The following is a 57,019-nucleotide window of genomic DNA, read 5'->3' as shown; positions in this document are numbered from 1 at the left end:
GTCTCAGGGTGCCTGTAGGCGAGGGTGAGGGTGGCCGGCGCCGGCCGACCGGTCACCTCCAGGTAGGTCCCGTGCACGTTGATCGGATCGTCATGCGGCCCGTCGAAGGTGCAGCCGGTGATCGTGACGCTGCCCTTGACACCGGACAGGTTGACATGGTCGGCGAACGATGACGACGTCCGGCCGGACGCGGGGTCAGGTGCGAAGTTCACCCGGTCGATCGTGATGTTCTCGCTGAACTGTCCCACGACGCCGAACTCCTGGAGGTAGCAGACGTTCATCGAGCGCATCGTGACGTTCCGCGACTCCCAGATGAACGCGCCCGGGTGCTCGCGCTCGATGAGCCGCATCTGGTAGACGAGGCCCGCGTCGGCGGGTGGCGTCGCGCCGGCGTAGTCGATGCGGATCCGGCCCGCACCCAGGTCGGTGACCGCGGCGACGTCGGTGAACAGCGGGTTGTCCCCCCGCCAGGTCTTTCGCGCGGCGGGGTCGTGGATCTGCGTGTAGGCCAGGCCGTCCACGCCCGACCAGTAGGGCTGCCCGCTCGCCGGGCTCGTCTCGCCGAGCCAGGTGATGTGGGTGCCGTCCACGCGGTAGAGGGTGCCGGGCGGGAGGGACAGGTGGCGCCAGGCCCGCCCGCCGGTGACGCCGGCCGCGGCGACCGTCGCGTCGATCACCTTCGGGGTGGCGTACTCGATGGAGAAATCGGTAAAAGTCACGTTCGCGGAGCGGATCGCCGCGAACGCCGTCTGTAGCCCGTGATAGACCAGCCTGGCGCCGCGGCCGTCGATCGTCACGTCGCTCATGTCCTCGACGAGCAGCCCGATCCGCTTGTCCCGGTAACGCTGATCGGCGCCGACGGTGTTGGACACGTACAGCTCACGGAGCTCGGCATGCTCGGGGTAGAGCTGGTACGTGCCGGCGGCGAACACGATCTCGACGGGACGGCGGAGGGTTCTGGCGTGCCGCAGTGCCGCGGCGACCGCCGGGGCCGAGTCGGCCCGGCCGGTCGGGTCGGCTCCGAACGCGGTCACGTCCACCGTGCCGCGTTCAGCCCTTGAAGTGGTGCTCCTCAAGCATGAGTCCTTCCTCCGGATGGCAGGCGACGTCGATGACGGCGTCGCCATAGCGGACGCGGGTGCGCGCCGCCTTGTCACAGTCGATCCGTGCCTGGTGCAGCCGCCCGTCGCGCCAGGCCACGGCGACCGTGAAGCCGCCGCGGGCGCGCAGCCCCCGGACCGAGCCGTCGCGCCAGGCGGACGGCAGCGCCGGCAGCAGCTCGACCTCCTCGCCGTCGGACTGCAGCAGCATCTCGGCGATCGCGGCGGTGCCGCCGGCGTTGCCGTCGAAGGAGTAGATGTTCTGCTCGGCGCCGGCGATGCCGCCGACGGAGTAGCTGAGCAGGTTCGCCTCGCTGGCGTCGCCGATCAGCTTGGTGAGGTGGGTCAGCGCCTTGTCGCCGTCGAGCAGACGGGCGTAGAAGGCGGCGAAGTTGGCCTCCACCCACTCGGTCTGCTCCCAGCCCGGCGCCCGCTGCCGGCGTTCCAGGACGACCTCGGCGGCACGGGCGAGTTCGGGCGTGCGGCGCGGCGTGATCTGCCGCTCGGGGAACAGCGCGCACAGGTGTGAGGTGTGCCGGTGGGCGGGAACAGCCTCCTCGGCGTCGTCCAGCCACTCCTGCAGCTGACCGTGCCGGCCGATCAGGAACGGCGACAGCCTCTCCCTGGCGGCGGCGACGCGCTCGCGCAGGTCAGGGTCGAGGCCCAGGATGGTGGCGGCCTGGCCGCAGATCCGCAGGATCGCCTCGGCGAAGACGCGGTCGGCGGTGTTGCCCATCGCGATCGAGCACTGCGTGCCGTCCGGCGCCAGGTACCAGTTCTCCGGTGAGTCGGAGGGGCCGGCCACGAGCCAGCCGTGGACCGGATGGTGCGTCAGGTAGGAGAGCAGGAACAGCGCGGCGTCGCGGAGAACGGGGTAGGCCTCCTCGCGGAGGAACGCTTCGTCCGGCTGGTACTCGTAGTGCTCCCACAGTTGCAGGGCGAGCCAGGCGCCGCCGGTGACGTTCAGGCCCCAGCCCATGCCGGCGCCGGGCGCGGTGTAGCCCCAGGCGTTGGTCACCGTGTGCGCGACCCAGCCGTCCGCGCCGTACATCCCCTTGGCGGTGTCCCGGCCGTGCTCGGCGAGCCGCTGGAGGAAGCGGACCAGCGGGGTGTGGCATTCGGCCAGGTTGGCCGGTTCCGCGGCCCAGTAGTTCTGCTGGGTGTTGATGTCGAGGTGGAAGTCGTCGCTCCAGCCCGAGGTGCTGGCGAGCCCGTCGTTCCACACGCCCTGCAACGCGAGCGGCAGGGGCGAGCCCTCCCGGGAGCCGGCGATGGTGAGATAGCGGCCGTACTGGAAGTACAGGGCGATCAGATCGTCGTCGCGCTCGCCGCGGGCGAGGCGTTCCCTGCGTACGTCGGTGGGCAGGTCGACCGGCTCGCCGAGGTCGATCGACACCCGGCCCATCAGGCGGCGGTGGTCCTCGACGTGCGCGCCGCGCACCACGTCGTAGCCGGCCTCGGCGGCCGCGGCGATCAGCCGCTCCGCCCGGCCGGCCGGGTCGTCGCCGGCCCAGTCCGTGCCGACCGCGACCCACACGACGGCCGCGTCCGCGCCGGTGACGGTGACGGTGTGGGCGTCGCGGCGCAGCGTTCCGCCCTCGGCCTCGATCCGGACCCGGATCTCGACGGCGGCGCCCTGGTTTCCGTCGCTGTGCAGCGACTCGACCGCGCGGCCTATAAAAGCGACGCCGGACGCGGTGGTTGTGACCTCGCCGGGGAACACGCTGTCTTCCAGGCCGGCCGTGAAGCCGACCGCGCCGGGACGGTCGGCCGTGAGGCGCAGCGTGATGACCCCGTGGGGATGGGAGGCGAGGACCTCCCGTGCGTGATGGACGCCGTCCTGTTCGTACTCGACCAGGACGAGACCGTCGTCGAGGTCCAGCCGGCGGCGGTAGCCGCGGAACGCGCCGCCGCCGAAGTCCAGCCGCAGCCGGGGGAGCGGCAGGTTGGTGCCGAACGTCGTCGGCCGGCCGAGCAGGTGCTCCTCGGCCAGCCGCTGGGCTTCGGCCGGCCGGCCTTCGAACAGCAGCCGCCGCACGGCCGGCAACGCGCCGAGCGCGGTGGGGCTCACGTCGGTGGCCGAGGGCGCCCCCGACCACGCGGTCGACTCCGACAGCCGGACGCTCTCGGCGTCCACGCCCCCGTAGACCATGCCGCCGAGCCGGCCGTTGCCGATCGGCAACGCGTCGAACCAGCGCTCGGCGGGACGGTCGTAGCACAGAACGGTGGAAGACATCGGACTCCTCATGCCAGCTGATCGCGAAGCCACGGCAACTGGACCGGCGCCTGGAACGTCCCGCCGCCCTCGTGCCGGTTGTACGGCCAGACCTGCATCCGCTTCGGCCCCGCGTAGTGGTTGTAGGCGGCGAAGACCGTGGAAGGCGGGCACACGTCGTCCATGAGGCCGACCGAGTACAACGCCGGCGCGGTGGCCCTGGCGGCGAAGTTCACGCCGTCGAAGTAGCTCAAAGTGTGGAAGACCTGCTCGATGCGGTCCCGGTTGGCCGCGCAGAAGACCGACAGCTCCTGGTACGGGTACGAGTCGGTGATCTCGGTGGCCCGCCGGAAATGGGTCAGGAACGGCACGTCGATCAGCGCGGCCCGGACCTGGGGGTGCAGGCCGGCCACCGCCTGCGCGATGCCGCCGCCCTGGCTCGCGCCGGCCACCACGATGCGTCCTGGGTCCACGGCGGGCAGGGTGGCCGCCAGGTCCACCGCCCGCACCGCGTCGGTGAACAGCCGGCGGTAGTAGTACTGCTCGGGGTCGAGCACGCCGCGGGTCATCAGGCCGGAATGGTGTGGGGTGCTGTCGCCGGGCAGGTCGGAGGTGTCCCCGTCGCCCTGGCCGCGGGAGTCCACCACGAGGACGGCGTAGCCGGCGGCCGGCCACAACAGCCATTCGTGCGGACGCCCGCGCCCGCCGCCGTACCCGATGAACTGAACGACGCAGGGCAGCGGCCGGTCGCCGATGGCGGGCTCGATGAGCCAGGCGGCCACCCGCCGGCCGTCGTGGCCGCTGAACCGTACGTCGAAGGCGCGCACCCCGGGCAGCAGCGCGTCGTACGGCGTCACCTCGGCCGCCAGGTCGTGCTCGCGGGCGGCGGTGAGCGTGCGGGACCAGAAGGCGTCGAAGTCGTCCGGCTGGTCGAGGGCCGGGCGATAGTCGCGCAGCTGGTCGAGGGGAAGGTCGAACATGGCCATGGGTCAGTCCTCGATGCGGATGAGCTGGACGAGGGCGCTGGCGTGGTCGCCCTCGGGCAGGGAGAGGGGAAGGCCGGACCGCAGCAGGACGGCTCCGGAGTAGGTGGCGCCGGTGTCCGGATCCCGGTAGGTGGCGCAGGGGTCGAGCGCGGTCAGCCTCAGCGGGGCGGGCTGATGGCCGTACGGGCGCGACGGGCACCAGGCGAGCAGCACGAACCGGTCCTCGTAGGCGTATCCCACCGCCGTCAGGGCGCCATCCCCGGTGAGCCGGTACGCCGTGCCGTGCTGGACCGCCGGCCGGATGCGCTTGTAGGTGGCGATCAGCTCGGCGGCCTCCTTGAGCTCGTCCTCGGTCCACGTGGTGAGGTCGCCGCCGACACCCAGCGCCCCGGCCATGGCGACGTGGAACCGGAAGCGCAGCGGGGTCTCCCTGGCGGTGGCCACGTTCGGGCTGTCGGTCACCCACGCGCCCATGACCTGGGCCGGGAAGAGCTGGCTGAAGCCGTGCTGGATGGCGATCCGGTCGACGGGGTCGGTGTTGTCCGAGGTCCAGATCTGGTCGGTGCGGGCGAGGATGCCCAGATCGGCGCGCCCGCCGCCGCCGGAGCACGCCTCGATGCGCAGACCGGGGTGATCGGTGTGCAGCCGATCCATGATCTCGTAGACCGACCGCGTGTGCTCGATCCACAACCGGTCGGGGTCGGCGTGGCCGGGCCAGCCGGCCTCGGTGAACGGCCGGTTGGCGTCCCATTTGAGAAAGTCGATGTCGTGCTCCGTCACCAGCCGGTCGAGCCAGGCGTGGGCCCAGGCGGCGGTGTCCTGCCGGGCGAGGTTGAGCACGAGCTGGTTCCGCAGCTCGGTACGTCCGCGGTTGGGCATGTGAAGAACCCAGTCCGGATGCGCCCGGTAGAGGTCGCTGTCGGGGTTGACCATCTCCGGCTCGACCCACAGCCCGAATCGCATGCCGAGCTTGTGCACCTCGGCGGAGAGCGGCCGCAGGCCATGGGGGAAGCGGTCCGGGTTGGGCGTCCAGTCGCCGAGGCCGGCGTGCTCGCCGACCCGGCCGCCGAACCAGCCGTCGTCCACCACGAACAGCTCGACGCCGAGCCGCGCCGCCCGCGCGGCCAGCGCCATCTGGCCCGCCTCGTCGACGTCGAAACCCGTCGCCTCCCACGAGTTGTAGAGCACCGGCCGCAGCTCCCCGGGGTGCCGGAGCACGTGCCGGGCGACGTATGCGTGCCAGGCCCGGCTGGCCGCTCCGAACCCGCCGGTGGTGAACAGGCCGGAGAAGACCGGCGTGCTGAGGGTCTCGCCGGGCGCGAGCGACCAGGTGAGCCCCTCGTGACCGTGACCGCCGGTCCACGTCGTGCGGCCGGCCGGGTCGCGGTGCAGGGTGATCCGCCAGCTGCCGCTCCAGGCCAGCGCGGTGCTCCACACCTCGCCGTGCGCCTCGCCGGCCGTGCCGTCGTCGAAGGCCAGCCAGGGGTTGGCGTGGTGGCTGGTCATGCCGCGCCGGCTGGTGAAGACCGTCTCGGCGGTGGCGACCTCGGACCGGCGCAGCCGGAACTCGCTGTTCCAGCCGCCGACCAGGTGGCTCACCCGGTAGCCGCTCCGGCACGGCAGGGTCCACGCCGCGCTGTCGCAGCGCTGCACCGTGATCGGGAGGTGGTCGTCGCGGTTCTCGACGGTGGTCCACCGCTCGATCACGTCGCTGTCCTCGTGCACCCGGTAGTGCAGGGTGAGTCGCAGCGGGTAGTGCCGGTCGTCCAGGTGGATGCTCAGACAACCGTCATCGGCGTCGTGGCCGGCGTAGCGCCACTCGACGCCGCGCGTGCCGTCGGCGAAGCGCACCTGGAGGCCGGGCGGCCCGAAGCGGGCGCCGCCCTCCACGGCCAGCTCCTCCGCTCCGCCCACAGCGTCGAAGCTGCTGCCCGCCGCCGGGGTGCGCTCGGCCAGCTCCAGAACCTGCGCCATGGTCAGGTCCGCACCCCAGTGCACGTGCCGCACGGCGTCGTCCTCGTCGATCCGGACGGCGTACGACGTGGACGGGGTACGCAGCAGCCACAGGCGACGGCGGGGCTCGTACAGCAGAGGGGGCATCTGGTTCCTCGGTGGTGATCATGGGAGCATGGGCGGGGAGTGCAGCGAGCGTAGGTCCGCGCTCGCGGCCAAATCAATACTTGACGAAGGAAATTATTGAGCCTAGATTTCGGTCATGTTTCCTGAGGCTGACGCCGTCGCGCCCGCAGTCACGGCGGTGTTCACCACCGTGCTGACCGAGGGCCCGCTGAGCCGTGTCGCCCTCGCCCGCCGGCTCGGCCTGTCCTCCGCGGCCGTCACCAAGGCGGCGCGTCCGCTCATCGAGATGGGCTACCTGGAGGAGCTGGCCGCGACCGAACGGACCGGGCCGGGCGCCGGGCGTCCGGCCAGCCCGCTGGCGATCCGGGCCGACCGTGAGTTCTTCGTGGGCGTGAAGATCACCGGTGACGAGCTGATCGGCGTGGTCTGCGACCTTCGCGCCGAGGTCCGCACCGCGGCCCACCGGCGGCTGTCGGCGCCCGACGTCGACTACGTCCTCACCGAGCTGGGCGAACTCGTCGACGAACTGCTCGACCGTCCCGGCTCGCTCGACACTCCCGGCGGCTACCGGGCCCGCACCCGCAGGCTCGGGCTGGCCGTCTCCGGCGACGTCGACCGCTCCACCGGTCTGGTGCGGTACTCGCCGTTCCTGCGCTGGCACGACCTGCCCCTGCGCGAACGGGCGGAGAAGCTCACCGGCCTCACCGTCACCGTGGAGAACGACGTGAAGGCGCTGACCACCGCCGAGCACTGGTTCGGCGAGGGCATCGGCGCCGAGTCGTTCGCCCTCGTGACCGTCGGCGCGGGCATAGGCTGCGGCCTGGTCGTCGGCGGCCGCCTCGTCTCCGGCTCGCACGGCGTGGCCGGCGAGATCGGCCACATCGGCATCGACGTGAACGGCCCGGCCTGCCACTGCGGGAGCCGCGGGTGTGTCGAGGCCATCGCCGGCGCCGACGCCATCGTCCGGCAGGCCAGGGCGGCCGCCGGCCGGCCCGAGCTGACCTTCGAGGACGCGGTGGCGCTGGCCCGCGACGGCGACGCCCCGGTCGGCGCCGTCTTCGCCCGGGCCGGCGACGCGATCGGCTCCGGCATCGCCGCGGTCGCGAACCTGGTCGGCCCGGCCCGGATCGTGGTCTCCGGTGAGGGTCTGGCGGCCTACGACCTGTTCGAGCCGCACATCCGGGCCGGCTTCCAGCGCCAGGCGTTCGGCACCGCCGCCGACTGCCCGCTCTCTATCCGCCCCCTGCCGTTCGAGGAGTGGGCGCGCGGGGCGGCCACCGTCAGCATCCAGGCTCTCGTGGCCTCCTGATGTTCATGAGCACCTCCGGTCGGGGTCTCACCCGGGCGCGCGGCGGATTGACAAGGATGCTGTAGCACATACCATCCCCTCCATGGCCGCGCTTCCCCAGCTCCCCGCACCGGTGACCCTCGGCGACCAGGCGTACGCCGCGATCCGTGAGGCCATCGTCACCGGCTCGCTGAGGCGGGGGGAGAAGGTCACCGAGCGCGGGCTGGCCGAGTCGCTCAACATCAGCGCGACCCCCGTCCGCGAGGCGCTGCGCCGGCTGGAGCAGGACCGCCTGGTGGAGCGGACGGGTCCCCGGTCGGTCCGCATCGCCGAGTTCGGCAAGGACGAGCTGCGCGAGTTCACCATGATCGAGGACGTGCTCCGGGCGCTCGCCGCCCGGCTGGCCGCGGAGAAGTCGACGGCGGCCCAGCGGCGCGCGATGGCCGGCTGCCTCGACGAGGCGGACGCGCTGCGTGCCGAGATGCGCCAGGTCGCCCCGGGCGGCGAGCGGGAGCTGGAGCTGGTGGGCGAGATCCAGGAGCTCATGCGGCGTTTCCACCTGCTCGTGGACGAGGCCAGTGGCAACGCGACGCTGGTCCAGATGTTGCGCACCGTCGACGCCTTCGGCTCGGTGGAGCGACGCGACAGCGCGCTGTCCCAGGCGCGTGGCGAGCATCGGGGGAGTCTCGATGAGCGCTACGGGCAGCACCGGGCCATCTTCGCGGCCATCGCCGCCGGTGACGGGGATCGGGCCGAGGAGCTGATGAGGTCGCACAGTCACGACTCGAACGTCTCCCGGATCGCCGGCCGTTTCCTCGACTGACGGAGGCTCGGCAGGGTCACTCGGGACCGTTGCTGTGGGCTGCTTGCTATAGCACATAGAACGCTACGCTCCTAGGACGGTCCTGGCAGGGGACGGCTTCCCCTGTCTTCCACCCGATCCGCAGCATGCACACGAAGGAGCGACTCGTTGACAACTTCTGACGCGCCCGCACCGACGCACCCCGGGCGCAGCCGCCGCCCGGTGATTCTCACGACGGTGCTCCCCACCGTCCTCACCGCTGTGCTCGCCGGCCCGCTCGGGGCCACGCCCGCCGCCCACGCCGACGCGACCGTCATGAAACCGAAGCCCACAGCGGCCACGAAACCCAAGCCCGCGGCCTGCCCGTCCGGCCTGGCGGCCAAGGCGAAGTGCTACACCGGCCGGGACGCCCACGGCGCCTACTACACGATGGCCGTCCCGAAGCGCTGGAACGGCTCCCTCGTCGTGCACGCCCACGGCGGCCCCGACACCTCCTACGACGCCTCCACCCCGACAGAGGACCTCGCGCGCTGGGCGGTGATGGTCGACCAGGGATACGCCTGGGCCGCCTCCTCCTACCGGCGCGGCGGCTACGGGGTCAGGATGGCCGCCGCCGACACCGAGAACGTGCGCCGCCTGTTCGTGGCGCGCTTCGGCCGGCCCTCCCGCACGTACCTGCACGGCCAGTCCTGGGGCGGCAACGTCGCGGCCAAGGTCGCCGAGACCTACGGCACCAAGCGCGGCGCGTACCACGGGATGCTGCTGACCAGCGGCAACCTGAGCGGTGGCTCGCGCGGCTACGACCACCGCGTGGACCTGCGGGTGGTCTACCAGTACTACTGCCGCAACCTCCCCCGCCCGACGGAGCGGCAGTACCCGCTGTGGCAGGGGCTTCCCGCCGGCTCCACCCTGGCCCCCGACGCGATCCACGCCCGCCTGCAGGAATGCACCGGCATCGACTCCGACGACCGGACCGCGCGGCAGCAGCGCAACCTCGACGACATTCTCGCCGTCACCCGCATCCAGGAAAAGTCCCTGAAAACGGATCTGCTGTACGCGACCTACCTGTTCCAGGACATCGTGTTCAAGCGGCTCGACGGCCGTAACCCGTTCGGCAACCGAGGCGTGCGCTACACCGGCTCCCACGACGACAAGGCGCTCAACGCGGGCGTGGCCCGATTCTCGCCCGACCCTGCCGCGCGCCGCGACCTGTCCTACGACAGCGACCTCACCGGCCGGGTGAGCATCCCGGTCCTGTCCCTGCACGCGATCAACGACCCGCAGGTCTTCGTCGAGCAGCGGCCTACCGCGCCACGCTCAGGGCCGCCGGTCGCGACGGGCGGCTCGTCCAGACGTTCACGACGGAGTCCGAGCACGGCGAACTGAGCGACTCCGAGTACGCCGCCTCCATCGCCGCGCTCGACGGGGGGGCGCGTACCGGCCGGAAGCCGGCCCCGGACGTGATCGCCCGTTCCTGCGACGGCTTCGAACGTACGTACGACAGCGGATGCTTCTACGACGTGACGTTCCGCCCCGCGGCGTTCGCCACCAAGGTGCGGCCCCGGCCCGGCGGCCTGCGCTGGCCCGCGATGACCGCCGCGCAGGAGCGCGCCTGGAGCCGGATCGACGGCGTGGGCATCGCGCCCTGACAGAGGGTTGCTCGATCAGACCGCGCATCTGCTTTTGCTACAGCATATGGTGTCGGGGTGGCGGTTGATCCCTGGGATGGCGTCGCGGTCACCAGCCGGGGGCGAGGCGCTCAAGGCCGTGGGCGCGGTCGATGTGGCGGCCGCCGCGCCGTCGGTGCTCGTCGGTGCGCTCGGCCCGGCGATGCTGCGGGTGGCCGGTGAGCTGGCCGACGGCACCATCACGACCTGGGCCACCGCGTCCGCGCTCGTGCCGGGCGTGGGTGGCCGAGAACTTCGGGATGGTCGGGCAAGCGCCCATCTACCGCGCCATGCTCGACCGCGGTCACGCGGCGGGCCCCCAGGACGCGGTGGTCGTCGGCGATGAGACCGCGGTCGAGCGCCAGATCCGCCGGTTGTTCGACGCCGGCGCGACCGAGCTCGTGGCGTTGTCTCTCGGTTCGGAAGAGGAACAGGCCAGGACCACCGCGCTCCTGGCCGACCTGGCCGGATAGACCGCCGGCTCAACGAATGCGAAGCCGCCCGGCCTCTCACTCTCCGCGCGGGTCGAGAACAATCTATCGAGGATCTCCCGTCCGTAAGCAGTGGTCGATGTCGGGATACATAGGCTGAGGGAAATATGCCCTTTTTGGGCGGGTTGGCGGAGGTGGGGCAGGAGGGGCGCCGGTGGTAGGCAGCGACGACATGGAAGAAGACTGGGCGAGGTACGGGTTCAGCGCGGAACTCGTCAAAGCCCTGTTCCACGGTCTGCGCGTAGGCCTGTACGTGGTCAGTCACACGGGGAAGATCCTCCTGGTCAATCCGTACGCCGAGGAGCTGCTCGGCTTTCCCGCACGGCAGCTGATCGGGGCGGAACCCCACGACCTGTTGCACAGGAACGCCGACGGGAGCCGGATCCCCCGGGAGGACTGCCAGATCCTGGCCGCGTTCGCCGAGGGGGTGTACATCCGCAGCGAGGAGGCGTGGTTCATCCGAGGGTCAGGGGGGTTGATTCCGCTGGGTGTGATGGCGGCCCCGCTTTCGCTGGGTGACAAGGGCATGGGTTCGGTGGTCCTGTTCTACGACCTGTCGCGGCACAAGGCCGTGGAACACGATCAGGCGATCGCCCTGGCGGCGCTGGAGAAGCTGACCGACAGGTTGTCGCTGACCGCCGAGACCAGCATCGTTCTGGCGTCCACCTTGAACGTGGACGAGGCGCTGCGACGGCTGTCCCGTCTGGTGGTGCCCCAGCTGGCCGACTGGGCGACGATCGACCTGCTCGGCCCCGGCGGCGGGGTGAACCGGGTGGTGGTCGTCGTCACGCAGAACGGGAGCGGTGTCGAGCGCGAGCAATGGGAAGGGCCGCTTCCGGCGTTTCCGGACGGTTCCAAGGCGCCGATGGCGGAGGTGCTGCGCGGCGGCCCCGCACTGCTGTTCGGCCAGGACGATCTGGCCGGATGGAAGGACTCCGGAGCGTGCGAGGTCCAGCGGTGGTGGCCGTACCTGGAGCTGGGCGCCCAGTCGATCATCATCGCGCCGCTGCGCGCCCCACGCCGGGTGCTGGGTGCGCTCACCCTGGGCAGGTACGAGACCTCCGTGGCGTACGACTCGGCCGATCTCTCCCTCATCAGCGACATCGCCAGCCGGGCCGGGCTCGCCGTCGACAACGCGGACCTGTTCGAGGAACAACGCCGATTCGCCTCCTCCGCGTCTCACGAGCTCAGAACGCCACTCACCGCTCTTCGCACCCGGCTCGACGAAGCGATGCTCTACCCCGCCGAGGTCGACCCGCTCGAGACCATCAGGGAGGCGAGGGCGGTCACCGATCGCCTGGAGTCGATCGTCAACGACCTGCTGGTGTCGGCCCGGCTCAGTGCCGGAGAGCCGGACGCGTACGAGCTGATCGACGTCCACACACTGGTGGTGAGAGAGGCGGCGGCCATGGCGGATGGCGTGCCGGTCCACGTTGACGCGGACCGGGACGTGAACGTTCTGGGCAGCCGGATCCAGCTGATTCGCGTCATCGACAACCTCTTGGTCAACGCCCGGCGGCACGCGGACGAGAAGGTCGAGGTCACCGTGGGACGCAAGGAGGATTCCGCTGTCATCACCGTGTGCGACGACGGTGCCGGAATCGCGCCGCGGGACCGAGAGCGCGTCTTCGAGCGCTTCGCCCGGCTGGACGAGGGCCGGCGCAGGGAACCGGGAGGAACCGGGCTCGGCTTGGCCATCTCACGCGACATCGCCCACGCCCACAACGGAACCCTCACGATCGAAGATTCACCGCGCGGTGCCCGGTTCGTCCTCCGGCTCCCCCTGGCGGACAGCCGTTCGTGAACGTGTCCTGTCGATGAGGACGACCCCACCAGCCGCCCCATGACAGCGGCTGGAAGGTGTCGCGCGTGCCGTCCCCGCAGCGGTCGGCCTCAAGGGCCGGGACGGGTCACGCGTCGTCGGTGCGCGGCGCGTCCATGTGGGTGACGAGGTTGATGCCGCCGTCGACGTTGATCACCTCACCGGTGACGAAGGGGGTCTTGGTGAGCGCCAGGACCACCGCCGCGACGTCGGACGGCTGCCCGAGCCGGCCCAGCGGTGTGATCGCCGCGGTGCGCGCCGCCCGCGCGGCGAGGCTGCCCGCGGTCAGCCGGGTCTGGAGCGGCCCAGGGGCGATCGCGTTCACCCGGACGTCCGGACCCACGGCCTTGGCCAGCAGCCTCGTCAGCTGGTCGAGCGCGGCCTTGCTGACGGAGTAGGGGATCGAGCTGCCGAGGGGGCGCGAGCCGCCCACCGAGCTGATGTTGATGATCTGGCCGCCGGGCTCCATGGCCTTCACGGCGGCGACGGAGACCTGCCACGTCCCGACGACGTTGACGCCGAGGATCCGGTGCCAGTCGTCGGCCGTGACCGCGTCCAGGTCGGCGTGAGGGACGGCACGCGACACCCCGGCGTTGTTCACCAGCAGGTCGAGCCGGCCGTGCCGCTGCACGGCCGTCTCCACCAGGCGCACGGCGTCGGAGGGGTCGGCGATGTCGGCCTGGACGTAGCTCGCCCCCGGCAGCTCGGCCGCGAGCTTCTCACCGGCCTCGACCGAGGTGGCCGAGTTCACCACGACGGTGAAGCCGTCGCCCGCGAGCCCGCGGGCGATCCCTTCTCCGATCCCGGAGCTCGAACCCGTCACGATGGCGACACGTGGCGCGCTCATCGGGCGGCTCCCTCGGCGACGGGCGCCTTCACCGCGTTCACGAGAGCCCGGCTTCCGCCGGCGAGGATCGAGGTGTCGTTGCTGACCACCACGTAGTCGTAGCCCCGGGCCATTGCGGCCCGGGCCTGGTCACTCGTGGCGGACGCGGTGCCGATGGGAACGCCTGCCGAGGCGGCGGCCGACAGCGCGGACGTGATGAGCCGGTCCACCTCGTCGCTTCCCGCCGCGACGCCCATCGACATCGACAGGTCGGCCGGCCCGACGAACGCGGCGCCGATGCCGTCGAGGGCCAGGATCTCGCCCGCGTTCTTCATCGCCGCCTCGCTTTCGAGCTGGACGACGCACAGGGCCTGCTCGTTGCCGTACGCGAGGTACTCCGCCCGTGGCAGCAGCCCCCAGCGCCCCGCTCGGCTGGTGCCGCCGGAGCCGCGGTCGCCGCGCGGCGGGAAGCAGGTGGCCCGCACGACCGCCCGGGCCTGCTCGACCGTGTCGACGTGCGGCACGAGCACACCGGCCGCGCCGGCGTCCAGGACCCGCTGGATCACGCTGAGGCCATGGTCGGGCACCCTGACGAGCGGGTCCACCCCGAGGGCGCGGGCCATCGCGATGTGGGCCGAGGCGGCGCCCAGGTCCAGTGTCGTGTGCTCCAGGTCGATGACCACGAAGTCGAAGCCCGCGTAGGCCATGATCTCGACACTCTCGGGGCTGGACAGCTTGATCCAGGTCCCGAGCGTGCCGCCGTTGATTCCGTTGCGTACAGGTGGCACGGCTCAGACCTCACTGGTGGTGTCGGGGGTGGAGGTCCAGAAGACCAGCCATTTGCCGAGCTGCACGACGACCGCGTGCAGGGCGATGCCGACGGCCGACAGCACGACGATCACCGCGAAGGTCCTGGCCACGTCCAGGGTGAAGTTGGTCGCCTGGATCAGGTAGCCCAGACCTTCCGAGCTGCCCACGAACTCCGCGACCACGGCGCCGGTCACGGACAGGATGACGGCGACCTCCAGCCCCGCGAAGATGTGCGGAAGCGCCGACGGGATCTGCAGGTGCCGCATGACCTGCATGCGGGACGCGCCGAAGGACCGGAGCATCTCGACCTGCTCGTAGGCGGCGGACCGGAATCCCAGGACGGCGTTGATGAGGAGGGGGAAGAACGCGATCAGGGCGACGGTCAGCACCTTCGAGCTGATCCCGATGCCGAACCAGACGATCAGCAGCGGCGCCATGGCGACCTTCGGGATGGTCTGGGTCAGGATGAGCAGCGGGAAGAGCACGCGCTCCACCGTCCGGAACTGGGTGATGAGCACCGCGGAGACCAGCGCCGAGCCGACCGCGATGCCGAACCCGATCAGGATCTCCTTCAGGGTGACCAGTGAGTGGGTCACCAGGCTGCCGTCCTGGAAGCCGGCGACCAGGGACTCGGCGACCGCCGTGGGCGCGGGGACGAGGATGTTGGAGACGTCGAACAGGTCCACGACGACCTGCCAGACCACCAGCAGCCCGATGAACACCAGCACGCTGTAAGTGATCTCCGGTACTCGGCGGCGCCGGGATCGGACCGGGGTGTCCGAGCTCGCGGGCGCCTCCACCGCCACGGTCTCGCCGTCCGGGACGGCCGGTGCCCCTTGGTCGGCCGCGTGGCGCTTGGTGTGGGTGGACATCAGGTCTCCTAGTGGGCGCTGTGCTCGGAGTCGAGCAGCTTGCGGATCTTCAGCACGATCTCTCCGAACTCGGGCGTGTTGATGTTCTCGAGCCGTCGCGGCCGAGGGAGCGCGACCTCGACGACGTCCGCCAACCGGCCGGGTCGCGGCGTCATGACCACGACGCGGTCGGCGAGGAGCACCGCCTCGGGGATGCTGTGCGTCACGAACAGCACGGTCTTGCGGTCCTGGTCCCAGATCTTCAGCAGGTCCAGTCCCATCTGGTCGCGGGTCATCGCGTCGAGGGCGCCGAACGGCTCGTCCATGAGCAGGATGCGCGGGTCGTGCATTAAGGCGCGGCCGATCCCGACCCGCTGCTGCATCCCGCCGGACAGCTCGTTGGGGTAGCGGTCGCCGAACTCCTCCAGGCCGAGCATCACCAGCAGCTCGTCGGCCTTCTCCTGGGTCGCGGCGTCCCGGGCGCGGTGCAGGTCCGGCGACGTCAGCAGGTTCTTGCGCACGGTACGCCATGGCAACAGCAGCGGCTGCTGGAAGACCATCCCGAGCTGGTTGCGGTGGGTGTCCTCAGAAGCCCCGAAGGCGACCTGGCCGGAGGTCTGGCGGGACAGGCCCATGATGATCCGCAGCAGCGTGCTCTTGCCGCAGCCGCTGGGGCCGACGATGGAGATGAACTCACCGGCTCGGACGCTGAGGGAGACGTCGTCGAGAGCCTGGACGGTCCCGCCGGACTTCGTCTGGTAGAGCATGGACACCGAGTCCAGGCGGATCACGTAGTCGGTGTCGGTACTGGTCGGCATGTCTGTCATTCCTCACCTGGTTCGAGCGCAGGCTGCCCGCGCCTCGGTTGTCGTGCGGGCAGCGATCAGTCGGTCCCCTCGGGCCACGTGCCGCCCATCTCCTTGGTCAGTCGCTTGCAGACGGCCTTCAACGCCGTGGCCTCCCGGGAGTCCAGCGCCTCCGGCAACATCCGCTCGGTGCCGACGGCCGCGATCGTGGCGCAGATCCCGGTCGCCGCGAACACCGGCGCCGCGACCACGCAGATGCCGCGGTGGTTGACGTAGCTGCTCATGCCGGCCTGCCGGATCGCCTCGATACGACGGCGAGTCTCGGTGCGCTGGGGCTCGGGGAGGCTGCCGGTGAGCCGGTCGGCGTGGAACTGGTCGGGCAGGAAGGCCAGGAAGACCTTGGCCTGCGAGGAGTCCAGGGCGAGCTGCGAGCCCACGCGCACCGTCACCAGGGTGGGATGCTCGGCCTCCTCCACCAGCGAGACCACCGGGCCGGAGGTGCCCCACAGCGACAGCACGGTGCTGACCTTGATCTCGAGCGCGAGCTCGCGCATGTGGGCCGGCGCCTTCTGCATGATGCGCTGCTGTCCCAGCATGAAGCTGCCGAGCTGCAGGATCGACCGTCCTGGACGGACGAAGGCGGAGTCCTCCACGCGCTCGAGCAGGCCGGAGCTGATCATCGAGCTGAAGTAGCGGTGCACCGTGGTCCGGTTCAGACCGAGCCGGCGGGTGGTCTCCGCGACGGAGAGCTCCGGAGTCTCCGGACCGAACAGCCCGAGGATCTGCGCGGTCCGGCTCACCGCCTGGATGTCCTGCTCGCGAGCAGTCTCCGGCTTGTCGTCCTGGCGCTCCGTCATCGGCCCTCACTGTCCGTCATCGGCCCTCACTGTCCATAAATAGAGCACGTTGGTTCGCAGTACGGACAGAGGGTAAGCGTGGCCTGCGTCTCACTGCAAGGTTTTCCTGGGGATTCGTGGAAGCGTTTTGCTGAATGCCTGCTATTGACAGACCGGATAGCGAACTCTCAGTCTGTAATGCGAACAGTGATGAGAGCACCGTCGGCGCCTGGAGACTTCATGACTCAGACCCCCGCCATCGTCAAGCTGCTGAATGGCTGCGTTGACCTGCACTGCCATTCCGGCCCCAACCCGTTCCCTCGACGCATCGACCACGCCGAGGCCGGCAAGGACGGCGAGCGGCTCGGCATGCGGGGCGTGCTGGTGAAGTCCCACCACCACAACACCGTCATGGACCTGCTCTCGATGAGCGACCGGCTGGCGAAGATCAGCACCCCGGTCTTCGGCGGCATCACCCTGAACAGCATGGTCGGCGGCATCAACCCGCAGGCGGTGGCCATGTCACTGCGCATGGGGGGCAAGGCCGTGTGGTTTCCGACGTTCTCGGCCGGTCGGCACATCGAGTGCCATCCGGAGGGCGTCGGCTTCCCCACGGCGACCGTCGAGGTGCCGTCGTCCCGGGTCGACATCCACCAGGAGGACGGTGAGCTCATCCCTGAGGTCTACGAGGTGCTCGACCTGGTGAAGGAGAGCGGCGCGATGGTGACCGGCGGTCACATGGAGACCGAGTCGATCACCCAGCTCTTCGCCGCGGCCAAGGACAAGGGTGTCACCCGGATGCTGCTCAACCATCCCGACTACGTCATCGGCGCTGACGAGGCGAAGTGTCGTGAGCTCGTCGGCTACGGAGCGTTCATCGAGCACGAGACCGGCTTCTACGACCCCGAGGGGACCAAGAAGTGGGACCCGAAGGTCCTCCTGGACTGGATCGAGAGGATCGGCCCTGAGCACACCGTGGTCGCCTCCGACCTCGGTCAGAAGGATCGGCCGCTGCCGGTGGACTCCTACATCCGCGTCGCGACCGCGCTGCTGGACCTCGGCCTGGACGAGAGGTCGCTGCGGCAGATCTTCTGCGACAACCCGGCCTTCCTGCTCGGCCTGGACGACTGAGCCCGGCGTCCTGCCCCCGGCCAGAAAGACAACCACACCCCCTACGACTGATGAGGACAGACGATGACCACCCTGGCCACCCCGCCCGACGCGGAGTTCTCCTACCTCGGTACGGGCGATCCCGACGAGACGACCCCTGGCGGTTCGTCGACGTGGTACTTCCGCGGGCACAACTTCGTGCTCGCCTACACGACGCTGGTCGCCGGCGACGTGCTGGAGCGGAGTGATCAGCCGGACGAGTACGTCCTGATCCTCCCCTACGAGGAGTGCAGCGTCGAGGTCCGCGCGTCGCGGGAGGCCGAGCGGGTCTCGGGCAAGGCGGTGGTGATGGTCCCGCCGGGCGGCAGCGCGATCGTCGGCGTCGCCGACTGCACCGTCGTGCGGCTGTTCAGCTCCCGGTCCACCGACCTGATGGACAAGGCGCGCAACCGCGATTCGTACGCGCAGCCGCACCCGAACACCAAGCCGTTCGAGCCGTGGCCCGACCCGAAGGAGGGATATCGCATCCGGGCCTACCGGCTGGCCGACCTGGAGGTGACGCAGGACGCCATCCGCCCGGGCCAGATCGTGCGGTGCAGCACCTTCATGATCAACTTCCTGGCGCCCAGGATCGGCCCGCGTGACCCGAACACCCTTTCTCCGCACGACCACGACGACTTCGAGCAGTGCTCGCTCGCCGTGGAGGGGGAGTACGTCCACCACCTGCGCACCCCGTGGTCCAAGCGTCGCACCGAGTGGCGCGACGACCGGCACCTGCGGTGCGGCAGTCCTTCGGTGGCCGTGATCCCTCCGCCCATGATCCACACCAGTGAAGCTGTTGGTTCGGGGACCAACCAGCTGATCGACATCTTCTGCCCGCCGCGTCTGGACTTCTCCCTGACGCCGGGCCGGGTGCTCAACGAAGACACCTACCCACTCCCCAACCAGTAAGAGGGCGGTTCCGTCGTGAAGACCAGACGAGCCATGAAAGTCGCGAGTGGTACGCTCGCCATCCTGTGCGCGACCGCGCTGCTGAGCGCGTGCGGTTCCGACAGCGAACCCGAGGCAGCCTCGGCCAAGTCCGGCGGGCTGACGCCGGTGTCGTTCGCGATGGCGTCCCCGAGCTGGAACGCCGGCTACGCGGTCATGGCCGTCGTGGAGGCCGAGGGCTTCTACGAACAGGAGGGTCTGAAGGTCACGACCAACCTGTTCCCCTCGGCCACGCAGGCAGCGCAGCAGGTCGCCGGCGGCGGAGCCGACCTCGGCCTCATGACGGTCGAGCCCGTGGCCATCGGGCACGACAAGGACCTGGACCTGGCCTACTTCAGCTCGTACTGGGCGAAGTGGATCTACAGCCTCCAGGTGCCGGACGGTTCGGCCGTGAAGAGCATCGCCGACCTGAAGGGCAAGAAGATCGGCGTCTCCGCGGTCGCGAGCTCCGGCGCGACGTTCGCCAGGACCGCGATCAAGCTCAACGGGATGGGCGAGAACGATGCCACCCTGGTGCCGATCGGCGCCGGCGCCCAGCAGATCAACGCCATCAAGAGCGGCCAGGTCGATGTGCTGGCGCTCTGGGACATCCAGTACCAGATCGTCAAGAACGCCGGCGTCACCCTGACGCCGCTTCCGGTCAAGGAGACGGCGGACGCGTGGGGCGGCGGCTTCGCGGCGACCAGGAAGAACCTCGAGGCCAAGAAGGACGTCCTCGAACGGTTCGGTCGTGCGGTGGCGAAGGCGTTCGTCTTCGCCAAAGCCAACCCCGAGGCCGCGATCCGCGACCTGTGGAAGCTCCACCCGGAGACCCGCGGGTCGGAACCGGAGGAGAAGGCGCTGGCTGACGGGGTCAAGGTCCTCCAGGTCCGCCTGGAAGGACAGGGCTTCGACGACAAGAGCCTGGGCCGGATCGACGAGGCCGCGTTCACCCGTTCGCTCGACTTCATGGCCTCGGCCGGACTGATCAAGAAGTTCCCGGCGAAGGAGGTCTACACCGACGCGATGTTCAAGGCGTTCAACGACTTCTCCTACGACGACGTCATCAAGCAAGCAGAAAGCGCCGGCTGAATGCGGTTGGGGGTCGCGCTCGACCTGAGCTCCCAGGAGCCGGTCCGCCCGCAGGTGGATCGCGCGGTCACGATGCTCGCCCGCGCGGAGCGGCACGGTTTCGGCTCCGCGTGGGTGGGCGAGAGCTATCACGCGGCCGCTCAGCCGTTCCACCTCCCGTCCGTCCTGATGGTCCTGGGACATCTGGCCGGACGGACGTCCCTGGCGCTGGGATCGGCGGTGCTGCTCCTGCGGGCGTACAGTCCGGAGAAGCTGGCCTACGAGGCCGCGCTGCTCGACCAGCTCTGCGGCGGGAAGCTCACCCTCGGCCTCGGGCTCGGCAGCCCGGAGGTCGCCCGGCGGGCCGGGCTGCCCGCGTCGGGTCCGGCGGGCGCGGCCTTCGACGCCACGCTGAAGCTGCTGCGCGACGCCTGGTCCGCCGGCGCGAGTACCGATGCGCCGGTGGCGATCCCGCCGCCGGTGCGGCGCGGCGGGCCGCGGATCCTGGTGGGCGGCAAGGTGGCCGCCTCGGCCCGCCGGGCCGCGACGCTCGCCGACGGCTTCTACGGCGCGACGAACTACTGCGACGACCTGCTGATCAAGCAGGCGGCCGCTTACTGGTCCCATCGCGGCGGACGGCCGGGCGGGAGCGGGGGAGTGGTCGCCACCACCCGGTTCTGCGTCGTCCACGAGGACGCCGCCACCGCCCGCGAGCTCGCCGCGCGCCACCTGAAGGCCGCGACCGACTACTACACCGAGCGGGGCTCATGGATGGGTGCGGACGGCCCTGCCGAGCTCGAGCTCCCCATGGTGGGCACCCCCGACGAGATCGACGCGACGCTCGCCCGGTACGTCCGGGCGGGGGTCACGTCCGTCCAGCTGCGGGTCGCCCCGTTCGGCACGCCGCCGGAGGTCGCCCGCCACACGCTCGACCTCGTCGGGCGGCACGTCCTTCCGCACTGGCACGACACGACGACTTCCGACGCGATCACAAGCTCGGATGGGGAATGATCGACGATGACGAGACGGCTCAAGAGCTTGACCGGCCTGTTCGCAGGCATCCTCCTGGTGACCACGCTGAGCGCGTGCGGTTCTGAGGGGAGCGACTCGGCGGGCGGCGGCGGCCTCGACACCGTCACGTTCGCCCTGAGCGCGCCCAGCTGGAACGCCGGCTACACCACCCTGGTGGTCCCCGAGGCCGAGGGCTACTTCAAGGAGGAAGGGCTCGACGTCAAGGTCAACCTGTTCCCCTCCGGCACGCAGTCGGCGCAGCAACTGGCCGCCGGCGGCGCCGACATCGGACTGATGACCGGCGAGCCGGTCGCGATCGGTCACGCCAAGAACCTGGGCCTGGTCTACTTCGCGTCGTACTACCCGCACTGGATCTACAGCCTGGCGCTGCCCCAGGGCTCGGCCGTGAAGAGCGTCGCGGACCTGAAGGGCAAGAAGATCGGGGTGACCGCGGTGGCCAGCTCGGGCGGGACGTTCGCCAGGACCGCCATCAAGCTCAACGGGATGGGCGAGAACGCGGCCGCCCTGGTGCCGATCGGGGCCGGCGCCCAGCAGATCAACGCCATCAAGAGCGGCCAGGTCGACGCGCTGGCCCTCTGGGACACCCAGTACGCGATCGTCGAGGACGCGGGGATCGCGCTCACCCCGCTGCCGGTGCCCCAGACCGCCGGCATCTGGGGCGGCGGGTTCGCCGCGACGCGGAAGACGATCGACGAGAAGAAGGACGTCCTGGAGCGGTTCGGCCGCGCCATCGCGAAGGGCTTCGCGTTCGCCCAGGCCAACCCCGAGGCCGCGATCCGAGACCTGTGGAAGCTCCACCCGGAGACCAGGGGCAGCGGACCGGAGAAGGACGCGATGGCGTCCCAGGTCAAGATCCTCCAGGTCCGGCTGGCCGACCAGGGGGTCGAGGACAAGAACTGGGGCCGGATCGATCCGAAGGCGGCGACCGGGATGGTCGAGTTCATGGCCTCCGCCGGGCTCGTGGACAAGGCGTTCCCGGCCACGGAGATCTACACGAGCGACTTTCTCAAGGCCATCAACGACTTCTCCTACGACGACATCCGCAAGCAAGCGAAGGACGCCTCCTAGAGATGGGGCAGGAAGTGGAGACGCTCCGATGAGCAGCTCATTCGTGTACGCGTCGGTCCGGACCCCGTTCGGCCGGTTCAACGGAGCCCTGGCCGACACGAGGACCGACGATCTGGCCGCGACCGCGCTGAAGGGACTTCTCGACCGCTCGCCGAGCCTGGATCCCTGCCTGGTCGATGACGTGTTCTGGGGCAACGCCAACGGTGCCGGCGAGGACAATCGCAACGTCGGCCGGATGGCCGTGCTGCTGGCGGGCATGCCCGTCTCGGTGACCGCCACCACGGTGAACCGGCTCTGCGGCTCGTCGCTGGACGCCGCCATGATGGCCTCCCGCATGATCGAGGTCGGCGACGCGGAGATCGCGATCGCCGGAGGCGTGGAGTCGATGACGCGGGCGCCTTGGGTCCTGCCGAAGCCGTCGCGCCGGTTCCCGGCGGGCGACGTCACCGCCGTCTCCACGACGCTGGGCTGGCGCCTGGTGAACGAGCGGATGCCCGCCGAGTGGACGGTCTCGCTGGGCGAGTGCAACGAGCAGCTGCAGGAGAAGTTCTCGATCTCGCGCGAGCGGCAGGACGAGTTCGGCGCCCGCTCGCACCGCCTCGCGGCGGAGGCGTGGGCGAAGGGCTTCTACGACGACCTCGTCGTGCCCGTCCCCGGCGCCGACCTGGTCCAGGACGAGAGCATCCGGGCCGGCACCTCGCTCGAGGCGCTGGCGAAGCTGAAGCCGGCGTTCCGGCCCGACGGGACGATCACCGCCGGCAACTGCTCACCGCTGAACGACGGCGCGAGCGCGGTCCTGCTGGGCTCGGCGAGCGCTGCCGAGAGCATCGGCCGTGACCCGGTCGCGCGGATCGCCGGTCGCGGCTGGTCGGCGCTGGAGCCGCAGCAGTTCGGCTACGCCCCGGTCGAGGCCGCCAACGGCGCGCTCGCGCGGGCGGGCATCACCTGGGCGGACGTCGGCGCCGTCGAGCTGAACGAGGCGTTCGCCGTCCAGTCGATCGCCTGCGTCGACGCCTGGCTCAAGCTCGGGCTGCGGGACGCCGAGCTCGTCAACGCCAAGGGTGGGGCGATCGCCATCGGGCACCCGCTGGGCGCCTCGGGCGGGCGCGTCCTCGGGACCCTCGCGGCGCGGCTGGTGGAGTCCGGTGAACGATGGGGCCTGGCGGCCATCTGCATCGGTGTGGGTCAAGGATTGGCGGTCGTGCTGGAGAACGTGGCATGACGCTGCTCTGCACCTCCGTCGACGAGGCGGTCAGCGGCATCGCCGACGGCTCGACGGTGCTGGTCGGCGGCTTCGGCACGACCGGCATGCCGTTCGACCTGATCTACGCGTTGATCCGGCAGGGAGCGCGCGACCTCACCGTCGTGTCGAACAACGCGGGCAACGGGGACACCGGGCTCGCGGCGCTGCTCGCGGCCGGGCGGGTGCGGAAGGTCGTGTGCTCGTTCCCCCGGCAGACGGACTCCTGGGTCTTCGAGGAGCTGTACCGCGGCGGGAAGATCGAGCTCGAGGTCGTGCCGCAGGGGAACCTGGCCGAGCGCATGCGCGCCGCCGGAGCCGGGATCGGCGGGTTCTACACCCGCACCGGAGCCGGGACCCTCCTCGCGGAGGGAAAGGAGACCCGCGAGATCGACGGCCGGACGTACGTCCTCGAACTGCCCATCGCCGCCGACGTCGCGCTCATCAAGGCCCACACCGCGGACACCCTCGGGAACCTCGTCTACCGCAAGACGGCACGCAACTTCAATCCCGTCATGGCGACGGCCGCGACGACCACCGTCGTGCAGGTGAAGCACGTCGTCGAGCTGGGAGCGCTGGATCCCGAGGCCGTGGTCACCCCGGGCATCTACGTCGACCGGATCGTGCGGGTGGCGTCATGAGCATGGTGTCTTCGAGCATCGCCGAGCACACCGGCCGCGGCCCGCTCGGACGGGACGAGATGGCGCAGGTGCTCGCGCGCGACATTCCCTCCGGCGCGTACGTCAACCTCGGTATCGGCCAGCCCACCACCGTCGGCGACCACCTCCCCCCGGAGGAGGGGGTCATCCTGCACACCGAGAACGGCATGCTCGGCATGGGGCCGGCGGCGACGGGCGACGAGATCGATCCCGACCTGATCAACGCCGGCAAGTTCCCGGTGACCGAGCTGCCCGGCGCCGCGTACTTCCACCACGCCGACTCGTTCGCCATGATGCGCGGCGGCCACCTCGATCTGTGCGTCCTCGGCGCCTACCAGGTCTCGGCGGCGGGGGATCTGGCCAACTGGCACACCGGCGAGCCCGGCGCGATCCCGGCGGTCGGCGGGGCGATGGACCTCGCCGTGGGCGCCAAGCAGGTCTTCGTGCTGATGTCGCTGTTCACCAGGAAGGGCGAGCCGAAGCTCGTCAGGGAGTGCACGTATCCGCTCACCGCGCTGCGCTGCGTGAACCGGATCTATACCGACGTCGCCATATTCGAGATCACCGGAGAGGACCAGGTCCTCGTCCGGGAGACGTGGGGGATCTCGTTCGACGAGCTCCGCTCGCGCCTCGACGTCCCGCTCGCCGCGGCGACACCATGAGGAGGTTGGAGAGCGACATGTCCACCAGGCACCAGTTCTACATCGGGGGTGCGTGGGTCGATCCGGCCACGCCGCGGACCCTGGGCGTCCTCGACCCCGCGACCGAGGAGACGTTCGCGGAGATCAGCCTCGGGACGGCCGAGGACGTCGACCGCGCGGTGGCGGCGGCGCGCGCGGCCTTCGTCACGTACGCGCAGGTCAGCGTGGAGCAGCGGCTGGAGTACCTTGAGCGGATCATCGCCGGCTTCCGGGCCCGGCTGCCCGAGATCGCCGAGACGATGACGCGCGAGATGGGGGCGCCGATCACGTTCTCGACGCAACGCCAGGCCACGGTGGCGCTGTTCCACTTCGAGGAGGCGGCCCGCGTGCTCGCGGACTACCGCTTCGAGGAGGAGATGGGCGCCGGGATCGTGCGGCGCGAGCCGATCGGCGTCTGCGGTCTCATCACGCCGTGGAACTGGCCGCTGAACCAGGTCGCGTCGAAGGTGGCCCCTGCCCTCGCCACGGGATGCACCGTGGTGCTCAAGCCGAGCGAGATCGCGCCGCTCAGCGCCATGGTGCTGGCCGAGGTCATCCACGACGCCGGGCTGCCGCCCGGCGTGTTCAACCTCGTCAACGGTGACGGTCCCACGGTCGGCGAGGCCATCGCCGCGCACCCCGGCATCGACCTGGTCTCACTCACCGGCTCGACCGGCGCCGGCATCAGGGTCTCCAAGCTCGCCGCCGACACGGTGAAGCGCGTCGCGCTGGAGCTCGGCGGCAAGTCGGCCAACATCATCCTGCCCGACGCCGACCTCGCGTCCGCGGTCGTCGCCGGGGTGCACGCGTGCTACACCAACGGCGGCCAGAACTGTCAGTCGCCCACGCGGATGCTCGTGCACCGCTCGCAGCGCGACGAGGCGTACGCCGCCGCGCGACAGGCGGTCGAGGAGGTCCGTCTCGGGGATCCGTTCGATCCGTCGACCACGATGGGGCCCGTGGTGAGCCAGGCTCAGCTGGAGAAGGTCACCGCGCTCGTGCAGTCGGGGATCGACGAGGGCGCGACGCTCGTGGCCGGCGGCCCTGAGCGCCCCGACGGGCTCGACAAGGGGTTCTACGTCCGCCCGACCGTGTTCGGCGACGTCACGCCGCGGATGCGGATCGCGCGCGAGGAGATCTTCGGCCCCGTGCTGTCGATCCTGCTCTACGAGAGCGAGGACGAGGCCGTCGAGATCGCGAACGACACGCCGTACGGGCTGGCGGGCTTCGTGCAGTCGAAGGACCCCGACCGCGCCCGCAGGGTCGCCAACCGCATCCGTGCGGGCCGCGTCTACCTCAACGGCGCTCCGTTCGACCGCAGCCTGCCGTTCGGCGGCTACAAGCAGTCAGGGAACGGACGAGAGTTCGGGCGGTTCGGCTTCGAGGAGTACCTCGAGGTCAAGGCCGTGCTCGGCTATCCGGGAGGACAGCATGTCTGACCACAGCGAGCGGCTGGCGGCCCTCCTGGACCGCGAGGAGCTCTTCGACCTGGTGCGGCGGGAACGCTTCGCCCGCGACCAGCGGCTCTTCGACGTGATGCGTGACTGCTTCCACGACGACGCCTACGTCAGGACCACGTGGTACGACGGACGCGGCGGCGAGGCCTACGTCGAGGCGACGAAGAAGTGGATGGCGCGGACCGGCAACAGCAAGCACTGGGTCTTCCCCGCCTACGCGCGGGTCGAGGGCGACCGGGCGACCGTCGAGAGCCCGGCGAAGATCTTCAACCGGACCACGGTGGAGGGAGTGGAGGTCGACTTCCACGCCTACTGCCGGTTCTTCTCCCGTGCAGTCCGGGAGGACGGGCGGTGGAAGCTGATGAGCTTCGAGGTCCTGCTGGAGCGTGACGAGCTGCGCCCCGTGTACGCGGGTGAGGCGCTCCCGGTGGACGTGGCCCAGCTCGCCGAGCTTCGGCCGTCCTACCGGTTCCTCACCTGGATCCAGTCGACCCGCGGCGTGAAGGTGAGCCAGGACCTGCTCGGCGACGACCGGCGGGCCGAGCTCGACGCGTTCCACCAGGGGGAGACCGCCTGGCTCAGCGGCAAGGGATAGGCAAGGGATAGTGGTCGGCGCGCCGCGGGCGTCGGCGTGCGAGAGCGGCGCGGTTCGAGGGTGATCTTTGCTGACTTTCTCTGACATCGTCAGTACAGTTGTCGCACCGATGCGCAGAGCCACCCCTCGACCCCCATCAGGAGCGCCCGGATGTGTGCGATCCGCCACCGGGCCGACACCGGGCCGTTGATCCCGTGTTGCTGGGCGCCGCAGTGCCGAAGACGCCTTCCACCCCCCCAACAGAAGACCCGCAGGAGGTAGAGCCGTGAGCTCTGGCAAGAAGATCTGGTCATCGGCCTTACTCGCCGCAGCCATGCTGACGGTCACCGCGGCCTGCGGCGGCGGCGAGAGCGGCGGAGGCGGGATCAAGCTGCGCTTCTCCTACTGGGGTGGCGACGCGCGCCAGAAGATGACCGACGCGGCGATCGCGAAGTTCGAGGCGAAGAACCCGGGCATCGATGTCGAGGCCGAGGTCTCCGACTTCCCCAGCTACTACGAAAGGCTGTCCACGCAGGTGGCGGGCAGGGACGCGCCCGACGTCATGACCCTGGAGATCCGTGGCCTGCGTGAGTACGCCGAACGCGGCACGCTGGCCGAGCTGGCCTCCAAGGTCGACACCTCCGAGATCGACGCCAAGGTGCTGGCCACCGGCGTCGTCGACGGCAAGCAGTACGCCATCCCCTCCGGCGTCAACGCCTACTCCATGGTGCTCAATCCGGCCCTGGTCGAGGGCGCCAAGGCCGCACTGCCCGACGACGCCTCGTGGACCTGGAAGGACTTCGTCGAGCTGAGCTCCAAGGTCACCGCCGGCAGCGGCGGCAAGGTCACGGGCACGCAGCTGAACTGGAACCCCGCGTACCTGCAGATCTACGCCGCGCAGAAGGGTGAGAAGTTCTACGACGGCAACAAGCTCGGCGTGTCCCAGCAGACGATCAAGGACTGGATGGCCATCGCGCAGGACCTGATCAAGACGAAGGGCTCACCCGGCGCCGCCAAGAGCTCCGAACTGTACGACATCGGCATCGAACAGACGCTGATCGGCACCAACACCGGCGCGTCGATGATGATGTGGAGCAACGTGCTCGGCGCGGCCGCCAAGGCCTCGGGCCAGAATCTCGAACTGCTGCGGATGCCGAAGGCCGAGGGCGCCACGACCGGCGGCATGTTCCTGCAGCCGGCCATGCTCTACACCGCCTCCTCCAAATCGGAGCACCCGGCCGAGGCGGCGAAGTTCATCGACTTCATGGTCAACTCCAGCGAGGCCGGTGAGATCGTCCTCAGCGACCGCGGCCTGCCGGCCAACTCCAAGGTGCTGGCGGCGATCAGTGCCAAGCTGCCGCCCGCGGACCAGAAGACGATGGCGTTCGTGAACGAGATCCGTGACGAGCTGACCGATCCGCCCGCCGCCCCGCCGAGGGGCTCCAGTGCGATGGAGGACGTCATCAGGCGCTACGGCGAAGAGGTCGTCTTCGGCCGGATGAGCCCCGACGAGGCGGCGCAGAAACTCATCACCGAGGCCAACGCCCTGCTCGCGGGCTGAGTGCCACGCCGGTCTTCTCAGCGGCGGCCGCCCGGCGAAGGACGAATGGGGCCTACAGGCTGTCGTCCCGGGCGGCGCGGCGGCGCTCGGTGAGCCGCCGGGCCTTGGCCGTGTTGCCGCAGTCGGCCATGCGGCACCAGCGGCGGGAGCCGTTGCGGCTCTGGTCGAGGAACAGCCACCCGCAGCCGCCCTCGTGTGTGGGGCAGCGGCGTACCCGGGTCAGGTCGGCCGTCCGCAGAACGTCGAGTGCGGCCTCGGCGACCCGGTCGGGTATCAGCATGGCGGGTATCGTGCCGTAGGTGAGCCGCACCTGCGGCGGGTCGCCTCGGTCGAGCACCAGTGCGGCTCTGGCGGCTGCCCCGGCCCAGCGCTCGTGCAGTGCGACCAGCGCGGCCCCGGCCGCGATCGGGTCCCCCTCGGCCGGGCCGCTCGCGTCGCCCGCCGGCCCGCCGTCGGAGGGCCGGATCATGGCGAGCACCACGACGTGCAGCCCTTCCCGGATGTCCCGTACCGCGGCCAGTCCCGCCTGCGCCGAAGCGGGATCGTCGCGCCACGCCCGGTCGGCCCGATCGCGCTCCGCGTCGCTGATCAGGCCTGCCCTGGCCGTCCAGCGCAGCAACGCGGAGGTGTCGGACAGGGAGTCGTGGGGCGGCCCGCCGTCGAGCGGTGTCCCTCGTTCGAGCGTGTTGACCAGATCGAGCGCGGGGTGCCCGCCGACCAGGGGGAGGTGTCCCACGTCGAGTGACATGCCGTTGAGGCTACCACTCAAGTCGGCCAAGGGGGTTGCACGGTTCGGCGCGTTGGGCATCGGATCACATGACCCGGGCGCTCTCGGGCAGGGGGTCGCCTGTCGTGGCCGACGTGATCCTCCGTCGGCTGGACACGACCGGTTCGGCCAGCACAATGGCGAACGCCACCAGGCTGAGCAGCGCCCCGGCCAGTGCCGTGCTGCGCACGCCAGGACCTGGCAGGAGCACGCTGCCGAGGAACGCGCCCGCGGTGATTCCCACATTGAACGCCGTGGAGGTAGCGGCGCTCGCCATGACGGACTCGCCCGGCGCGTACACGAGCACCCGCGACCCCAGTACGGCGGTCAGGCCCGCGAGCGTGAAACCGGACAAGGAGATCGCGATGACGGCCCCGACCGGGGAGGCGCCGAACGCGTACTGCCCGGCGAGCGCCAGCGTCTGCAGGCCGATGAGCCCCGTCATGGTGATCCAGCCGTGGCGGTCGACGAGATAGCCCACCACGAACACCCCGGCCAGGCCCGCGATTCCGCGTGCCAGCAGCAGCGGGCCGATCGATGACTCGGTGAAGCCGCTGACGTCGATCAGGTACGGGCTGATGTAGGTGAACGCCGCGAACGCGCCGGTGACCGCGACCGCCGTCGTGGCGACGATCGACAGGTACCGGCCGCGGTCGGGCGCGCTGCCGCGGTCGGCCGCGCCCTGCCCGGCGGGCGCGTCGGGCAGGACGGCCGCGATCGTGGCGAGGACGAGCAGGGCCAGGCCGCTGAGCGCGAGGAACGCGACCCGCCAGTTGGTCTGCTGGCCGAGCCACGTGCCGGCCGGGATGCCGGTCAGCGCGGCGCTGGAGGCGCCGGCGTACAGGATGGACAGGGCCCGGCCGCGCACCTCGGCCCGGAAGAGGCCGGCGGCGGCCGGCGTCACGATGGCCCAGAACAGCGCCTGGCTCAGCGCGGTCACCATCCGGGCGCCCATGAGCAGCCAGTAGTTTCCCGCCATGGCCGACAGGCAGGTCGCCACGACGAAGATGCCCAACAGGACGCACAGCAGCCGCCGCCGGGGCAGCCGGCGAGTCAGCCGCGCGAGCGGCAGGGACACCAGCACGATGATCAGGCCGTATCCGGTGACCAGGAGCCCGACCGCGGACGGGCTGGTGCCGAGATCCTGGGCGATCTGGGGGAGCAGGCCGATGGGTAGCGACTCGGTGGTCACGTAGATGAACACGGCCAGGGTCAGGGCGGTCAGTGCGACGATCGCCGACTTGCTTCCGAAGCGTTCTTGCACGCGGTCTCCTCAGCCGGTTCACCATCGTTTGGCATGACGAAGGTAGCTTTCTGTGGTCGAAACGCAGGGATCTACTGTTCAACCACAGAGTAGACATGTGTCTGCTACCAGTCAATGCGCTTTAGGCGGTACGACGACGGTATCCGGCTGACATGGGTGGGGTCGTGATCCTCAGTGGGCGCGTCGGTTCAGGAGCGGGCGCAGGGCCTTCTCGTACGCGTTGGCGTACGTCATCATTCCGAGGTCGCTCGGGTGCGAGCCGTCCACCAGCTCCTCAGGCCCGGGGAGCTCGTCGGCCGAGAGGTAGGAGAGACCTCCGACGCCGGAGCGGTGCAGGTTCTTGAAGGCCGTGCGCAGGGCGGTCGCGTTCTGGGCGTTGCGGGTGCGGCGGAACTCGACGAACTGGCCGTCCCCGTACCGGCGGTCCTCGACCATCAGGATGGGCGTGTCGGGGCGGGCCGCGCGCAGGATGCGGACGAAGGGTTCCGCGCGTTCGGAGATCTGCTGCGGGTTCATGTTGGGGGAGCTGTCGACCACGTAGACGGACGCGTCGAGCTCGGTGAGCAGGTGGGCGATCTCGGGCTCCATCCGCGCGTTGCCGGAGAAGCCCAGGTTGACGGTGGGGACGTCGAGCCGGCGGCCCAGGAGCGCGGTGATGGACATGCCGGGCCTGGACGCCACGCCGCCCTGCATGATCGAGCTGCCGTAGAAGACGACGGGTGGGGTGGTGCGCGGCGCGGCCCCGAGGAACCTGGCGCCGGCCTGGACGCCGATCTCCAGCCGCTGCGGGCTGTTGTACAGCGGCAGGTAGGCGGTGTAGAGGCGCTCTCCCGGGTCGACCGCGATGCCCATCTGCTGGTCGACGTTCTGCGCCGTCGGGTGGGTGTTGGCGAGCCAGGCGTCGTGTCCTTCCGGGGTGCGCGCGTACAGGTCCACGCCGCTGTGGCCGATGGCGGGCATGTGGTACATCGCGATGGTGGCCAGGCTGAGCCGGTAGCGGGCCCGGAAGATGGTCGAGTCGGTGACGAACCGGGTCAGGAGCCCCGAGGAGTTGCGGCCGCGCACCCAGACTTCGGGGGTCACGACGCCTTCGGCCTTGGCCGGGAGCCGGTCGTAGTAGGCCGCCGTGCCGGACCAGCCCTTGCCCTCGACGCCCCAGCGCGAGACGTCGTACCAGGCGATGTCGGCCTCGATGCTGGGCGTCACCTCGGCGAACTCAGTGGGCCACTCGGCGGGCCGGTGCGGGGCGGCGGCGTGCGCCGGCGTCGATAACAGGCTGGGGACCGCGAGGGCGGCGCCGCCGGCGCCCGCGAGCCCGAAGAGATGACGTCGATTGACCAGGTGGTTGCCCATCGGTGCTCCCTTGTCGGAACGATGCTGTTCAGGGCTGAGGCCGGTCGGGGGCCGGTCGGGGCCAGTCGGGGGAAGGCGCGGTCGGGGCAGGGTGGTCAAGCGTCGGCCCTGATGCGACGATGATCGGACCCGGCCTGACGGTCGCGGCCAGCCGTGGGACGGAGGAGTGGCGGTGGCGTCGTCGCGCCCCGCCCTGGTTCACCGGAAGGTCATGATTCTTCGGTGACTGTAAGAGTTGGTATACAAGTCGTCAATACCAATCCGTGGCCGTGGCGTAAAATGCGGGAGAAGTGCGGCTGTCGCCATGAAGGGCCATAAGGGGTAGAAGGGGGTGGACGTGAGCGACGCGGACGCTCCTCGCGGGCGCAAGCACAACATGGTCCGCGAGCGGATCATGAGCCTGCTCGAAGACCTCAACGTGGGAGATCCGATCCCGCCGGAGCGAGTGCTCGAAGAGGACTGCGGCGTCTCCCGGCTCACGGTGCGGCGCGCCGTCGACGACCTGGTCAGGGACGGTCATCTCATCCGCAAGCAGGGCAGCGGCACCTACGTCGCGCGGCCCACGATCACCCAGTCGCCGACGGCGTCGTCGTTCTCGATGGGGCTGCGCCGGCGCGGCATCACGCCCTCGACCCGCGTCGTCGGCGTGGAGCGCTCCGACGCGGGCGTGCGCATGAGCTGGCGGCTGCAGATCGCGCCATCCGACATGATCGTCACCATCCGCCGGCTGCGGCTGGCCGACGGCGACCCGATCGCGCTCGCCACCACGACGCTCCCCGACGCGCTGGTGCCCGGCCTGCCCGCCGAGGAGCTGGAGGAGAAGTCCCTCTACCGGTTGCTCTCCGAGCGGTACGGCCTGAAGGTGACGGCGGGCACGCAGACCATCGAGCCGACGGTGCTCAGCCAGGAGGAGTCGGCCGTGCTGGACGCGCCGCCGTACTCTCCCGCGTTCCTGTTCAGGACCGCGACCCGCACGTCGGACGGCGTCGCGATCGAGTTCACCCAGACGTTGTTCCGCGGCGACCGCTACATGATCACATCGGAGCTGGACCTGACGGCGACCCCTGAGGAGGACCTCGGACACCCCCGTGGAGTGACACACTCCCTGGGCTGATTGGTCTACAAGAGGTATTGACACCTCGCGTCACAGATAACACCATTTCGTGCATTGTGACCTTGCGTCCCTTCCTGGGGGCGCATCGATCCGAAGGCGGTCACTCATGCACAAGTCCCTGTTACGAGTCGCCGCAGGCGCGCTCTCTCTCGCACTCCTCATGTCCGGGTCGGCCTGCGGATCCGGCGGCGGCGACGACGCCGCGTCCGGTGGCACGGTGACCTGGTACACGCCGATGCCGGAGGAGCCCGCCCGGCGGCTGGCCGAGGCGTTCCAGGCCGAGTCGGGCATCGAGGTCGAGGTGCTGCGGCAGAGCGCCGGCGAGCTGCTGGCGCGGCTGAAGGCCGAGGCCGGCCGGCCGGCGGCCGACGTGATCGGCCTGGCCAGCGGGGACGCGGGACCGCTCGCCAAGGAGAAGCTGATCCGGTCGTTCAAGCCCGCGGCCGACGGCATCGACAAGCGGTTCGTCGACCCCCAGGGTTACTGGCACGCCAACGAGCTCATCCTGATGACCGTCGGCGTCAACGCCGACCGGTGGAAGGAGGAGACCGGCGGCGTCCCGCTCCCGACGACGTGGGACGAACTGCTGCGCCCCGACCTCAAGGGCCAGCTCGTCATGCCGAATCCGACGCTGTCCGGCACCGGGTACACGTTCGTGGCGACGCAGATCTTCCGCCACGGCGACGAGGCGGGCGCGTGGAAGTTCCTCGACGAGTTCCACAAGCTGATCGGCCAGTACACCGACAGCGGAGGAGCGCCGTCGCAGCTCGTCGCCACCGGCGAGTACGCCGCCGGCGTCTCCTTCGCCCACGACCTGCTCAACGTGCGCGGGGCCGGATTCCCCATCGAGCTCGTCTACCCCAAGCCCACCGGCGTCGTCATCTCCGGCAACGCGCTCGTCGAGAAGTCGCCGAACCCCCAGGGCGGCGAGAAGCTCGTCCAGTGGCTCCAGGGCAAGAAGGCGTCCCAGATGATCGTCGACCTCGTCCACTCCTACCCCGTGCGGAGCGACGTGGACCTGCCCGACGGCGCGCAGGGCCTCGCCGAGCTCGACCTGGTCGACTACGACCCGGTGCGGGCGGGCGAGATGCGCGACGCGGTGTCCAAGGAGTTCGCCAAGCGGTACGGGGTCTGATGCCCGTGCCCTCGACGACCCTCACGGGTGATACGCGCTCGGGGCAGGCGGCCCGGCCGGACTGGCAGAGGCGCAGCCGCAGACGCCGGCTGGCCGACCGGATCACGGTGGGCACGCTCGTCGCCTACGTCGCCGGCCTGCTCCTCCTGCTCGTCCTCGTGCCGACGGTGGCCATGCTGTTCGAGCCCGACGGCGAGGCATGGAGCAGGCTGGCCGAGCCGCGCGTGGCGACGGCCGCGAAGAACACCGCCGTCATCGGCGTGGCCTCGACGCTGAGCGCCACCGTGGTCGGCTTCCTGTTCGCCTACGCCCTCAGCCGGCCCGACATCAAGGGCCGGGCCGTGCTGCGGGTGATGGCCCTGCTCCCGCTGATCTCGCCGCCGTTCGTCGTCGGCCTGGCGGTGCTGCTGCTGTTCGGGCGGCGCGGCCTGATCACCCACGAGCTGCTCGGTCTGGACATCAGCCTGCTCGGCCTCGGCGGGCTCTGGCTCGTCCAGACGCTCGCCTTCTTCCCCATGGCCACGCTGACCCTGCTGCCGACGCTGAAGAACATCGGCTCCACCCTGGAGTGGGCCAGCAGGGACCTCGGCTGGACCTGGTTCCAGACCTTCCGCCGGGTCACGCTGCCACTGGCGTTCCCCACGATCCTGAACGCGTTGCTGCTCGTCGGCATGTTCGTCATCACCGACTTCGGCAACCCCGTCCTCATCGGCGCCGGGTACCAGGTGCTCTCGGTCGAGGCGTACGTGCAGGCGGTGGGCCGGCAGGACTTCGGGATGGCGGCGGTGCTGTGCGTGCTGCTGTTCGTACCGACGCTGATCCTCTTCCTGATCCAGCGCCGCGTCCTCGCGCGGCGCTCCGCCGTCACCGTGTCGGGGAAGACGGGCAGCCTGCCGCCCGCGCCGCTGCCCGCGGCCGTGCGGCGCGGGCTCCTCACCGTCCTCGGCCTGGTCAGCGTCCTGATGATCCTCATCTACGGGAGCATCCTGGCCGGCTCGTTCACCCGGGCGTGGGGCGCGGACTGGAGCCTCACGCTGGACCACTGGCAGACGGCGCTCCTGCGCGGTGACGACATCCGCAACTCCGCGCTGTTCTCCGCCACGGCGGCGATCATCACGACGATCAGCACGCTGGTCGCCGCGTACGTCGTGCACCGCACACGGGTCTTCGGCCGCGGCGTGATGGACGGGCTCGCGGTGCTGCCGTCGGCCATCCCCGGGACGATGATCGGCATCTCGTGGCTGCTCACCTTCAACCAGCCTCCCATCGCTCTGACCGGCACCGCGCTGATCCTGGTGCTGGTCATGGTCGTACGGGCGATCCCGGTCGGCTACCGCACCGCCGTCACCACCATCAACCAGATCAGCCCGTCGATCGACGAGGCCGCCACCGACCTCGGCGCCTCGCGCGCCCGGGTCATCGTCCAGATCATGTTCCCCCTGCTGGGCGGCGCGTTCACCACGTCGCTCGTGTTCGGGTTCCTCCACGCGATCAACACGCTGAGTGCCGTGATCTTCCTGACCTCGCCGGGTATCGGCCTGGGCGCGCCCACCATCGTCAACCTCGCCGAGTTCGGCCAGTGGGGCGCCGCGACCGGCGTCGCGGCCGGCCTGATGGTGGTCAGCTTCGCCGGGCTCGCCGTCGCGAAGCTCGCCCTCGGCTCCCGGCTGCGGCTCTACGACCTGTGACACCTGGAGATTTCATGATCGAACTGAAGTCGTTGTGCAAGTCGTTCGACGGGGTGCCGGCCGTTCGCGACCTCGACCTCGTCGTCGGCCGCGGCGAGTTCCTCTGCCTCCTCGGCTCCAGCGGATGCGGCAAGAGCACCACGTTGCGGATGATCGCCGGGTTCGTCCGGCCGGACAGCGGGAGCGTGCTCATCGACGGCGTGGACGTGTCAGGCTACGGGCCCGACGCGCGGCCGACGTCCATGGTGTTCCAGGACTACGCGATCTTCCCGCACCTCACCGTCGCGGAGAACATCGAGTTCGGGCTGAAGGCGCAGAAGCTGCCCAAGGACGAGCGGGCCCGCCGTACCGGGGAGGCGCTGGAGCTGGTCGGCCTCACGGGCCTCGGCGGCCGGCGGCCGAACGAGCTGTCCGGCGGGCAGCAGCAGCGCGTCGCCGTCGCCCGGTCGCTGGCGATCCGGCCGTCGGTGCTGCTCATGGACGAGCCGCTGTCCAACCTCGACGCGAAGACCCGCATCCAGCTGCGCACCCAGCTGCGCGAGATCCAGCGCGACACCGGGACGACGATCGTCTACGTCACCCACGACCAGGAGGAGGCGCTGGCCCTGGGCGACCGGATCGCCGTCATGAAGGACGGCTCGCTCGAACAGCTCGGCAGCGGGCACGAGATCTACCTGGCCCCGTCCAACGGGTACGTCGCCGACTTCGTCGGGATCACGAACTGGCTGGCGGGGGAGTACGCCGGGGGGTCGGACGACTCGTGGGAGGTGAACGTCGCGGGAGCCGTGCTCCCCGCGACGCCCGCGAGCACATCGTCCCCCATGTCCCCCATGTCGCCCGGCTCGCCCGGCTCGCCGGTCGATGTGTCGGTACGCCCCGAGGACGTGACGCTCAGCTCGCTCAGCGAGGAGGAGGCCCCCGGCGCGGGCGCGCTGCGCGGCGTGATCCGCGACGTGCAGTTCCTGGGCCCGGTCGTCCGCATCTATGTCGAGGTCGGCGGCTCGGTGGTGATCGTGCACTCGGCCCAGAGCGACTGGTCGCCCGGCGCGAACGTCCGGCTGAGCATCGGCAAGGGCGCGGCGCGGGCGTTCCCCAGGGTCGAGGGCGCGTGGCGCCCACCGGAAGCCGCCGCCCGGCTCGCCGTCGCGGCGGCGGCGAGCTGACCGCATGGGCATCGCATCCGAAGAGGCGGACCTGCGCGACCTGCTCGTCGAGCGGAGCCTGTCCGGCGGCATCAGGACCGTCCGCCGGCAGTCACTGGCGTACGCGCACAAGCTGCTCAAAGGAGACCCCGACAACACCTTCGGCCTGGAGGACTGGTGTACCGCGTCCCTCGACGAGGTCGTGACCGCCGTCGAGGCCGGCATCGGCGACCGCATCACGGACGGCGACCCCGAGCTCGGGTACATCGCGCCCGAGCACACGCTGGCCGGCATCCTGGCCCACGCCGACGCCCTCGCCCCCTTCCTGCGGGGCGGCGGCGGCACGGTGCTGCTGGCGACCGGGCACCCGACCGGGCTGCTCGACCACTACGCCGACCTGGCGCGCGCGCTGCGGAACACGGGCAACAGGATCGTCCGCGTCCTCGACGACCACCGGCTCGACCGCGCCGTCGGGGCCCACGTCGCCGGCGAGACGGGGATCCGGTTCTTCGGCGGGGTCGCGTGCGCCTTCCACGACGAGGCGATCCTGCACACCCACCGGCCCGACTACATGGAGGCCATGATCGCCGGTGGTCCGCAGATCGATCTCGTGCTCGCCGACCACGGCATGGCGGGCGCGGCGATCGCGGCAGGCCTGCGCACGCTGTCGATCGCCGACGCCAACGACATCGCCCTGTTCCTGGCGCGCGCCAGGGGACGGCACGAGCACGTCCTGCCGATCGAGGACAACTTCACGCCCGCCGAGTTCGCGCCGGTGACCGCGTACATGCTCCGGCGCGCGGCCGGTATCGCTGTTTGAGGAGGATTCTGATGCGATGGAGTTTGTTGTCCACGGCGCTCGCCCTCGTCCTGACCGGCCCGGCGTACGCGGGAACACCGGCTCCCGCCGCCGCGGTCGTGCTCGATGGCCGCACCGAGACCTACCGGGAGACTCAGCCGGTCGCTCCTGGCGTCGAGCTGAGCACGGTCGAGCTGTACGGGCCCGACGGCGCCACCGGGGAGCCCGGCTGGCTGCAGACGTACCAGATGTCCGTCGACCTGAAGGCCGGCGCGCGGATCGGGCGGCTGTTCCCCGGCCAGGTCGCCGCGCGGCGGCCGCTGCTCGACATGGCACGCGAAGCGGGCGCCATCGCGGCGACGAACGCCGACTACTTCGACATCGCCGCCTCCGGCGCGCCCTGGGGCGTGGCCGTTCAGGACGGCGAGCTGCTGCAGTCGCCGCTGCCCAACACCAAGGCGACGCAGACGGACCAGACCGCGGTGATGTTCTCCGAGGACCAGGTCGGCGCCATCGGCGAGATCGTCTTCGAGGGCACCGTCAAGCTGCCCGGCAGGACCGTCCCGCTGGACGCGCTCAACAAGGCCGAGCTGCTCAAGGACCAGATCGGGATGTTCACCCCGGTCTGGGGCACCTACTGCCGCTGCCATCCGGTCAGGGGCGTCGCCCGGACCATCGAGGTGGTCGTGCGCGACGGCGTCGTGGCCGAGATGGTGGACGTCCCCCGCGAGGGCGCGCTCGCCGAAGGCACGTTCGTGCTGGTAGGACGCGAGGCCGGTGCCGACGCGCTGTCCGCGCTGCGGGTCGGCGACCCGGTCTCCGTGGATTATGCCGTACGGGCTCCCGGCGACATGAAGGTCAAGGCGGCCGTGAGCGGACGACAGCTCATCGTCGCGGACGGCAAGCCGCTCGAACTCCCGCCCGAGAACAACACGCCGGAGCCCAGGACCGCCGTCGGCTTCTCCGCAGACGGGACCAAGATGTGGCTGGTCGCGGTGGACGGCCGGCAGCCCGAGTTCTCCCGCGGTATCGGGCTGAACGAGCTGGCCGAGATGATGGCCGGCCTGGGCGCCCACAGCGCGCTCAACCTCGACGGCGGCGGCTCGACGACGCTCGTTGTACGCGAACCCGGCCAGAAGCAGGCAGACCTCGTCAACCGGCCGTCCGACGCGGCGGGCACCCGTCCCGTGCCGACCGGGCTGGCCCTGTTCCTGCCTGCCGGCAGTGGCAAGGCCAAGGGCTTCTGGGTGGACACGGCGACCGAACGCGACCGATTCCCCGGGCCTTCGGCCGCCGCGTCGTGGCGGACGGAGCGGGTCTTCCCCGGCCTCACCCGCCGGCTGACGGCGGCCGCGTACGACGAGACGTACGGTCCCGCCCAGCTGCCCCGCACGATCAAGCCGCAGTGGCGGATCAAGAACAGCCGCATCGGCCGCGTCGACCACTCCGGCGTCTTCCACGCGCTGTCGCCCGGTGAGACGACCGTGACGGCCAAGCACGGCAAGGCCACCGGAGACATCGACCTCACCGTGCTGGGCCGGCTGGCCCGCCTGGAGACCGGCACCCGCCGCATCAACCTGCTGACCAAGGGCGCCCAGGCAACCTTCGAGGTCAACGGCGCCGACTCCGCCGGTTACGCGGCCCCCATCGACCCCGCCGACGTCCACCTCACCTACGACAAGACAGCGCTGGCCGTGGCCGCGACCGGCACCGGCGCGTTCACCGTCACCGCCCGCGCTGCCGAGGGCGAGCACGTCGTCACGGTGTCCGCCGGCGGCGTGCGGACTGAGCTGGTGGTCGGCATCGGGACGTCCCAGGACGTCGTGGACACCTTCGACGACACCTCGAACTGGAACTTCTGGAGCCTGCGCGCCACCGGCACCGCCTCCTCCACCCCTGACGGCCACGCCGGGAACGGACTGAAGCTGGACTACGACTTCACCCAGAGCACGGAGACGCGCGGCGTCGGCATCTGGCCGTCCGCCAACCTTCTCCCGGTGGCCGGGCAGCCGACGGCGTTCAAGCTGTGGGTGAACTCCGAAGGCCACGACCAGCGGACCCGCCTGGAGGTCGTCGACCGCGACGGCACCCTGCACACGATCGAACCCGCCTTCATCACCGAGCCCGGCTGGCAGCAGATCACGTACGACGTGCCGGACGGGATGGCGTACCCGGTGAGCCTGCGCCGCATCTTCTTCAACGAGATCAACCCTGGCACCCGCTACACCGGCACTTTGGTCCTGGACGAACTGACCGCCGTAGCCGCCGGCTGACCGTCCGGGCGCGGTCCCCCTGGACCTCGACGTGGCCTTGTGCGGTCGGCTCGGAGCGCGGTGTCGGTGTTGCCACCGGTCCGTTTCTCCGAGCCGCCGTCCCGAACCCGCCGTGCGGGTGCTGCGTGTCGGCGACCGCCGCGGCTCAACCCAGGTAGAAGTCCCTGCGAGCAGCCACGAACGCCTCGATCGTCTGGGCGGGTACGCCCGTCACGCGTTCGACGTCGTCGGACGGGCCGTCATAGCGGTTATCCTCGTGCAGCCGGATCAAGATGGTGGCGAGGTGCTGTTCAACATGGGGCGGCAGCCCCGCTTCGGCGAGCACCTCCGCCCGCCACCGGTCCAGCGGCACATCCACATAGGACACCGGACGCTCCAACGCCCGTGAAAACTCCTCCGCCATCTCGGTCATGTCGACCATGCGTGGCGCGGCAAGCTCGTACGCGTGCCCGACGTGCGGAGCCGGGTCGCGGAGCACAGTGGTGATCACCCGGGCGACATCGTCCACGGCGACCGGTGCCGTGCGTCCGGCGCCGAATGGCAGCGCGATCGTGCCGGTCTCCCGGATCGACCGGGCGGCCAACGCGGTGAACAGCGGATTTTCCATGAACACCGTCGGCCGGATGTGCACCACTGGCAGGCCAGACCAATCGAATACCTGCTCAGCCAGCCAGTGCAGCCGCTGCTGATGCGACTCCGCCCCGCCGGCGCTGGTGGCGGTCATCTCCGACACCACCATCTGTGACATACCCACCAGAACGTCCAGCTCTCCACCTTCCCGCGCCACGGTGGCCACCACGGTCGCCGCCAGCAAATGGTCCGGTGACACGGGCATCGAGAAGTACATCCGCCCGACGCCCTCCAGCGCGGCCGCGACGTCCTCGGGCCGAGTCAGGTCCCCGACGACGACGTCCGCCCCGAGGGCACGCAACTCGGCCGCACGCTCGTCGTCACGGCGGACCATCGCCCGCACTGGCACGCCCTGCGCCCGCAACTGGTCGAGCACCGTGCGGCCTGTCCCACCTGCGCCGGCGATGAGAACAAGGTTCCCGGCAACCATCAGTCGCTCGCTCTCCTTCCGCCTGCTCGGCGCCCTCCGCATTCGGCGCGCGGGCCAATCGGCGTGCACCGCCTGCCACTCCGCGGCACCTTCGTCCCCGAACGGAAGAACGGTCCTGCATCGGCCATCTCAGTCATTTCAGGATGCCTACCCTCTGTAGTCACGGCGGTCGGCAAAGGCGATGACCGGAAAGGACAAGCCGTCTACACGGCCCTGGTGGCCCGGGTGGAGTTGCCCCGGTTCGGTAGACACATCAGGGCTTGCGACTACGCGGCAGCATAGTCGAGGTCTTGGGCGTTCTTGAGCATGTGTCGACGTTCGTATTCGGGTGCGCTGAGCTGGCCGTTGGCGGAATGGCGTCGGCGCTCGTCCTTCTCAGCGCTGGTCAGCCCGTCCTGGCGGCGGCCGTCATCCAGATCGGCATGGCGCACCCAGGTACGGATCGACTGCGCGGAGGGCTGGAACTCCTTGGCCAGCTCCTCCGGTGTCCGTCCCGCGCGCACCAGCCCCACCGTCTGCCGGCGAAACTCCGGCGGCTCGGCCACCTACTGGGGGCTGGCCATCCACACCCCCAGCAACGACCGCTACGAAGCCGCACCCTGGTTCACCGGCCCCCCAGCCCGTCAACCCCCGAGAGACTTCCGGGCCGGACCACTTAGGCATCCGTAAGAGCACGGCCCGCGGGTACCACAGCGGCGACGCTCTAATCCTGGCCTCAGGTTGATCGGGGACAATGAGCGGCTAAAGCATCGACCAGAGGGGGGCGGGCCGGCGTGCGGATCATGATCGCGGATGACGAGGCGGCCATCCGTGAGTCGCTGGAGCGGGTGCTCCAGGTCGAGGGTTACGACACCAGCACTGTCGCCAACGGTCTCGCTGTGCTCGACGGGGTCGGTGGCGACGCGCCGGATCTGCTGATCCTCGACGTGATGATGCCCCGCCTCGGGGGGTTGGAGACCTGCCGGCGGTTGCGGGCGGCGGGTCGGGACCTGCCGGTGCTGATGCTGACCGCCCGGGATCAGGTCTCCGACCGGGTCGCGGGGCTGGACGCGGGCGCCGACGACTATCTGCCCAAGCCGTTCGCCACGGAGGAGTTGCTGGCTCGGGTCCGGGCCCTGCTGCGCCGCCGCGCGCCGGGCGACGATGAGTCGCAGATCCTGACGTTCGCCGACGTCCGGGTCGATCCCGACAGGTTCGAGGCGTGGCGGGGCGGGCGGCCGCTCCGCCTGACCCGGACCGAGTTCTCCCTGTTGGAGATCCTCGTGCGCAACGCGACCCGGGTATTGACCCGAGATGCGCTGTTCGAGGCGATCTGGGGCTTCGACATGAGCGTCACCTCCAACAACCTCCAGGTGTACGTGAGCTACCTGCGCCGCAAGATGGAGGCCGAGGGTGAGCCGCGATTGATCTACACGCTGCGCGGCTTTGGGTACACGTTGCGGGAGACTCCTCCGTGAGCAGGCCCGCCGGCCGGGGTTCGCGCCGGCTGACCCGTTGGTGGCGCCGGCGGTCCCTGCGGACCAGGCTGACGGTGATCGCGGCGATAGCCATCGCGGTCAGCGTGTTCGTGGCCTTCCAGGTGGCCAGCGAGCTACTGGACGGGGAGCTGCAGGACACCGCGGAGGATCAGTTACGCGCCGACTCCCGCGTCCTGGCGACGAACGCGGAGCGCGCCGGTCTGGCGCAGGTCCAGCTACTGCCGTATCCCGGATCCGGTCGGCTGGTGCGGGTCATCCTGCCCGACGGCTCGATCCGGACGCCGGCCGGCCAGCCCGCGCTGCCCCCGGTCAGCGAGCACGCCGGGCGCGTGGCGCGGGGCGCGTCGGCCGACCTGATGGAGTCGGGCGACAGCGACGACGACGGCTACCTCATCTACACGCTGCGGGCGGGCGACGGCGCGGTCCAGGTGGCCCGCGTCGCCGACGACAGCCCGATCAACCGGTTCGGGTTGGGCATGCTGCTGATCGGGCTGCTCTGCGTGGTCAGCGGCGCCCTTGTCGGGCGGGCCGTGGCGCGGACCGGGCTGGCACCGATCGACCGGCTGACCGCCGCCGCGGTCCGTGTCGCGCGCACCCGGGATCTCGACGCCGACATCCCGGACGAGGGCGGTGGGGAGATCCGGCGGCTGATCCAGTCGATCAACGACATGCTCGCCGCGCTCCGGGACTCCCGGCGGGCCCAGCGGCTGCTCGCCGAGGACGCCGCCCACGAGCTCAAGACCCCGCTCACCAGCCTGCGCCTCAACATCGAGCTGCTGATCCGGCTCGATCGGCGCGGCACCCTGGACAGCGCACTGCCGGCGGAGAGCCGGACCCGGCTGCTCAACGATCTCGGCGCTCAGGTGGCCGAGTTGAGCACCCTTGTCGCCGAGCTGACCGACCTGGCGCGCGGTGACGTCAGCGACGAGAGCACCGAACTGCTCGACCTCGCCGACGTAGTGGTGGCCGCCGCGACCCAGGCGCGTTCCCGCGTGCCCGACATCGAGGTCGCGCTCGACGTGACCTCCGTGTGGGTGAGCGGGCGTCCCGCCGCGCTTCAACGGGCGGTGCTCAACCTCATCGACAACGCCGGCAAATGGTCCCCCGTGGACCAACCGGTCCAGGTCCGGCTCCGTGCCCAGGGCGCGTCGGCGGTGCTCGAGGTCGACGACGCCGGGCCGGGCATCGATGCCGCCGACGTACCGCGGGTGTTCGACCGGTTCTACCGTGCCGACAGCGCCCGGGCGTTGCCGGGATCCGGTCTGGGGCTGTCGATCGTGCAGCGGGTCGTCGACGCCCACGGCGGCCGGGCCACCGTCGCCCGCTCCCCACGCGGTGGCGCGCTGCTTCGGGTCGACCTTCCGGCCGCCCCGATCGCGCGGCTCACCGCCGGGGAGGACACCGCGGTGCGCTGAACCGCCCCGGCGGCGCGGCGCAGGAGCAAAGGGCGGCGACCGTCGGGTCCATGAAAGGATCCGGGACGGCCTGGGTCCCCGTCCCGGATCTCGTCCGTGCCGCCGCACTCACCGTTGCAGCGTGGGCTCCTCATCGTCCACGAGCGGCCGTTGACGGTCCGGCAGCTCCAGCAGGGCGTCGAGCAGGACGCCGAAGGCGACCAGGAGCCCGACCTCGATCGGCATCACCAGCGGAAGCGTGGCGAGGACCCGCGAACGCGCCGCCAGGACCAGGCCTGCCGAGGTGATATTGAGGCCCTGGCCGTCGAACGGCGCTCCGGAGAGAAGTACCGTGGTACTACCTCCCTCCCGAAGATGACGACCGCAGTACGACGAAACGGGACGGAATCGGGCCTAGCGTTCAGGGCTATGACGAAACCTGAGAGTCCACTTCGGAGGTTAGGGGCGGCCACCATGGCGCTGGCGACGGCGTTCGCTGTCGCCGCCTGCGGGTCGGACGCCGACAAGAGAGCGGCGCCCGCCGCAGCCGGCTCGCACGGCGCGCACGCGGGCAGGCCATCGGCTCCACCGCAGCCGCTGCGGGCCGGCGAGCGGTTCGTCAACCTGAAGATGGCCCAGGCCTACACGCCCGTGCCGCCGGAGGGCGGCACGGACGAGTACCGGTGCCAGGTGATCGATCCGGGCCTGAGCAAGGCGGCGTTCCTGACCGGAACCCAGGTCATGCCGGAGAACGTCCCCATCGCGCACCACGCCATCGTGTACGCGGTGCCGCCGGGCGGCGCTGCCGCGGTGCGCGAGCATGACGCGAAGACCCCCGGCCTCGGCTGGCGGTGTTTCGGCGGGACCGGCGTGGCCGGCGCCGAGGTGGAAGAGGGGGACGCGGCGTGGGTGGACACCTGGGCGCCGGGCGCCACGGAGACGCTGCTCGACCACGACGCCGGCTTCAAGCTGGAGCCGGGCAGCCTGATCGTCCTCCAGATGCACTACAACCTGCTCGTGACCGACGGCAAGCCGGCCGGGGCGGACCGCTCGGCGGTGCGGCTGCGGCTGACGGACGGCACGCCGCAGACCCGGGAACTCGAGACGTGGTCGCTCGACGCGCCGATCGACCTGCCCTGCGCCGCCGACGAGTCGGGTCCGCTCTGTGACCGGGCGGCCTCGATCGCGGATGTGACGAAGCGGTTCGGGCCGGATGTCGGCGAGATGGCGGACCGTCAGGTGGAGGAGTGCAACCGGGGTGGCGCGCCGAAGCCCGGTGACACCCAGACCTGCGATCACAAGGTGGAGGCGCCGACGACGCTGTTCGCCGGTTTCGGCCACATGCACCTGCTCGGGCGGGCCATCAAGGTCGAACTCAACCCGGGCACGCCGAAGGCCAAGGTCGTGCTGGACGTGCCCCAGTTCGACTTCGACAACCAGCGGCTGATGAAGCTGCCGTCGCCGGTGGAGGTCGGCCCGGGGGACACGCTGCGGGTGACGTGTACGCACGACGCGGGGCTGCGCAAACTGCTGCCGCGGCTGAGCAAGCTGCCACCGCGCTACGTGGTGTGGGGCGACGGCACCAGCGACGAGATGTGCACGGGCATCATGTCGGTCTCCCCCCGCAAGTCCTGACGAAGCGTCGAACGTGTGTGAGCTCACTGAGGTCAACAAGCCGAAAACAGCTCTGAGCTCACACACGTCCGCACTGAACTCACACCCGTGCGGTGTCGTGGAGGTCGGACGGGCGGTGACGTGGGCGGCTGCAGGCGGACCGGCAGCGGAGCGGTTCGATCACGCGGAGTGGATCGGCCCGGAGCGGTGCGGCTGGGAACTACGGTCGCGCCCCCGACGGACGCGCGAGATGAAGCGCTGAATCGGCCGGCCGGGTGAGTCTCAGGTCGTAGGCGAGGATGACGGCCTGGATCCGGTCCCGTGCGCCGATCTTGGCGAGGACCCGCCCGACGTGGGTCTTCACCGTCGACTCCGACAGCGTGAACCGTTGCGCGATCTCGCTGTTGGTGAGGCCGTGGCCGATGGCGACGAGGATCTCGCGCTCGCGGCCGGTCAGGGAGCCCAGCCGGGGATCCGCCCGCACGGGCCCGCAGAGGTCATCGCCGAGCCGGTCGGCGCACGCGTCGAGCAGCCGCCGGGTCAGCGCCGGCGCGATCACCGAGTTCCCGGCGGCGACGGCCCGGATGCCGGCGAGCAGTTCCTCCGGGTGGATGTCCTTCAGCAGGAAACCGCTCGCCCCGGCCCGCAGCGCGGCGAGCGCGTACCGGTCCACGTCGAACGTCGTCAGCACCAGGATCCGCGAACGCCCACCGGCGGCGACGATGCGCCGGGTGGCCTCGATCCCATCGACGCCCGGCATGCGGATGTCAATCAGCACCACGTCGGGATGCAGCTCGGTGGCCCGCCGAACGGCCTCGGCGCCGTTCTCGGCCTCGCCGACGATCTCGGTGTCGGGGGCGCTCTCCAGCAGCATGCGAAACCCGAAGCGCTGCAGCGGCTGGGCGTCCACCACGAGCACAGAGATCATGAATGGCTGCCTTTCAGGGTCGCGTAGACGGTCCAGCCGTCGTCCGATGCGAGGCCGGCGCTGACCGTGCCGGCGTAGAGCGCGGCGCGTCCGGCCATGCCTGCGAGGCCGAGACCCGCGTCGCCCGGCGATGCCTACTTCATACCGAGCGAACCTGAGACGACTGTTAGAACGGCGCTCAGGCCGGTTGGCCGCCGACGCGGGTTCGGCGTCGGGCGGGCCGCTGTCGTGCACGACGATGTGGACCCGGCAGGAGCCGGCCGCCAGGCTCAGGTCGACGGTGGTGCGCGGGCCGGCGTACATGAGGGCGCCTTGGAACCCGTTCTCGCTTGGGGTGTCGATGATCTCGGCGGCGCGTCCCGGTGCGGCTCGACGCGGAACGCCTCCCCGTTCATGGCCTGGGCGCCCGGACCAAGCACACGTCGGTTGCTCGCGGGCTGTGGATTTTCGGCATGGTCTAGTTCGGGCGACGGGTCAGTGACGCAAGGATGATCTCTCGCGCTGCCCGGACCGTGACCTCGAAGGCGGCCGGGGTACGGCCGATGCGTTCGGCGCCCGCGCGCATGACGCCCGACAGCAACTCCACCGTGAGCTGCACGTCGCCGACGTCGCGGAACTCTACTCGTGCGATGCCGGCCCGGACGACGTTCTCCACCTCGACCACGATCGCGTGGAACGGGCCGTCCGGTTCCTTCGACGCCTCGGCGCCCGGCGGACCGGAGCCCGGCCGGAACATCAGCTGCAGGATCTGGTCCGTGAACGCCTCCAGGACCACCGCTATGATCTCCCGCATCCGTTCCGTGGCCGGGTCGGCGCCGCGCGCCGCGATCGCGGCCACCCGCTCGACCACGGGCCGGGCCGCCCGCCGGGTCAGCGCCAGGACCAGCGTGCTCTTGTCGCCGGCGTAGTTGTACAGCGTGTTGCGTGCGAGCCCGGCCTGGGCCGCGATATGGCCCATGGTGATCGTCTCGTAGTCGCGCTCCAGCAGCAGGTGCCGCATCGCCTCGGCGAGGTCGGCCCATACCAGCTCGTGGTGCTCCTCGATGCTGGCTCCCCGGATCCTCGGCATCTCGCCCGCCCTCCCTCGGCGCGCTGCCGCTAGCGGGCCTGCTCGGGGGCCGGGGTGGGAGTGTTCTCCTGGTGCGTCGCGGTGAGCTTGACGCTTGTGAGGCGCCAGCCGTCCGGCGTGCGTACCGCCTCGTTGTCATAGAAGCCGGCCACCAGCCAGTGACGTGCTCTGTCGCCGGGGAGCTCGCCCGGAAGCCAGTGGTCGGCGCGAACGTGGGCGTGAACGGTGGCGCTGTCGCCGTGCACTTCGACGACGTGGCCGGTGATGGCATGGTGGGTCGCGGTGAAGGGCGCGAAGGCGGCGCGGACGTTGTCGAGGTATTCGCTGAGCGGAACGGTCATGGGCGGCATGCCGGTGACCGACTCGAAGTCGATGGTGAGCGGGTCGGTGAAGACACGGCGGGGCAGTTCGGTGAACTCCTTCAGATCCGCTATGTCGGCATAGTGGCTGAGCAGTTCGATGAGCTCGGCGCGATCGACGGGTGAGGTCATGAGAATCCTGTCGGTTCACTGCAGGCTTGCCTGCGTTTTATGGAACATCCTGTCGCGAAAGTTTACGACGATGTGTTCCGTAAAGCCAGGGCGCCATGCTGGCCACCGCTTTCCATGGCCTCGGCCTGTTCCCCATGTTCGCCCTGCCCATGACGTTGCGCCCGGCGACGTATGACCCCGAGACGCTCGGCGGGCGGCGGTTCCACGAGCCGCGGGTGGGACCCGGTTACTCCTGACCTCGATCTTTCGTGCGCCCAGCAGGACGGAGGCGAAGCCGTGACGTAGCGGCTGATCGTCTGGCGCCGACGCCTTCTCCGACGCCGATGGACGTATCCGAACCGGCCCGGCCGCCGGAGAGCGCTGACCGAGTATGCCGATCACTACAACGGCCATCGGCCGCACCGGTCCCGCGCACAGCGGCCACCCGATCACGACGACTGGACTGTCGTACCTCTGGAAGGCCGGATCGATCCACTGCGCCGTTGTCCGATAATGGGACAAAATGTATAATAGTTGTGAATGCAATGCTGCACTGCGGCTACGTAAGCGTCAAGAGGTGGGTCGTTGCGCAAATGGGCGGTTTCGCGATCGTTACCGGGTGCCCCATCGCAAGGCGGTGCCCACCCGAAACAAGCACATGGCACCCTGGCGTTCGACCTTAGGAATCGCTCATGGCCGCAGAGTCACCGTTCACCGGCCGAACCAGTGTCACCAGCGGTTCTACCGAAATCACCCAGGAGAACCGGACTCTTCGCGACCTGGTGGAGATCTACCGTCACCTGTCCGGACTAGCTCTTCAGGACGCCGACATCGCCACGGTCGCCCACCTCATCGCTCAGCGGACCGACGTGACGGTGGCTGTCATCAGCCACAAGATGGGCATCCTCGCCGCCGCCTCACCCGGACAGAGCAACGGCAGCGCCATCCAGTACGTCCATGACCATCTGATCCATCCCCGGCTGGCGCACATGCTCGCCAGCGCCGGCAGGTCCCGCCACCCGCTCCGCCTGCCCGACCCGGCGCGCGGCCGCGCCCGCATAGTGGCCCCGATCCTCGTCGGCGACACCGTGCCCGCCTATCTCGTCTCACTCGTCGCGGCGGCCCCCGACCAGGGCGAGGACATCGACCTGCTGATCGCCGAGCATGCCGCGACGATCTGTGGGGTCATCCTGGCCCGCGAGCGGGTCTTCTTCTCGGCGGCCAGCCAGGTCCGTGACGATCTCGTCGAAGGGCTGCTGTCCGGATCGGGCCGGGACAACGACGAGGTCACGCGCTGGGCGCAACATCTCGGCTACGACACCGAGCGTGAGCACCGCGTCTTGTCGATCATTCTCGAGTCCCCAGCGAGCGACACCCAGCGCAGCGCCCTCGTCGCCGAACGCGCCGCCGGTGCGGCTGCCCGCCTGTTCCTCGCCCAGTCGCCGGATGCGATCACCTCCGTACGCACCGACGAGGTAATCGTGGTGCTGACCGAGAACACCTCGCCGGGTTCGACCACCAGGGCTGAGCAGCTCGGCGCTCTGTGCATGCAGCGACTCGGGGCGCTGTTCCCCGATGTCGGCGTGTCCATCGGCGTCGGTGGCGCGTTCCGCGAACCGGCGCACATCGCTCGCTCGTACGAGGAGGCACGGCGGACCATCGAGGTGATCCGGCGGCTCGGCCGGCGCGGCGCCGTGGTCGCCTTCGACAAGCTCGGCATCAGCCGCCTGCTGCTCCAGGTGCCCGACATCGAGACGCTGCGTGAGTTCGCCACTGACATCCTCGGCGAGGTGCTGCGCCACGAGAAGAAGCACCATTCGGAGTACATCGCCACGCTGATCTGCTATTTCCAGGAGAACAACAGCCCGCAACGGGCGTCCAAGCTCCTGCACGTGCATCCCAACACGGTCACCTATCGAATTCACCGGATCGAGGAGATCACCGGGCTGGACCTGAACACCTATCGCGACCGCCTCGCCGTGCAGGTCGCCTTGGAGATCATCGATGTCCTTGAGGTCAGTGCTTGACCTCGGCGGAAGGGTCACTCGCCGTCACGACGGCGGCGGCGGAATAGACGACGCCCGCACCGGTCGACGAGTCGATGTACCGCGGGATCCAGCTCTCCTCGTCATCCACCTGGGTCGCACCCCACCCGTAGCCGACATTGAAGCCGGTCGAGGTGTGCACGCGAAACAGGAACATGTTGTCCGACAGCCGGCGGCCGGGGCTGACGAAGGCGTCCATCTCGCGTCGGGCAAGCTCCCACGCGATCTCCACCTCCTCCAGCGTGGTCGCCTCGATCATCAGGTGCTCAAGCCGGAGAGTGCCGGTTCCCTCCAGCAGGGCGATGCTGTGGTGGCGCGGGTTGCAGCGCAGGAACCACATCTCGCCGAGGTGCGCGCCGAGGTTGATCGCGTCGGACACCTTCATGCCCATCACATTGGTGTAGAAGTCGAGCCCCCGTTGGAGGTCGGGCACCCACAGCACGACGAAGCCGAGGCCGAGCGCTCCGGTGACGGTCCGCGACGTCGGCCGCTGCCCCTGGTAGGAGCCCGCCGTCTCCTGCGGGCCGACGAAGAACTCGTGCCGAAGGCCGAAGGGGTCGATGAAGGCGATGAGCCGCTCGACCGAGCGGGCCGCCGCCAGACGCGCCGAACCCGCCGTCACCTCGAACCCGGCGGCGCTCAGGTGGGCCGCGACGTCCTCCAGTGACTCCTCGGCGCCGATCTCCCAGCCAAGATAGAGCAGCCGATCGGAGTCACCCGGGTGGATCGCGAGGCGGTGCGACCGGTCGCACCAGCGCACCCGGACCGTGCCGTCCGGAAGCTGGTAGGTCTCGAAGCCGAAGACACGCGGCCCGAAGTCCAGCCAGTCCCGCGCCGACGCGGACTGCACGCCGACGTACCCGAGGCTTCGCATGCCGCATCTCCTTGCACTTCGTGGCGCACAGGGTGCGCCACGACAAGAATACGTGGCCGGAATGCCGGCGGCCACGGCAAGAATGCGTGGCCGGAATGCCGGCGCCGCCGCTCAGGTCGGGGCTGCACGTAGCACCGGCTCGATGTCCGCCGCCGCCTGCTCGCCGTAGGCTTCACGCAGCCGGGCCACGCCGGTGTCGGCGTCGATGACCCACTCCTGGGCACCGTTCGTCTCCAGCACCAGCGTGGCGACCAGCGCCCCGAGCTGAGCGGCCCGCTCCAGCCCCAGCCCGCTGTTCCCGCCGGCCAGGAAGCCGGCCCGAAATCCGTCGCCGACGCCGGTCGGGTCGGCGATCGTCCGGGCCGTCACCACACCGACGTGCAGTGAGCCGCCGTCGCGGCTCACGATGTCGGCGCCTCGGTCGGACAGGGTGGTCACTCGCAGGCCGACCCGGTCAGTGAGCTCGTCGGCCTTCCAGCCGGTTTTGCGAATCAGCAGTTCCAGCTCGTACTCGTTGGTGAAGAGGTAGCGTGCGCCGTCGACCAGCGCGCGGCACTGGTCGCCGTCGAGGCGAGGAAGTTGCTGCGAGGGGTCGGCGGCGAACGGCACGCCCAGTGCCCTGGCCTCGTTGGTCTGCGCGACCATCGCGCCTGGATCGCTCGCGCCGACCAGCACCAGCTCGATGCCGTACCGCTCCACGATCGGGGCGAGGGAGATGTTCTTCGTCTCCGTCATCGCCCCCGGGTAGAACGACGCGAGCTGGCACTGCTCGTCATCGGTCGTGCAGGTGAAGCGCGGGGTGTGGGCCGTCTCGACGGTGAGGACGCCGCCGCAGTCGACGCCGTGCTGTTCCAGGATCGCCCGGTAGCCGGCGAAGTCGGCGCCAACCGCTCCCACGAGCACCGGTCGTTGCCCCAGAACCCCCATGCCGAAGGCTATGTTCGCGCCGACCCCGCCACGGTGGACGACAAGATCGTCGACCAGGAAGCTCAGGGACACCCGATCGAGCCGGTCGGCCACCAGATGTTCCGCGAAGCGGCCGGGAAAGTGCATCAGGTGGTCGGTGGCGATCGATCCGACCACGGCGGTCCTCCCTACGGACACGGCTACTCCTCAGCGATACGGTCAGAAGACGATTGTGGTGCGGCCGTTCACCAGGACGCGGTCCTCGCAGTGCCAGGCCACGGCTCTGGCCAGCACAGTCCGCTCGATGTCGGCGCCGCGCCGCGTCAGCTCCTGCACACTTGCGCGATGCGACACCCGGACGACGTCCTGCTCGATGATCGGTCCCTCGTCGAGTTCCTCGGTGGCGTAGTGCGCGCTCGCCCCGATGAGCTTCACGCCGCGCTCCTTGGCCTGCTCGTACGGCCCGGCACCGGCGAAGGCGGGCAGAAAGGAGTGGTGGATGTTGATCACCGGTACTCCGGCCCGGTCCAGGAAGTCGGCCGAAAGCACCTGCATGTAGCGGGCCAGCACGATCAGATCGACCCGGCCCCGCAAGAGGTCGAGCTGGCGCTGCTCGGCCGCCGGTTTGGTGGCCCTGGTCACCGGGATGTGCTCGAACGCCACGCCGAACGAGGCCACCTCGTCGGCGAGGTCTGGATGGTTGGAGATGACCTGGCACACCTCGATGGGGACCTCTCCCCGGCGGGCCCGCCAGAGCAGATCCAGCAGGCAGTGGTCGTATCGCGAGACGAAGAGCGCCACCCGGGTCGGCGCGGAGGCGGCGCGGAGACGGAAGTCCGCGCCGAGCCGCGCCGCGACGTCCTCCTGGAATTCCCGTTCCAGCCGGGGCAGTTCCTTGTCCAGCCCCGCCAGGCGGAATACGACGCGCAGGAAGAAGCGGCCGCCTGCGGCCCCGGTGGAATCTTGGTCGGACTGCACGATGTTGGCGCCACGTCGGTAGAGGAACGACGAGACGCAGGCGACGATACCCGGCCGGTCGGTGCAGGACACGACCAGCCGGCCGACATCTGGATCCGTGGGGGTCCCCGTGGGGGTCCCCGTGGGGGTCTCCGTGGGGGTCACAGCGTGGCCGGGACGGAGTCGGCGGACAGCGCGGCCGCCCGGCGGAGCAGATCGGCCCGATCGGTCCGCTCCCACGGCAGGTCGAGGTCCGTACGACCGAAATGTCCGTAAGCGGCGGTCTGGCGGTAAATGGGGCTGTGCAACCCGAGGTACTTGCGGAACGCGGCGGGACGCAGGTCGAAGTGCTCGGCCACCAGCTTCCTGATCACCGAACGGCTCACCCGCTCGGTGCCGAACGTCTCGATGAGCACCGACACCGGCCTGGCCACCCCGATGGCGTACGCGACCTGCACCTCCGCCCGGCGGGCCAAGCCCGCGGCGACGACATTCTTGGCGACGTGGCGTGCCGCGTAGGCGGCGGACCGGTCGACCTTCGAGGGGTCCTTGCCGGAGAAGGCGCCGCCGCCATGCCGGGCGAATCCCCCGTACGTGTCAACGATGATCTTGCGTCCGGTGAGGCCCGCGTCACCCGCGGGGCCGCCGATGACGAACCTGCCGGTGGGGTTGACCAGCAGGCGACGGTGCAGGACGTCGGCGTCGTACAGCTCGGCCGGCAGTTCCTCGGAGACGACATGACGCCAGAGATCTTCGCGGATCTGCTCCAGGGGCGTCTCCTCGGCATGCTGGGTCGAGATCAGGACCTGCTCAACGCCGACGGGGACATCGCCCTGGTAGCGCACCGACACCTGCGTCTTGCCGTCTGGGCGCAGGTAGCCGAGCGTCCCGTCCTTGCGCACCGCGGCAAGCCTGCGGGACAGGCGGTGCGCCAGCGCGATCGGCATCGGCATGAGTTCCGGCGTCTCGTCGGTGGCGTAGCCGAACACCATGCCCTGGTCGCCGGCGCCCGCGCGGTCGAGCTCGTCGCCGGAGCGGTCGCTGCGGTGCTCGTGCGCCAGGTCGACGCCCTGCGCGATGTCGGGTGACTGCTTGTCGAGCGCCACCAGGACGGCGCACGAGTGACCGTCGAAGCCGTAGTCGCCGTTGTCGTAGCCGATCCGGTTAATGGTGTCCCGGACGATCCGCGTGTAGTCGAGCACCTGCGGCGTGGTGATCTCCCCGGCCAGGACGACCATGCCAGTGGTGATCAGGGTCTCGCAGGCGACCCGGGAGTTGGGGTCGAGGGTCAGTGCCGCGTCCAGCACGCCGTCCGACACCGCGTCGGCGATCTTGTCGGGGTGGCCCTCGGTCACGGACTCGGAGGTGAACACATAGTCGTCGTCGATTCCCGGCTGACTCATGGCGCAGGCTCCTGTGGCGATGGTTTGAGCGGGTTCAGGGGGTGGACGGCGCCGGTCAGCTCAGACCGCACCGTGGCGGCTCCGGCGACCATGGCCGCGAGTTTGGCCCTGGCGAGGGGCGCGGAGATGTTGCGCAGTCCACAGTCGGGGTTGATGACCAACTGGTCGGCCGGGACGAAACTGAGCGCACTCCGAATTCCGGCCGCGACCGCCTCCGGGGCCTCCACTTCGGCGGACTTGACGTCGATGACGCCGAGCCCGATCGTGCGGCCCGAGCCGAACTTCTCGATCACTGGCAGATCCGCGTACCCTTTGCGGGCGAACTCCAGGACGAACTGGTCGACCTTGGCGTCGAGCACCGCGGGGAACAAGAAGTCGTAATGGCCCCCCCATGAAGGGCGCGCGGAGCGGTTGCCGTAACAGATGTGCAGCGCCCAAGTGACGTCGACGCCCTCGGTCACGATGTTGACGGCTCTGATCGCGGTCTCCACCTCACCGGGGTATCCGGCCAGGAAAGGCTCGTCGATCTGCAGGAGCCGCGCACCGCGTGCGGCCAGCGCACGTGCCTCGCCGTTGAGCACGCGCGCAATCGCCAGCACCAGCTCGCGGGGGTCGTCGTACGCTTCGTTCCGTATTCGCCGCGACAGCGAGAACGGCCCGGTGAAGGAGAACTTGACCGGGCCCGAAGTCTGCTCGGCGGTGAAGGCGAAGTCGTCGGCCAGCATCATCGGCGCCGTGACCGGGACGGGCAGCCGCTCGCTGACCTTGGCCTCGTAGTAGTCGAAGTAGAAGTCCTTCGAGGTCCGCGGGATATCGATGCCCGGCATCCTGGCCAGGAAGTAGTCGATGTCATTGTCGCGGCGCAGTTCGCCGTCGGAAACGATGTCGATACCGGCCAGTTCCTGGTCGCGGAGCGCTGCCTTGATCGCCATGTCGTGCAGATCTTGGAGTTGCGCGTGACTCATCCGGCCGCGGTAGTAGTCGGTCTTCAACCGCTCCATCCACTCCGGCACCGGGTAGGACCCCACGACGCTGGTGGGGAGCAGTGGTAGTCCGCTCATCAGCTCCGGCATCAGTCCCTCACCTGCGCCGTCATCGTGACGATGTTCCCGCCCACCCGATGGGCGAAGGGCGCGTAGTGCACGTCGAAGCCGTTGCGCCGGCCCACATGCGCCAGCAGTGGTCCGTTGACCCAGTTGACGACGGACCCCTCGTACTTTCCCGGCCCTCGGAAGTTCGCCCGGTACGCGTGCACATCGGTGACGAACAGGTCATGGCAGACAAGCCTGCCGAACGGATGCAGAAGTCTCAGGCTGTCGGCGAAGCTCGCCACCGCCCCGTTGCTGACATGCATGCGGATGTCAGCGCCGGATTCGAGTAGCGGCCGCAGCAGTTCCCCGCTCATGGCCGGGGCCAGGGAGTACAAGTCGAGACCAGGCAGCGGCACGTAGCGCTCCTCCAGCCGGACCACGTCCCACACCGCCCGCCAGAAGGCGACGGCGGCTTCCACGTCGGCGAACCGGGCCGGATCGGCTTCGGTCAGCAGCCCCGGCCCCAGCCGCAGTAGCTTGTGCACCAGAGCCGGCAGCTCATCCGCTGCGACCCCCGCCGACTCGGCGAGCCCGGCCACGTCGGTGTCGTTGAGGTAGGCGCGCGTCTGGACGCAGTAGGTCCGGCCACCCAGCTGGGCGACCTCATCGGTCGGCAGGTTGTCGTAGACATTGGAGATGTAGACGAGGAAGACCTTGTACTTGAGGAAACCGAGCGTGGTAGACGGCGCCGTGGCGTCGAGCGCGAACGAGCTGATCCGCGCCCGATGCTCGCCCACCGCCTCGCGGGCCAGGTCGAGCACATGCGGGGAGTAGTCGCACATCATGTAGTGCAGGCGCCGGTAGTAGTCGCGTCCGTGCCCGGCGTCGAGGACGCGGAACTCGTCCAGGAAAACCTTCGCCTGGGTGCCGTTGCCCACCCCGAGTTCGACGACGTAGAGCTCCTCGGGCAACGCGTCACCGTCGGCCAGCGCGTCCCACACCTCGAAGAGGTCACGGATCACCGCGCGCGCGGCGTCGTGGTTGTGCGCGTCGCTGACACCGCCCGGCAGGGCCTGCTCGTACCCCCGACCGGTGGACTTCTCCCACAGGTCCAGGTCCTTCCAGTAGCGGGCGTTGAAGTCCCACACGCAACTGCGGCTCCCCAGCCCCCAGTCCTCCAGCCAGATGCGACTGCTCTCTCGCCGCAGTGCCGCGGTGACCTGCGCGACGGACATGCCGGGACTGCGTCGTACGTCGACCGCGATCTCTATGTCGTCGTCCCGGACGCCCAGCGGCACGATGGCGGGGCCGGGCCCAGCGCTCAGCTCCGGGCGCGGCAGGATCGCCCGGACGTCGACCGCGTTGCGGAAGTTCGACTTGTACTGGACCCAGTCGCACACGAGCCGGACCTTGCCGAGGTCCATGGAGACCTCCTGCAACGCCTCGATGACGGGTGCGAGCGAGGTCATGAGGTCCAGGGGACTCGTACCGCTGGTTTGAGAGTGAGGCCGGAAGTCGACGAGCATGACCTGTGCCCTCCATCGGGTGGTGGCGGTTCTGATCGGAAAGCTACGGTCGGCGACCGGGGATACCGGCCCGCCGCAAGATGTCGGGCACGCCGTGTTCGAAGCCGAGCGCCATGAGATGCACGCCCGCGACGCCGGGGATCGCGGCGAGCCGCTGCACGGTCTCCACGCACACCCGCATCCCCTCCTCCTCGACCCGGTCGGCGGGCACCCCGCGCAACCTCCGGCCGACCTCGTCGGGAATACGCACGCCGGGGACGGCAGTGCTCAGGTGTTCCAGGGCACGCAGTGAGCGGATCGGGCCGACCCCGGCCATGATCTTGCAGCGTTCGGTGACACCGAGATCCCGCAGGTCCGCCATCCAGCGCTCGAACACCTCGAAGTCGAACACGTACTGCGTCTGGACGAACTCCGCGCCCGCGGCCACTTTCTTCGCCAGCCGGCGGGCCCTGAATTCCAGCGGAGGCGCGAACGGGTTCTCGACCGTGCCGATCAGCCAGACCGGGCGCTGGGAGACGGTCTTGCCGGACATGAGCACGCCGTCGTCCCGCAGGGTGCGCGCGGCCCAGACGAGTTGCAGCCCGTCCAGATCGAAGACCGGCTTGGCCTCGGGATGGTCGCCGAACCGGGGATGGTCGCCGGTCAGCAGCAGCAGGTTCGGGATGCCGAGGGCGCCCGCCGCGAGCAGGTCCGACTGCAGCGCCATCCGATTACGATCGCGGCAGGTCAG

At 70.1% G+C, this 57,019-nt stretch carries 52 protein-coding genes (2 of these 52 running past the window's edge); 28 read left to right on the top strand and 24 right to left on the bottom strand.

The features are described 5' to 3' along the window. The 4 genes in view from AB0C27_RS44920 to AB0C27_RS44905 are tightly spaced (at most 8 nt apart) and all read right to left on the bottom strand, a layout consistent with a single transcriptional unit that may run on beyond the window. A protein-coding gene (locus tag AB0C27_RS44920; protein WP_357858427.1) for a hypothetical protein crosses the window boundary here: on the bottom strand, positions 1 to 1,076 show its 5' portion. 709 nt of this gene lie to the left of the window's left edge; 1,076 of the gene's 1,785 nt are visible here — the first part of the coding sequence; the start codon lies at positions 1,074 to 1,076; its stop codon lies beyond the left edge, outside the window. Next, the gene (locus AB0C27_RS44915; protein ID WP_357858425.1) at positions 1,051 to 3,336 is read right to left on the bottom strand and encodes a glycoside hydrolase family 95 protein; all 2,286 of its coding nucleotides are present in this window, start codon (positions 3,334 to 3,336) and stop codon (positions 1,051 to 1,053) included. Before AB0C27_RS44915 ends, AB0C27_RS44920 begins: the two co-directional genes overlap by 26 nt. Before the next feature lie 8 nt (positions 3,337 to 3,344). Further along, complete coding sequence (locus AB0C27_RS44910; RefSeq protein ID WP_357858422.1) at positions 3,345 to 4,301, bottom strand: alpha/beta fold hydrolase; 957 nt, start codon at positions 4,299 to 4,301, stop codon at positions 3,345 to 3,347. 3 nt (positions 4,302 to 4,304) lie between these two features. Next, complete coding sequence (locus tag AB0C27_RS44905; RefSeq protein WP_357858419.1) at positions 4,305 to 6,401, bottom strand: alpha-galactosidase; 2,097 nt, start codon at positions 6,399 to 6,401, stop codon at positions 4,305 to 4,307. Positions 6,402 to 6,516: 115 nt separating this feature from the next. Here AB0C27_RS44905 and AB0C27_RS44900 point away from each other — a divergent pair, with 115 nt between their 5' ends. The 6 genes from AB0C27_RS44900 to AB0C27_RS44875 all read left to right on the top strand — a co-directional run bounded on the left by AB0C27_RS44900 (position 6,517) and on the right by AB0C27_RS44875 (position 12,432). Continuing rightward, on the top strand, positions 6,517 to 7,689 hold the full coding sequence (locus AB0C27_RS44900) for an ROK family transcriptional regulator (protein WP_357858416.1): 1,173 nt from the start codon (positions 6,517 to 6,519) through the stop codon (positions 7,687 to 7,689). A gap of 82 nt (positions 7,690 to 7,771) precedes the next feature. Further along, positions 7,772 to 8,491: a GntR family transcriptional regulator gene (locus AB0C27_RS44895; RefSeq protein WP_357858413.1), complete on the top strand. Its 720-nt coding sequence runs from the start codon at positions 7,772 to 7,774 to the stop codon at positions 8,489 to 8,491. Between the two features lie 147 nt (positions 8,492 to 8,638). Next, positions 8,639 to 9,856, top strand: a complete 1,218-nt coding sequence (locus tag AB0C27_RS44890; protein WP_357858410.1) for a DUF6351 family protein — start codon at positions 8,639 to 8,641, stop codon at positions 9,854 to 9,856. Positions 9,857 to 9,930: 74 nt separating this feature from the next. Beyond that, on the top strand, positions 9,931 to 10,119 hold the full coding sequence (locus tag AB0C27_RS44885; protein WP_357858407.1) for a hypothetical protein: 189 nt from the start codon (positions 9,931 to 9,933) through the stop codon (positions 10,117 to 10,119). Positions 10,120 to 10,397: 278 nt separating this feature from the next. After that, entirely contained in the window at positions 10,398 to 10,610 is a 213-nt protein-coding gene (locus AB0C27_RS44880) for a hypothetical protein (protein WP_357858404.1), read from the top strand. A 190-nt stretch (positions 10,611 to 10,800) separates the two neighbouring features. Further along, a complete protein-coding gene (locus AB0C27_RS44875) occupies positions 10,801 to 12,432 on the top strand; it encodes a PAS domain-containing sensor histidine kinase (RefSeq protein ID WP_357858401.1) in 1,632 nt (543 codons plus the stop codon). Between the two features lie 106 nt (positions 12,433 to 12,538). Here AB0C27_RS44875 and AB0C27_RS44870 read toward each other — a convergent pair whose 3' ends face one another. From AB0C27_RS44870 to AB0C27_RS44850, 5 genes are all read right to left on the bottom strand, one after another. Then, positions 12,539 to 13,297: an SDR family oxidoreductase gene (locus AB0C27_RS44870; RefSeq protein ID WP_357858398.1), complete on the bottom strand. Its 759-nt coding sequence runs from the start codon at positions 13,295 to 13,297 to the stop codon at positions 12,539 to 12,541. Beyond that, positions 13,294 to 14,064 carry an aldolase/citrate lyase family protein gene (locus tag AB0C27_RS44865; RefSeq protein WP_357858395.1) on the bottom strand — a complete coding sequence of 257 codons (771 nt, stop codon included), beginning with the start codon at positions 14,062 to 14,064 and terminating at the stop codon, positions 13,294 to 13,296. The genes AB0C27_RS44870 and AB0C27_RS44865 overlap by 4 nt, the downstream gene beginning before the upstream one ends. A 3-nt stretch (positions 14,065 to 14,067) precedes the next feature. After that, entirely contained in the window at positions 14,068 to 14,958 is an 891-nt protein-coding gene (locus tag AB0C27_RS44860) for an ABC transporter permease (RefSeq protein ID WP_357858392.1), read from the bottom strand. An 8-nt stretch (positions 14,959 to 14,966) separates the two neighbouring features. Continuing rightward, complete coding sequence (locus AB0C27_RS44855; RefSeq protein WP_357858389.1) at positions 14,967 to 15,755, bottom strand: ABC transporter ATP-binding protein; 789 nt, start codon at positions 15,753 to 15,755, stop codon at positions 14,967 to 14,969. 65 nt (positions 15,756 to 15,820) lie between these two features. Next, complete coding sequence (locus AB0C27_RS44850) at positions 15,821 to 16,600, bottom strand: helix-turn-helix domain-containing protein (protein WP_357858386.1); 780 nt, start codon at positions 16,598 to 16,600, stop codon at positions 15,821 to 15,823. A gap of 219 nt (positions 16,601 to 16,819) precedes the next feature. Here AB0C27_RS44850 and AB0C27_RS44845 point away from each other — a divergent pair, with 219 nt between their 5' ends. The 11 genes from AB0C27_RS44845 (at position 16,820) to AB0C27_RS44795 (ending at position 28,000) form a co-directional block, all read left to right on the top strand. Next, positions 16,820 to 17,710, top strand: a complete 891-nt coding sequence (locus AB0C27_RS44845; protein WP_346113479.1) for a DUF6282 family protein — start codon at positions 16,820 to 16,822, stop codon at positions 17,708 to 17,710. A gap of 63 nt (positions 17,711 to 17,773) precedes the next feature. Further along, positions 17,774 to 18,640: a hypothetical protein gene (locus AB0C27_RS44840; RefSeq protein WP_357858382.1), complete on the top strand. Its 867-nt coding sequence runs from the start codon at positions 17,774 to 17,776 to the stop codon at positions 18,638 to 18,640. Between the two features lie 33 nt (positions 18,641 to 18,673). Further along, positions 18,674 to 19,750: an ABC transporter substrate-binding protein gene (locus AB0C27_RS44835; protein WP_357858379.1), complete on the top strand. Its 1,077-nt coding sequence runs from the start codon at positions 18,674 to 18,676 to the stop codon at positions 19,748 to 19,750. Then, positions 19,751 to 20,740 carry an LLM class flavin-dependent oxidoreductase gene (locus AB0C27_RS44830; protein ID WP_357858374.1) on the top strand — a complete coding sequence of 330 codons (990 nt, stop codon included), beginning with the start codon at positions 19,751 to 19,753 and terminating at the stop codon, positions 20,738 to 20,740. Between the two features lie 6 nt (positions 20,741 to 20,746). Then, entirely contained in the window at positions 20,747 to 21,829 is a 1,083-nt protein-coding gene (locus tag AB0C27_RS44825; RefSeq protein ID WP_357858371.1) for an ABC transporter substrate-binding protein, read from the top strand. Positions 21,830 to 21,857: 28 nt separating this feature from the next. Then, complete coding sequence (locus AB0C27_RS44820) at positions 21,858 to 23,051, top strand: thiolase family protein (protein ID WP_357858368.1); 1,194 nt, start codon at positions 21,858 to 21,860, stop codon at positions 23,049 to 23,051. Next, the gene (locus AB0C27_RS44815) at positions 23,048 to 23,710 is read left to right on the top strand and encodes a 3-oxoacid CoA-transferase subunit A (protein ID WP_357858365.1); all 663 of its coding nucleotides are present in this window, start codon (positions 23,048 to 23,050) and stop codon (positions 23,708 to 23,710) included. Before AB0C27_RS44820 ends, AB0C27_RS44815 begins: the two co-directional genes overlap by 4 nt. Beyond that, positions 23,707 to 24,390, top strand: a complete 684-nt coding sequence (locus tag AB0C27_RS44810; RefSeq protein WP_357858362.1) for a 3-oxoacid CoA-transferase subunit B — start codon at positions 23,707 to 23,709, stop codon at positions 24,388 to 24,390. The genes AB0C27_RS44815 and AB0C27_RS44810 overlap by 4 nt, the downstream gene beginning before the upstream one ends. A gap of 17 nt (positions 24,391 to 24,407) precedes the next feature. After that, positions 24,408 to 25,847, top strand: a complete 1,440-nt coding sequence (locus AB0C27_RS44805) for an aldehyde dehydrogenase family protein (protein ID WP_357858359.1) — start codon at positions 24,408 to 24,410, stop codon at positions 25,845 to 25,847. Further along, entirely contained in the window at positions 25,840 to 26,460 is a 621-nt protein-coding gene (locus AB0C27_RS44800) for a nuclear transport factor 2 family protein (protein WP_357858356.1), read from the top strand. The genes AB0C27_RS44805 and AB0C27_RS44800 overlap by 8 nt, the downstream gene beginning before the upstream one ends. Positions 26,461 to 26,725: 265 nt before the next feature. Continuing rightward, positions 26,726 to 28,000 carry an extracellular solute-binding protein gene (locus AB0C27_RS44795; protein ID WP_357858354.1) on the top strand — a complete coding sequence of 425 codons (1,275 nt, stop codon included), beginning with the start codon at positions 26,726 to 26,728 and terminating at the stop codon, positions 27,998 to 28,000. Between the two features lie 52 nt (positions 28,001 to 28,052). On the opposite strand, the gene AB0C27_RS44790 is transcribed toward AB0C27_RS44795, so the two are convergent. From AB0C27_RS44790 to AB0C27_RS44780, 3 genes are all read right to left on the bottom strand, one after another. Beyond that, positions 28,053 to 28,748 (bottom strand): CGNR zinc finger domain-containing protein, encoded by a 696-nt coding sequence (locus AB0C27_RS44790; protein WP_357858351.1) that lies wholly within the window; start codon positions 28,746 to 28,748, stop codon positions 28,053 to 28,055. Between the two features lie 64 nt (positions 28,749 to 28,812). Beyond that, positions 28,813 to 30,030 (bottom strand): MFS transporter, encoded by a 1,218-nt coding sequence (locus AB0C27_RS44785; RefSeq protein WP_357858348.1) that lies wholly within the window; start codon positions 30,028 to 30,030, stop codon positions 28,813 to 28,815. Positions 30,031 to 30,201: 171 nt separating this feature from the next. Continuing rightward, positions 30,202 to 31,383 carry an SGNH/GDSL hydrolase family protein gene (locus tag AB0C27_RS44780; RefSeq protein ID WP_357858345.1) on the bottom strand — a complete coding sequence of 394 codons (1,182 nt, stop codon included), beginning with the start codon at positions 31,381 to 31,383 and terminating at the stop codon, positions 30,202 to 30,204. Positions 31,384 to 31,720: 337 nt separating this feature from the next. Between AB0C27_RS44780 and AB0C27_RS44775 the strand changes: the two genes are divergently transcribed. The 6 genes from AB0C27_RS44775 to AB0C27_RS44750 all read left to right on the top strand — a co-directional run bounded on the left by AB0C27_RS44775 (position 31,721) and on the right by AB0C27_RS44750 (position 39,534). Continuing rightward, positions 31,721 to 32,497, top strand: a complete 777-nt coding sequence (locus tag AB0C27_RS44775; RefSeq protein ID WP_357858343.1) for a GntR family transcriptional regulator — start codon at positions 31,721 to 31,723, stop codon at positions 32,495 to 32,497. 106 nt (positions 32,498 to 32,603) lie between these two features. Beyond that, a complete protein-coding gene (locus AB0C27_RS44770) occupies positions 32,604 to 33,632 on the top strand; it encodes an ABC transporter substrate-binding protein (protein WP_357858340.1) in 1,029 nt (342 codons plus the stop codon). 5 nt (positions 33,633 to 33,637) lie between these two features. After that, positions 33,638 to 35,320 (top strand): iron ABC transporter permease, encoded by a 1,683-nt coding sequence (locus AB0C27_RS44765; protein ID WP_357858337.1) that lies wholly within the window; start codon positions 33,638 to 33,640, stop codon positions 35,318 to 35,320. A gap of 14 nt (positions 35,321 to 35,334) precedes the next feature. Further along, a complete protein-coding gene (locus AB0C27_RS44760) occupies positions 35,335 to 36,483 on the top strand; it encodes an ABC transporter ATP-binding protein (protein WP_357858334.1) in 1,149 nt (382 codons plus the stop codon). Positions 36,484 to 36,487: 4 nt separating this feature from the next. After that, positions 36,488 to 37,282, top strand: coding sequence for a phosphatase (locus tag AB0C27_RS44755; RefSeq protein WP_357858331.1), 795 nt, complete (start codon positions 36,488 to 36,490; stop codon positions 37,280 to 37,282). An 11-nt stretch (positions 37,283 to 37,293) separates the two neighbouring features. Next, positions 37,294 to 39,534, top strand: coding sequence for a phosphodiester glycosidase family protein (locus AB0C27_RS44750; RefSeq protein WP_357858328.1), 2,241 nt, complete (start codon positions 37,294 to 37,296; stop codon positions 39,532 to 39,534). Between the two features lie 145 nt (positions 39,535 to 39,679). Here the strand turns inward: AB0C27_RS44750 and AB0C27_RS44745 are convergent, their stop codons facing one another. Beyond that, a complete protein-coding gene (locus AB0C27_RS44745; RefSeq protein WP_357858325.1) occupies positions 39,680 to 40,594 on the bottom strand; it encodes an NAD(P)H-binding protein in 915 nt (304 codons plus the stop codon). A gap of 266 nt (positions 40,595 to 40,860) precedes the next feature. Next, positions 40,861 to 41,139 carry a hypothetical protein gene (locus AB0C27_RS44740; protein ID WP_357858626.1) on the bottom strand — a complete coding sequence of 93 codons (279 nt, stop codon included), beginning with the start codon at positions 41,137 to 41,139 and terminating at the stop codon, positions 40,861 to 40,863. A 228-nt stretch (positions 41,140 to 41,367) separates the two neighbouring features. On the opposite strand from AB0C27_RS44740, the gene AB0C27_RS44735 reads away from it, so the two are divergent. From AB0C27_RS44735 to AB0C27_RS44725, 3 genes are all read left to right on the top strand, one after another. After that, positions 41,368 to 42,051, top strand: coding sequence for a response regulator transcription factor (locus tag AB0C27_RS44735; RefSeq protein ID WP_357858322.1), 684 nt, complete (start codon positions 41,368 to 41,370; stop codon positions 42,049 to 42,051). After that, the gene (locus tag AB0C27_RS44730; protein WP_357858319.1) at positions 42,048 to 43,487 is read left to right on the top strand and encodes an ATP-binding protein; all 1,440 of its coding nucleotides are present in this window, start codon (positions 42,048 to 42,050) and stop codon (positions 43,485 to 43,487) included. Before AB0C27_RS44735 ends, AB0C27_RS44730 begins: the two co-directional genes overlap by 4 nt. Before the next feature lie 453 nt (positions 43,488 to 43,940). Continuing rightward, complete coding sequence (locus tag AB0C27_RS44725) at positions 43,941 to 45,101, top strand: monooxygenase (RefSeq protein WP_357858315.1); 1,161 nt, start codon at positions 43,941 to 43,943, stop codon at positions 45,099 to 45,101. A gap of 199 nt (positions 45,102 to 45,300) precedes the next feature. On the opposite strand, the gene AB0C27_RS44720 is transcribed toward AB0C27_RS44725, so the two are convergent. From AB0C27_RS44720 to AB0C27_RS44710, 3 genes are all read right to left on the bottom strand, one after another. Then, entirely contained in the window at positions 45,301 to 46,008 is a 708-nt protein-coding gene (locus AB0C27_RS44720; protein WP_357858312.1) for a response regulator transcription factor, read from the bottom strand. A 457-nt stretch (positions 46,009 to 46,465) separates the two neighbouring features. Next, positions 46,466 to 47,077 (bottom strand): TetR/AcrR family transcriptional regulator, encoded by a 612-nt coding sequence (locus AB0C27_RS44715; RefSeq protein ID WP_357858309.1) that lies wholly within the window; start codon positions 47,075 to 47,077, stop codon positions 46,466 to 46,468. A gap of 29 nt (positions 47,078 to 47,106) precedes the next feature. Further along, complete coding sequence (locus tag AB0C27_RS44710; protein ID WP_357858306.1) at positions 47,107 to 47,568, bottom strand: nuclear transport factor 2 family protein; 462 nt, start codon at positions 47,566 to 47,568, stop codon at positions 47,107 to 47,109. Positions 47,569 to 47,663: 95 nt separating this feature from the next. On the opposite strand from AB0C27_RS44710, the gene AB0C27_RS44705 reads away from it, so the two are divergent. Together AB0C27_RS44705 and AB0C27_RS44700 are read left to right on the top strand one after the other, a co-directional pair. Next, positions 47,664 to 47,804: a hypothetical protein gene (locus AB0C27_RS44705; RefSeq protein ID WP_357858303.1), complete on the top strand. Its 141-nt coding sequence runs from the start codon at positions 47,664 to 47,666 to the stop codon at positions 47,802 to 47,804. A gap of 435 nt (positions 47,805 to 48,239) precedes the next feature. Continuing rightward, positions 48,240 to 49,574, top strand: a complete 1,335-nt coding sequence (locus AB0C27_RS44700; RefSeq protein WP_357858301.1) for a helix-turn-helix domain-containing protein — start codon at positions 48,240 to 48,242, stop codon at positions 49,572 to 49,574. Here AB0C27_RS44700 and AB0C27_RS44695 read toward each other — a convergent pair. From AB0C27_RS44695 to AB0C27_RS44665, 7 genes are all read right to left on the bottom strand, one after another. Then, positions 49,564 to 50,466: a VOC family protein gene (locus tag AB0C27_RS44695; protein WP_357858298.1), complete on the bottom strand. Its 903-nt coding sequence runs from the start codon at positions 50,464 to 50,466 to the stop codon at positions 49,564 to 49,566. The genes AB0C27_RS44700 and AB0C27_RS44695 overlap by 11 nt on opposite strands. A 111-nt stretch (positions 50,467 to 50,577) precedes the next feature. Then, positions 50,578 to 51,570 carry a carbohydrate kinase family protein gene (locus AB0C27_RS44690; protein ID WP_357858295.1) on the bottom strand — a complete coding sequence of 331 codons (993 nt, stop codon included), beginning with the start codon at positions 51,568 to 51,570 and terminating at the stop codon, positions 50,578 to 50,580. Positions 51,571 to 51,591: 21 nt separating this feature from the next. After that, positions 51,592 to 52,428, bottom strand: coding sequence for a formyltetrahydrofolate deformylase (gene purU, locus AB0C27_RS44685; protein ID WP_357858613.1), 837 nt, complete (start codon positions 52,426 to 52,428; stop codon positions 51,592 to 51,594). 62 nt (positions 52,429 to 52,490) lie between these two features. Further along, positions 52,491 to 53,732 (bottom strand): methionine adenosyltransferase, encoded by a 1,242-nt coding sequence (gene metK, locus AB0C27_RS44680; RefSeq protein ID WP_357858292.1) that lies wholly within the window; start codon positions 53,730 to 53,732, stop codon positions 52,491 to 52,493. Next, entirely contained in the window at positions 53,729 to 54,805 is a 1,077-nt protein-coding gene (locus AB0C27_RS44675) for a hypothetical protein (protein ID WP_357858289.1), read from the bottom strand. Before AB0C27_RS44675 ends, metK begins: the two co-directional genes overlap by 4 nt. Then, positions 54,805 to 56,232, bottom strand: a complete 1,428-nt coding sequence (locus tag AB0C27_RS44670) for an SAM-dependent methyltransferase (protein ID WP_357858286.1) — start codon at positions 56,230 to 56,232, stop codon at positions 54,805 to 54,807. Before AB0C27_RS44670 ends, AB0C27_RS44675 begins: the two co-directional genes overlap by 1 nt. A gap of 100 nt (positions 56,233 to 56,332) precedes the next feature. Then, positions 56,333 to 57,019: the 3' portion of a methylenetetrahydrofolate reductase gene (locus AB0C27_RS44665; RefSeq protein WP_357858284.1), read on the bottom strand. It continues 225 nt past the right edge of the window; only the last 687 of its 912 coding nucleotides appear in the window; the start codon falls outside the window, past its right edge; the stop codon is at positions 56,333 to 56,335.

The sequence above is a fragment of the Nonomuraea sp. NPDC048882 genome, from assembly GCF_040649755.1.
GTDB classification, from domain to species: Bacteria; Actinomycetota; Actinomycetes; order Streptosporangiales; family Streptosporangiaceae; genus Nonomuraea; species Nonomuraea maheshkhaliensis.
The sequence above is the reverse complement of the archived record's forward strand: the minus strand, read 5'-3'. Positions and strand labels throughout refer to the sequence as shown.

Coding starts and splice junctions, on each gene's coding strand:
- metK (WP_357858292.1), bottom strand. CDS start 53,732: ATGAGTCAGCCGGGAATCGACGACGACTATGTGTTCACCTCCGAGTCC.
- AB0C27_RS44790 (WP_357858351.1), bottom strand. CDS start 28,748: ATGTCACTCGACGTGGGACACCTCCCCCTGGTCGGCGGGCACCCCGCG.
- AB0C27_RS44825 (WP_357858371.1), top strand. CDS start 20,747: ATGACGAGACGGCTCAAGAGCTTGACCGGCCTGTTCGCAGGCATCCTC.
- AB0C27_RS44860 (WP_357858392.1), bottom strand. CDS start 14,958: ATGTCCACCCACACCAAGCGCCACGCGGCCGACCAAGGGGCACCGGCC.
- AB0C27_RS44830 (WP_357858374.1), top strand. CDS start 19,751: ATGCGGTTGGGGGTCGCGCTCGACCTGAGCTCCCAGGAGCCGGTCCGC.
- AB0C27_RS44725 (WP_357858315.1), top strand. CDS start 43,941: ATGGCGCTGGCGACGGCGTTCGCTGTCGCCGCCTGCGGGTCGGACGCC.
- AB0C27_RS44900 (WP_357858416.1), top strand. CDS start 6,517: ATGTTTCCTGAGGCTGACGCCGTCGCGCCCGCAGTCACGGCGGTGTTC.
- AB0C27_RS44880 (WP_357858404.1), top strand. CDS start 10,398: ATGGTCGGGCAAGCGCCCATCTACCGCGCCATGCTCGACCGCGGTCAC.
- AB0C27_RS44755 (WP_357858331.1), top strand. CDS start 36,488: ATGGGCATCGCATCCGAAGAGGCGGACCTGCGCGACCTGCTCGTCGAG.
- AB0C27_RS44760 (WP_357858334.1), top strand. CDS start 35,335: ATGATCGAACTGAAGTCGTTGTGCAAGTCGTTCGACGGGGTGCCGGCC.
- AB0C27_RS44675 (WP_357858289.1), bottom strand. CDS start 54,805: ATGCCGGAGCTGATGAGCGGACTACCACTGCTCCCCACCAGCGTCGTG.
- AB0C27_RS44845 (WP_346113479.1), top strand. CDS start 16,820: ATGACTCAGACCCCCGCCATCGTCAAGCTGCTGAATGGCTGCGTTGAC.
- AB0C27_RS44700 (WP_357858301.1), top strand. CDS start 48,240: ATGGCCGCAGAGTCACCGTTCACCGGCCGAACCAGTGTCACCAGCGGT.
- AB0C27_RS44745 (WP_357858325.1), bottom strand. CDS start 40,594: ATGGTTGCCGGGAACCTTGTTCTCATCGCCGGCGCAGGTGGGACAGGC.
- AB0C27_RS44915 (WP_357858425.1), bottom strand. CDS start 3,336: ATGTCTTCCACCGTTCTGTGCTACGACCGTCCCGCCGAGCGCTGGTTC.
- AB0C27_RS44870 (WP_357858398.1), bottom strand. CDS start 13,297: ATGAGCGCGCCACGTGTCGCCATCGTGACGGGTTCGAGCTCCGGGATC.
- AB0C27_RS44715 (WP_357858309.1), bottom strand. CDS start 47,077: ATGCCGAGGATCCGGGGAGCCAGCATCGAGGAGCACCACGAGCTGGTA.
- AB0C27_RS44710 (WP_357858306.1), bottom strand. CDS start 47,568: ATGACCTCACCCGTCGATCGCGCCGAGCTCATCGAACTGCTCAGCCAC.
- AB0C27_RS44695 (WP_357858298.1), bottom strand. CDS start 50,466: ATGCGAAGCCTCGGGTACGTCGGCGTGCAGTCCGCGTCGGCGCGGGAC.
- AB0C27_RS44855 (WP_357858389.1), bottom strand. CDS start 15,755: ATGCCGACCAGTACCGACACCGACTACGTGATCCGCCTGGACTCGGTG.
- AB0C27_RS44805 (WP_357858359.1), top strand. CDS start 24,408: ATGTCCACCAGGCACCAGTTCTACATCGGGGGTGCGTGGGTCGATCCG.
- AB0C27_RS44670 (WP_357858286.1), bottom strand. CDS start 56,232: ATGACCTCGCTCGCACCCGTCATCGAGGCGTTGCAGGAGGTCTCCATG.
- AB0C27_RS44780 (WP_357858345.1), bottom strand. CDS start 31,383: ATGGGCAACCACCTGGTCAATCGACGTCATCTCTTCGGGCTCGCGGGC.
- AB0C27_RS44820 (WP_357858368.1), top strand. CDS start 21,858: ATGAGCAGCTCATTCGTGTACGCGTCGGTCCGGACCCCGTTCGGCCGG.
- AB0C27_RS44800 (WP_357858356.1), top strand. CDS start 25,840: ATGTCTGACCACAGCGAGCGGCTGGCGGCCCTCCTGGACCGCGAGGAG.
- AB0C27_RS44905 (WP_357858419.1), bottom strand. CDS start 6,401: ATGCCCCCTCTGCTGTACGAGCCCCGCCGTCGCCTGTGGCTGCTGCGT.
- AB0C27_RS44875 (WP_357858401.1), top strand. CDS start 10,801: ATGGAAGAAGACTGGGCGAGGTACGGGTTCAGCGCGGAACTCGTCAAA.
- AB0C27_RS44705 (WP_357858303.1), top strand. CDS start 47,664: ATGCTGGCCACCGCTTTCCATGGCCTCGGCCTGTTCCCCATGTTCGCC.
- AB0C27_RS44770 (WP_357858340.1), top strand. CDS start 32,604: ATGCACAAGTCCCTGTTACGAGTCGCCGCAGGCGCGCTCTCTCTCGCA.
- AB0C27_RS44840 (WP_357858382.1), top strand. CDS start 17,774: ATGACCACCCTGGCCACCCCGCCCGACGCGGAGTTCTCCTACCTCGGT.
- AB0C27_RS44815 (WP_357858365.1), top strand. CDS start 23,048: ATGACGCTGCTCTGCACCTCCGTCGACGAGGCGGTCAGCGGCATCGCC.
- AB0C27_RS44750 (WP_357858328.1), top strand. CDS start 37,294: ATGCGATGGAGTTTGTTGTCCACGGCGCTCGCCCTCGTCCTGACCGGC.
- AB0C27_RS44910 (WP_357858422.1), bottom strand. CDS start 4,301: ATGGCCATGTTCGACCTTCCCCTCGACCAGCTGCGCGACTATCGCCCG.
- AB0C27_RS44850 (WP_357858386.1), bottom strand. CDS start 16,600: ATGACGGAGCGCCAGGACGACAAGCCGGAGACTGCTCGCGAGCAGGAC.
- AB0C27_RS44835 (WP_357858379.1), top strand. CDS start 18,674: ATGAAAGTCGCGAGTGGTACGCTCGCCATCCTGTGCGCGACCGCGCTG.
- AB0C27_RS44895 (WP_357858413.1), top strand. CDS start 7,772: ATGGCCGCGCTTCCCCAGCTCCCCGCACCGGTGACCCTCGGCGACCAG.
- AB0C27_RS44720 (WP_357858312.1), bottom strand. CDS start 46,008: ATGATCTCTGTGCTCGTGGTGGACGCCCAGCCGCTGCAGCGCTTCGGG.
- AB0C27_RS44810 (WP_357858362.1), top strand. CDS start 23,707: ATGAGCATGGTGTCTTCGAGCATCGCCGAGCACACCGGCCGCGGCCCG.